Source organism: Cobetia sp. 1CM21F (genome assembly GCF_023161745.1).
In the GTDB taxonomy this organism is placed as follows: Bacteria; Pseudomonadota; Gammaproteobacteria; order Pseudomonadales; family Halomonadaceae; genus Cobetia; species Cobetia amphilecti.
Genome location: NZ_JALNTQ010000002.1, coordinates 1,145,253 through 1,201,417, shown reverse-complemented (window position 1 = coordinate 1,201,417; position 56,165 = coordinate 1,145,253). Strand labels below are relative to the sequence as shown.

At 63.5% G+C, this 56,165-nt stretch carries 55 protein-coding genes and 1 other RNA gene (2 of these 56 cut by a window edge); 37 read left to right on the top strand and 19 right to left on the bottom strand.

The features are described 5' to 3' along the window. The 12 genes from mgtE to MSG32_RS10790 all read right to left on the bottom strand — a co-directional run. Positions 1-416, bottom strand: the beginning of a protein-coding gene (mgtE, locus tag MSG32_RS10845; protein ID WP_043332561.1) for a magnesium transporter. The gene continues 940 nt to the left of window position 1, outside the view; 416 of the gene's 1,356 nt are visible here — the first part of the coding sequence; it begins with the start codon at positions 414-416; the stop codon falls past the left edge of the window. Positions 417-800: 384 nt separating this feature from the next. Then, positions 801-1,070 (bottom strand): HPr family phosphocarrier protein, encoded by a 270-nt coding sequence (locus MSG32_RS10840; protein WP_043332560.1) that lies wholly within the window; start codon positions 1,068-1,070, stop codon positions 801-803. After that, on the bottom strand, positions 1,057-1,980 hold the full coding sequence (gene rapZ, locus MSG32_RS10835; RefSeq protein ID WP_248379527.1) for an RNase adapter RapZ: 924 nt from the start codon (positions 1,978-1,980) through the stop codon (positions 1,057-1,059). The genes MSG32_RS10840 and rapZ overlap by 14 nt, the downstream gene beginning before the upstream one ends. A 137-nt stretch (positions 1,981-2,117) precedes the next feature. Then, positions 2,118-2,588, bottom strand: coding sequence for a PTS sugar transporter subunit IIA (locus MSG32_RS10830; RefSeq protein WP_043332557.1), 471 nt, complete (start codon positions 2,586-2,588; stop codon positions 2,118-2,120). A gap of 9 nt (positions 2,589-2,597) precedes the next feature. Then, the gene (gene raiA, locus MSG32_RS10825; RefSeq protein WP_043332555.1) at positions 2,598-2,906 is read right to left on the bottom strand and encodes a ribosome-associated translation inhibitor RaiA; all 309 of its coding nucleotides are present in this window, start codon (positions 2,904-2,906) and stop codon (positions 2,598-2,600) included. A gap of 660 nt (positions 2,907-3,566) precedes the next feature. Next, complete coding sequence (locus MSG32_RS10820) at positions 3,567-5,015, bottom strand: RNA polymerase factor sigma-54 (RefSeq protein ID WP_248379525.1); 1,449 nt, start codon at positions 5,013-5,015, stop codon at positions 3,567-3,569. 233 nt (positions 5,016-5,248) lie between these two features. Further along, a complete protein-coding gene (gene lptB / locus MSG32_RS10815; RefSeq protein WP_043332551.1) occupies positions 5,249-5,989 on the bottom strand; it encodes an LPS export ABC transporter ATP-binding protein in 741 nt (246 codons plus the stop codon). 3 nt (positions 5,990-5,992) lie between these two features. Beyond that, a complete protein-coding gene (lptA, locus tag MSG32_RS10810) occupies positions 5,993-6,571 on the bottom strand; it encodes a lipopolysaccharide transport periplasmic protein LptA (protein WP_225347607.1) in 579 nt (192 codons plus the stop codon). A gap of 108 nt (positions 6,572-6,679) precedes the next feature. Next, complete coding sequence (lptC, locus tag MSG32_RS10805) at positions 6,680-7,363, bottom strand: LPS export ABC transporter periplasmic protein LptC (protein ID WP_248379522.1); 684 nt, start codon at positions 7,361-7,363, stop codon at positions 6,680-6,682. Next, positions 7,363-7,932 carry an HAD hydrolase family protein gene (locus MSG32_RS10800; protein ID WP_052384400.1) on the bottom strand — a complete coding sequence of 190 codons (570 nt, stop codon included), beginning with the start codon at positions 7,930-7,932 and terminating at the stop codon, positions 7,363-7,365. Before MSG32_RS10800 ends, lptC begins: the two co-directional genes overlap by 1 nt. 126 nt (positions 7,933-8,058) lie before the next feature. Next, positions 8,059-9,111, bottom strand: coding sequence for a KpsF/GutQ family sugar-phosphate isomerase (locus MSG32_RS10795; RefSeq protein WP_248379520.1), 1,053 nt, complete (start codon positions 9,109-9,111; stop codon positions 8,059-8,061). Positions 9,112-9,210: 99 nt separating this feature from the next. Beyond that, positions 9,211-10,155 carry a calcium/sodium antiporter gene (locus MSG32_RS10790; protein WP_043332549.1) on the bottom strand — a complete coding sequence of 315 codons (945 nt, stop codon included), beginning with the start codon at positions 10,153-10,155 and terminating at the stop codon, positions 9,211-9,213. A 315-nt stretch (positions 10,156-10,470) separates the two neighbouring features. Between MSG32_RS10790 and MSG32_RS10785 the strand changes: the two genes are divergently transcribed. The 9 genes from MSG32_RS10785 (at position 10,471) to hisD (ending at position 17,855) form a co-directional block, all read left to right on the top strand. Next, positions 10,471-11,391: an ATP-binding cassette domain-containing protein gene (locus tag MSG32_RS10785; RefSeq protein ID WP_082388135.1), complete on the top strand. Its 921-nt coding sequence runs from the start codon at positions 10,471-10,473 to the stop codon at positions 11,389-11,391. Then, positions 11,388-12,188 carry a lipid asymmetry maintenance ABC transporter permease subunit MlaE gene (mlaE, locus tag MSG32_RS10780; protein WP_043332547.1) on the top strand — a complete coding sequence of 267 codons (801 nt, stop codon included), beginning with the start codon at positions 11,388-11,390 and terminating at the stop codon, positions 12,186-12,188. Before MSG32_RS10785 ends, mlaE begins: the two co-directional genes overlap by 4 nt. Next, positions 12,188-12,652, top strand: a complete 465-nt coding sequence (gene mlaD / locus MSG32_RS10775; RefSeq protein WP_043332545.1) for an outer membrane lipid asymmetry maintenance protein MlaD — start codon at positions 12,188-12,190, stop codon at positions 12,650-12,652. The genes mlaE and mlaD overlap by 1 nt, the downstream gene beginning before the upstream one ends. Before the next feature lie 139 nt (positions 12,653-12,791). After that, positions 12,792-13,454 carry an ABC transporter substrate-binding protein gene (locus MSG32_RS10770; protein ID WP_043332543.1) on the top strand — a complete coding sequence of 221 codons (663 nt, stop codon included), beginning with the start codon at positions 12,792-12,794 and terminating at the stop codon, positions 13,452-13,454. A 14-nt stretch (positions 13,455-13,468) separates the two neighbouring features. Further along, complete coding sequence (locus tag MSG32_RS10765) at positions 13,469-13,840, top strand: STAS domain-containing protein (RefSeq protein WP_054555102.1); 372 nt, start codon at positions 13,469-13,471, stop codon at positions 13,838-13,840. 223 nt (positions 13,841-14,063) lie between these two features. Then, positions 14,064-14,318 (top strand): BolA/IbaG family iron-sulfur metabolism protein, encoded by a 255-nt coding sequence (locus MSG32_RS10760; RefSeq protein ID WP_043332541.1) that lies wholly within the window; start codon positions 14,064-14,066, stop codon positions 14,316-14,318. Between the two features lie 12 nt (positions 14,319-14,330). Continuing rightward, a complete protein-coding gene (murA, locus tag MSG32_RS10755; RefSeq protein WP_192838344.1) occupies positions 14,331-15,596 on the top strand; it encodes a UDP-N-acetylglucosamine 1-carboxyvinyltransferase in 1,266 nt (421 codons plus the stop codon). Between the two features lie 83 nt (positions 15,597-15,679). Next, on the top strand, positions 15,680-16,324 hold the full coding sequence (gene hisG, locus MSG32_RS10750; protein ID WP_248379517.1) for an ATP phosphoribosyltransferase: 645 nt from the start codon (positions 15,680-15,682) through the stop codon (positions 16,322-16,324). 226 nt (positions 16,325-16,550) lie between these two features. Beyond that, a complete protein-coding gene (hisD, locus tag MSG32_RS10745) occupies positions 16,551-17,855 on the top strand; it encodes a histidinol dehydrogenase (RefSeq protein ID WP_248379514.1) in 1,305 nt (434 codons plus the stop codon). Between the two features lie 129 nt (positions 17,856-17,984). On the opposite strand, the gene MSG32_RS10740 is transcribed toward hisD, so the two are convergent. Beyond that, complete coding sequence (locus MSG32_RS10740; protein WP_248379512.1) at positions 17,985-19,301, bottom strand: Do family serine endopeptidase; 1,317 nt, start codon at positions 19,299-19,301, stop codon at positions 17,985-17,987. A gap of 186 nt (positions 19,302-19,487) precedes the next feature. Here MSG32_RS10740 and MSG32_RS10735 point away from each other — a divergent pair, with 186 nt between their 5' ends. Then, on the top strand, positions 19,488-20,255 hold the full coding sequence (locus tag MSG32_RS10735; protein ID WP_248379510.1) for a Nif3-like dinuclear metal center hexameric protein: 768 nt from the start codon (positions 19,488-19,490) through the stop codon (positions 20,253-20,255). An 88-nt stretch (positions 20,256-20,343) separates the two neighbouring features. Here MSG32_RS10735 and MSG32_RS10730 read toward each other — a convergent pair whose 3' ends face one another. Then, a complete protein-coding gene (locus MSG32_RS10730) occupies positions 20,344-20,796 on the bottom strand; it encodes a DUF1043 family protein (protein WP_043332529.1) in 453 nt (150 codons plus the stop codon). Between the two features lie 498 nt (positions 20,797-21,294). Here MSG32_RS10730 and zapE point away from each other — a divergent pair, with 498 nt between their 5' ends. From zapE to MSG32_RS10690, 8 genes are all read left to right on the top strand, one after another. Next, positions 21,295-22,452 carry a cell division protein ZapE gene (gene zapE, locus MSG32_RS10725; protein WP_043332526.1) on the top strand — a complete coding sequence of 386 codons (1,158 nt, stop codon included), beginning with the start codon at positions 21,295-21,297 and terminating at the stop codon, positions 22,450-22,452. A 251-nt stretch (positions 22,453-22,703) separates the two neighbouring features. Further along, positions 22,704-23,132 carry a 50S ribosomal protein L13 gene (gene rplM / locus MSG32_RS10720; protein ID WP_043332524.1) on the top strand — a complete coding sequence of 143 codons (429 nt, stop codon included), beginning with the start codon at positions 22,704-22,706 and terminating at the stop codon, positions 23,130-23,132. 13 nt (positions 23,133-23,145) lie between these two features. After that, on the top strand, positions 23,146-23,535 hold the full coding sequence (rpsI, locus tag MSG32_RS10715; RefSeq protein ID WP_043332522.1) for a 30S ribosomal protein S9: 390 nt from the start codon (positions 23,146-23,148) through the stop codon (positions 23,533-23,535). Positions 23,536-23,752: 217 nt separating this feature from the next. After that, positions 23,753-24,349, top strand: coding sequence for a ubiquinol-cytochrome c reductase iron-sulfur subunit (gene petA / locus MSG32_RS10710; RefSeq protein WP_043332520.1), 597 nt, complete (start codon positions 23,753-23,755; stop codon positions 24,347-24,349). Next, positions 24,349-25,611 (top strand): cytochrome bc complex cytochrome b subunit, encoded by a 1,263-nt coding sequence (locus tag MSG32_RS10705; RefSeq protein ID WP_248379505.1) that lies wholly within the window; start codon positions 24,349-24,351, stop codon positions 25,609-25,611. The genes petA and MSG32_RS10705 overlap by 1 nt, the downstream gene beginning before the upstream one ends. Continuing rightward, complete coding sequence (locus MSG32_RS10700; RefSeq protein WP_248379503.1) at positions 25,608-26,420, top strand: cytochrome c1; 813 nt, start codon at positions 25,608-25,610, stop codon at positions 26,418-26,420. Before MSG32_RS10705 ends, MSG32_RS10700 begins: the two co-directional genes overlap by 4 nt. A 215-nt stretch (positions 26,421-26,635) precedes the next feature. Continuing rightward, positions 26,636-27,262, top strand: coding sequence for a stringent starvation protein SspA (gene sspA, locus MSG32_RS10695; RefSeq protein ID WP_043332516.1), 627 nt, complete (start codon positions 26,636-26,638; stop codon positions 27,260-27,262). Positions 27,263-27,429: 167 nt separating this feature from the next. Then, positions 27,430-28,026, top strand: coding sequence for a ClpXP protease specificity-enhancing factor (locus tag MSG32_RS10690; protein WP_248379500.1), 597 nt, complete (start codon positions 27,430-27,432; stop codon positions 28,024-28,026). A gap of 200 nt (positions 28,027-28,226) precedes the next feature. Here the strand turns inward: MSG32_RS10690 and MSG32_RS10685 are convergent, their stop codons facing one another. Genes MSG32_RS10685 through MSG32_RS10670 form a run of 4 tightly spaced genes read right to left on the bottom strand, consistent with a single transcriptional unit; the run spans position 28,227 to position 31,762 of the window. Then, positions 28,227-28,805, bottom strand: a complete 579-nt coding sequence (locus tag MSG32_RS10685; protein WP_054555092.1) for a BON domain-containing protein — start codon at positions 28,803-28,805, stop codon at positions 28,227-28,229. A 37-nt stretch (positions 28,806-28,842) separates the two neighbouring features. Further along, positions 28,843-29,436: a phosphoheptose isomerase gene (locus MSG32_RS10680; protein ID WP_248379497.1), complete on the bottom strand. Its 594-nt coding sequence runs from the start codon at positions 29,434-29,436 to the stop codon at positions 28,843-28,845. A gap of 21 nt (positions 29,437-29,457) precedes the next feature. Continuing rightward, complete coding sequence (locus tag MSG32_RS10675) at positions 29,458-29,859, bottom strand: YraN family protein (RefSeq protein WP_248379495.1); 402 nt, start codon at positions 29,857-29,859, stop codon at positions 29,458-29,460. Position 29,860: 1 nt separating this feature from the next. Next, positions 29,861-31,762, bottom strand: a complete 1,902-nt coding sequence (locus MSG32_RS10670) for a penicillin-binding protein activator (RefSeq protein ID WP_248379494.1) — start codon at positions 31,760-31,762, stop codon at positions 29,861-29,863. 196 nt (positions 31,763-31,958) lie between these two features. On the opposite strand from MSG32_RS10670, the gene rsmI reads away from it, so the two are divergent. The 17 genes from rsmI (at position 31,959) to lpxC (ending at position 52,359) form a co-directional block, all read left to right on the top strand. Next, positions 31,959-32,822: a 16S rRNA (cytidine(1402)-2'-O)-methyltransferase gene (gene rsmI / locus MSG32_RS10665; RefSeq protein ID WP_248379493.1), complete on the top strand. Its 864-nt coding sequence runs from the start codon at positions 31,959-31,961 to the stop codon at positions 32,820-32,822. A 102-nt stretch (positions 32,823-32,924) separates the two neighbouring features. Then, positions 32,925-33,277: RNase P RNA component class A (gene rnpB / locus MSG32_RS10660), an RNA gene on the top strand. Positions 33,278-33,562: 285 nt separating this feature from the next. Continuing rightward, complete coding sequence (gene rsmH, locus MSG32_RS10655) at positions 33,563-34,549, top strand: 16S rRNA (cytosine(1402)-N(4))-methyltransferase RsmH (RefSeq protein ID WP_054555089.1); 987 nt, start codon at positions 33,563-33,565, stop codon at positions 34,547-34,549. A gap of 250 nt (positions 34,550-34,799) precedes the next feature. Beyond that, positions 34,800-35,120 (top strand): cell division protein FtsL, encoded by a 321-nt coding sequence (gene ftsL / locus MSG32_RS10650; RefSeq protein WP_043332508.1) that lies wholly within the window; start codon positions 34,800-34,802, stop codon positions 35,118-35,120. 116 nt (positions 35,121-35,236) lie between these two features. Further along, positions 35,237-36,898, top strand: a complete 1,662-nt coding sequence (locus MSG32_RS10645) for a penicillin-binding protein 2 (protein WP_054555193.1) — start codon at positions 35,237-35,239, stop codon at positions 36,896-36,898. 105 nt (positions 36,899-37,003) lie between these two features. Then, positions 37,004-38,602 (top strand): UDP-N-acetylmuramoyl-L-alanyl-D-glutamate--2,6-diaminopimelate ligase, encoded by a 1,599-nt coding sequence (locus tag MSG32_RS10640; RefSeq protein WP_248379492.1) that lies wholly within the window; start codon positions 37,004-37,006, stop codon positions 38,600-38,602. Further along, positions 38,599-40,062 (top strand): UDP-N-acetylmuramoyl-tripeptide--D-alanyl-D-alanine ligase, encoded by a 1,464-nt coding sequence (murF, locus tag MSG32_RS10635; protein WP_248379491.1) that lies wholly within the window; start codon positions 38,599-38,601, stop codon positions 40,060-40,062. Before MSG32_RS10640 ends, murF begins: the two co-directional genes overlap by 4 nt. A 9-nt stretch (positions 40,063-40,071) precedes the next feature. Further along, positions 40,072-41,154, top strand: coding sequence for a phospho-N-acetylmuramoyl-pentapeptide-transferase (gene mraY, locus MSG32_RS10630; protein ID WP_043332504.1), 1,083 nt, complete (start codon positions 40,072-40,074; stop codon positions 41,152-41,154). A 13-nt stretch (positions 41,155-41,167) separates the two neighbouring features. Beyond that, entirely contained in the window at positions 41,168-42,679 is a 1,512-nt protein-coding gene (murD, locus tag MSG32_RS10625) for a UDP-N-acetylmuramoyl-L-alanine--D-glutamate ligase (RefSeq protein WP_248379490.1), read from the top strand. Further along, positions 42,672-43,901: a putative lipid II flippase FtsW gene (gene ftsW, locus MSG32_RS10620; protein ID WP_248379489.1), complete on the top strand. Its 1,230-nt coding sequence runs from the start codon at positions 42,672-42,674 to the stop codon at positions 43,899-43,901. Before murD ends, ftsW begins: the two co-directional genes overlap by 8 nt. 77 nt (positions 43,902-43,978) lie before the next feature. Continuing rightward, positions 43,979-45,055 carry an undecaprenyldiphospho-muramoylpentapeptide beta-N-acetylglucosaminyltransferase gene (gene murG / locus MSG32_RS10615; RefSeq protein ID WP_248379704.1) on the top strand — a complete coding sequence of 359 codons (1,077 nt, stop codon included), beginning with the start codon at positions 43,979-43,981 and terminating at the stop codon, positions 45,053-45,055. 22 nt (positions 45,056-45,077) lie between these two features. Then, a complete protein-coding gene (gene murC / locus MSG32_RS10610) occupies positions 45,078-46,490 on the top strand; it encodes a UDP-N-acetylmuramate--L-alanine ligase (RefSeq protein WP_054555190.1) in 1,413 nt (470 codons plus the stop codon). Continuing rightward, a complete protein-coding gene (locus MSG32_RS10605; RefSeq protein ID WP_248379488.1) occupies positions 46,487-47,488 on the top strand; it encodes a D-alanine--D-alanine ligase in 1,002 nt (333 codons plus the stop codon). The genes murC and MSG32_RS10605 overlap by 4 nt, the downstream gene beginning before the upstream one ends. Before the next feature lie 3 nt (positions 47,489-47,491). Further along, a complete protein-coding gene (locus tag MSG32_RS10600; RefSeq protein ID WP_248379486.1) occupies positions 47,492-48,220 on the top strand; it encodes a cell division protein FtsQ/DivIB in 729 nt (242 codons plus the stop codon). A 289-nt stretch (positions 48,221-48,509) separates the two neighbouring features. After that, on the top strand, positions 48,510-49,790 hold the full coding sequence (gene ftsA, locus MSG32_RS10595; protein ID WP_043332496.1) for a cell division protein FtsA: 1,281 nt from the start codon (positions 48,510-48,512) through the stop codon (positions 49,788-49,790). A gap of 40 nt (positions 49,791-49,830) precedes the next feature. Continuing rightward, positions 49,831-50,997: a cell division protein FtsZ gene (gene ftsZ, locus MSG32_RS10590; RefSeq protein ID WP_043332494.1), complete on the top strand. Its 1,167-nt coding sequence runs from the start codon at positions 49,831-49,833 to the stop codon at positions 50,995-50,997. Between the two features lie 450 nt (positions 50,998-51,447). Further along, entirely contained in the window at positions 51,448-52,359 is a 912-nt protein-coding gene (gene lpxC, locus MSG32_RS10585; protein WP_054555085.1) for a UDP-3-O-acyl-N-acetylglucosamine deacetylase, read from the top strand. 216 nt (positions 52,360-52,575) lie between these two features. Here lpxC and MSG32_RS10580 read toward each other — a convergent pair whose 3' ends face one another. Continuing rightward, positions 52,576-53,055: a DciA family protein gene (locus MSG32_RS10580; RefSeq protein WP_054555084.1), complete on the bottom strand. Its 480-nt coding sequence runs from the start codon at positions 53,053-53,055 to the stop codon at positions 52,576-52,578. 62 nt (positions 53,056-53,117) lie between these two features. Between MSG32_RS10580 and MSG32_RS10575 the strand changes: the two genes are divergently transcribed. Both MSG32_RS10575 and secA read left to right on the top strand, forming a co-directional pair. After that, the gene (locus MSG32_RS10575; protein WP_043332488.1) at positions 53,118-53,498 is read left to right on the top strand and encodes a hypothetical protein; all 381 of its coding nucleotides are present in this window, start codon (positions 53,118-53,120) and stop codon (positions 53,496-53,498) included. A gap of 174 nt (positions 53,499-53,672) precedes the next feature. After that, a protein-coding gene (gene secA / locus MSG32_RS10570) for a preprotein translocase subunit SecA (protein ID WP_248379484.1) crosses the window boundary here: on the top strand, positions 53,673-56,165 show its 5' portion. 270 nt of this gene lie beyond the right edge of the window; the window shows 2,493 of its 2,763 coding nt (coding positions 1-2,493); its start codon is at positions 53,673-53,675; its stop codon lies off the right edge, out of view.

The window sequence follows — 56,165 nt, the reverse complement described above, 5'->3', positions numbered from 1 at the left end:
CCGGCGGTGTCCTCCGGGAAGGACAGTACCGTTTCGACGCGCAGGCGCTCCTGCGCCTCCATGGAGTCGAGAACTTCGAGAATCACCGCATTCGGCAGGCGCTGCAGAATGTCGGCGACATCATCCGGTTCCAGGTTCTCGGTGGCGGCGAGAACGTCGACGGCGTCCATGTCCTTGAGGAAGTCGGTCTGGATGTCTTCGCCAAGGTATTGAAGGACATCGCCCTGCAGCTCGGCATCGACCAGCTCCCAGAGCAGATTACGCTCCTTGGGGGGCGAGGATTCCAGCAGGTGGGCCACGTCCACTGGCGCGAGGCCGCGATTGAGCATGCGTCTTGCCTGTTCCAGCTCGCCGCTTTCCAGCGCCTGTGACAGGCGATCAAGTCTTGGCTTGAGTTTACGAGACGTCTTGCTCATCTGTCGGCTTCCCCTGTCGACATGAAGGACAGCGTTGATTCTACCATTGGCGTAGGGGGGCGCGTCGACAAAAGAAAACAGTGTTTCTTATCGAAAGGACAATCCGCGTCCCGCCACTGGCGCAAAAGCAGCGTTGCATGGCTACCAGGCGCAAGGATAGGTGCAGGGAAAGGTACAAGGGTAGGCGCAAGGACAGGTGCAGGAACCGGTGAAGGAACAGGCGCTAGGCATCCTGCGCGAGCAGTTAATGCTTTCGCCAGGGGGGGCGCCAGAGGGGGCTGGCCGATAAGCGAGCGAGCCGAAAAGATAGTTGGCCAAGAAGCGAGCTGGCTGAGGAAGGAAGGCTGAGCGCACAGCGCAAATGCACAGCGCTGTCAGTGGCGGTTATTCGTCTTCCTCGAAACGCGCCTCGAAGAGCGCCTCGATGGCCAGCATCGCCTCATCGGCCTGTTCGCCCTCGACATCGATCAACAGCGTGGTGCCGCAGGGCGCGGCCAGCATCAGCAATGCCATCACATTGGCTGCATTGGCGCGTCGCTCGCCATGGCTGACCATCACCGTCGCGCAATAGGGCGCACAGCAATTGACCAGCTTGGTGGCTGCGCGGGCGTGCAGCCCGCGGCGGTTGGTCAGCGTCAGCTCACGAGAGGCCATCGCGATGCTCCTGCTGATCACTTGTCTCACCCGCGTTGCTCAGGGCGGTATGAATGCCCAGCTCGCGGTGACGCAGGCGTACCTCAGGCAGGCGCTCGGCAAAGTAGCTTGCCAGCTGCTCGCACAGGTAGACGCTGCGATGCTGGCCGCCGGTGCAGCCCACGGAGACCGTCAGGTAGCTGCGGTTGCTGTCCTGATAGGCGGGCAGCCAGCGTTCCAGCCAGCCAGCGATATCGTCATGCATCGCCTGGACGGTGGGGTAGCGCTGCAGGAATTCGGCCACGCTGTCATCGCGACCGGTATCGCCGCGCAGATTGATGTCCCAGTACGGGTTGGGCAGGCAGCGGGCATCGAACACCATGTCGGCGTCGGTCGGCACGCCATGCTTGAAGCCGAAGGATTCAAAGGTCAGCGTCAGGTGGCGGGAGCTGTGCTGGGCGACCTGCTCGGTGATCCGCGAGCGCAGGTCGTGCACGCTCAGGTTGGTCGAGTCGATGACCAGATCGGCCTTCTGGCGAATGGGAGCGAGCGTCTTCTGCTCGATCTCGATGGCCTCGGCCAGGGTGTGGTCGTTGTCGCGCGTCAGAGGGTGACGACGACGGGTCGCCGAGTAGCGTTCCAGCAGCACTCGCGAATCGGTGGTCAGGTAGACGACCTGCACGTCCATGCCGCTCTGGCGGACGTTGTCGAGCAATTCGGGGAAGCGGGTCAAGGCTTCCGGCAGATTGCGGGCATCGATGGAGACCGCGATGCGCCGACGCGCCGGGCTGTCCTTTTCGAGCTGATCGACCAGTGGCGCCAGCAGCATGCCGGGCAGATTGTCGATGGCGTAGTAGCCAATATCTTCCAGCGCCTGGAGAGCGATGGATTTCCCGGAGCCGGAGCGGCCGCTGATGATCACGATCTTCATGAAGTGCTCTCCAAGGGCGAGGTCAACGTCGAAAGAATGCAGGGGTGGGGCAGAGGGCTGCCCGCTATCAGTGCGCTGTACGTCGGCCGATGGAAGGCCAGCAAGACGAAAGCCCGGACGATGTCCGGGCCTGTCATTCAGCGCGCCGGTAATTCGGCGATGGCTTGGGTCAATGCCTCAAAGAGTGCACGCTGGCTGTCTGCCTGGCGCAGGGCCGAGCGATTGGTCGGGGAATTGAGCAATTCCGCGACCTGCCCGAGCAGCGTCAGATGAGTCTCATCCGCTTCCTCAGGCACCAGCAGCACGAACAGCAGATCGATGGGTTCTCCGTCGATGGCATCGAAGTCGATGGGTTCACCGAGCTTCAGAAACGCAGCGATTGGCGTCTTGCAATGCGGGCTGCGTGCATGGGGCACGGCCACACCGTGGCCAATGCCGGTCGACCCCAGTCTCTCGCGCCCGATCAGGCGCGAGAAGACTTCCTGGCTATCCAGGCTGGGAATGTTCTGTGCGATGAAGGTGCTGAAGAATTCAAGCACCCGCTTCTTGCTCCCCCCGGGGACACCGTACAGCGTGCGCTCGGGGGGAAGGATCTGATCAAGTGTCATGGCTGAAGGTCAACGGGTCCCGGTGCCCTGAGAGCGAGCCTGGGACTTTTCCTTGTGTTTGACCAGCTGGCGATCCAGCTTGTCGGCGAGCGCGTCGATGGCAGCGTACATGTTGGGGTCTTCTGCCAGGGCGTGGAGGTCAGCGCCTGCCGCGTGCAAGGTGCAGGCAGCCTGCTGGCGCTCCTTCTCGATCGACAGTGTCACCTGAACATTGGTGATGTTGTCGTAATGCCGTTCGAGGCGAGCGAGCTTCTCGTTGACGTAATCGCGGAGAGGATCGGTAAGTTCCACATGATGCCCGGTGATATTCACTTGCATGGACACGCTCCTTTATCCAGCGGGTTGCCATTCAATTGTAACCCTTTTTGACTACGAGCAAACCCTGATCGGACGCTCTGCAACAGGCTTGACGGCCACCGTCTGGCGATGTTTTCGCACCCTTGCCAGTGGCGTCAGATGTCGTGAGCGTCTGTACCGACAATGCCCAAGCTTTGCGCAAAGATCAACGCTGCGCTGCATCGTGGCTCAGTGCTTGTCTTCAACTCAGTGAGGGGTATCGGAGTGGACTTCAAGGGCACGTCTGGTGGGTGGTGCGTGAAAGACGCGCAAGAAGGCGGGTTTTCGTCGCCAATCCCTGCATGTACGTCGCCTTTCAGGCGCTTCGATTGCGTGGAGCAAGCGGCGTTCCGGGAGGTTGTCCGGGTGTCATCCAGGTGCAATACGCGCAAAAGTGACTTTAAAAACATGCGATTGACGGTGAATGACGCTGCCGGAACGGCGGTTTTTTACCGTCATCCTGCGCGCCGTCATGGCCCATGACGGGCAATTGATGAGCGGTTGACGGCATGACAGAGCGCGAGACAGGCGCACCGCTGCCCGCGAAGTCAGAGGCTGATGAGCGGAAAATCCAGCGCTTGAGGTTGGCGGCGGCTGCCATTGTGGAGGTGAGAGCAGGGCATGACAGCCGCAGGTGACGCCTCAGGCCAGACGTTTGCGCTCGCTGGAGGAGGGGATGCCCATCGCTTCGCGATACTTGGCCACGGTACGGCGTGCGACCTCGATGCCATCGCTGGCGAGCAGATCGACCAGCCGCGAGTCGGAGAGAGGCTTGCGGGCCGGCTCTTCCGCGATCAGCTTGCGGATGCGGGCACGAATGGCGGTGCTTGAGTGGGCGTCGCCACTGCCGCTGCCACCGACCTGGCTCGAGAAGAAGAACTTGAGCTCGAAGACGCCGCGCGGGGTGTGGATGTACTTCTGGGTCGTGACCCGCGAGATGGTCGATTCGTGCATCTCGACCACTTCGGCGATGTTGGCCAGAATCAGCGGCTTCATGCCTTCCTCGCCTTGCTCGAGGAAGTCGATCTGGCGCGCCATGATCTCGCGGCCGACCTTGAGCAGGGTGTCATTGCGCGATGACAGGCTCTTCATCAGCCAGCGGGCTTCCTGCAGGTTGTCCTTGAGGAAGGTGTTGTCGGCTGACTTGTCGGCACGCTTGATCAGCGCGGCGTATTCCGGCTGGATGCGCAGCTTGGGCAGCGCTTCCGGGTTGAGCTCGACCTGCCAGCCATGGCGGGTATGGCGCACCAGCAGATCAGGGATCACGTAATCGCTGGCGGGCTCGCCCCAGGCGGATGCCGGACGCGGATCGAGCGCGCGTACCAGGCGGATGACGTGATCCAGCTCGTCATCGTCAAGGCTCAGGCGGCGCTTGAGCAGCTTGCGGTCATCGTTGCCCAGTGCCTCGAGGAATTGACGTACCAGGCGGCGCGCCTGCGCCAGCAGCGGCAGGTCATCCGGCAGCAGTGCCAGTTGCAGCAGCAGGCATTCGCGCAGATCACGGGCGAAGACGCCGGTCGGGTCGAACTGCTGCAGACGCAGCAATACCTGCTCGAGTTCGGAGGCCTTGAGGCCGGGCAGGCCCTGGCCGCGCAGGCCATCGACCAGCTCATCGAGTGACAGGCTCAGATAACCGGCACCGTCGACGGCATCGATCAGGCTCTCCGCCATCTGGCGTTCACGGCCATCGAGGTCGGTCATCGCCAGCTGCCAGCGCAGGTGGTCCTGCAGGCTCTCGACGCTGGTATTTCGATCGAAGTCCGTCCCTTCTTCACTCCCGCTGCCACTGCCGGAGCTGGTCAGGCTACCGGCGTGGTCCTGGTAGAGGTCCGACCAGTCGCTGTCGAGGGGGTATTCCTCGGGAATCTCGCTCGAGGAGTCGGCAGTGGAGATCTCGCTCGAATCCTGTGTCTCGACGACATCCAGCGACTCGTAGTCCTCGTCGAGCTCCAACATGGGGTTGGACTCGAGGGCTTGCTGAATCTCCTGACGCAGGTCGAGCGTCGACAGCTGCAGCAGCTGGATCGCTTGCTGGAGCTGCGGCGTCATGGTCAGCGAGGTGCCGAGGCGGAGTTGCAGGGTGGGTTTCATGGAGTCAGTCAATTCACGGCAAAGGAACGTGCTTACTACGCTATACCGTGACTCGGGGCACTGACAAGTGGTTGTCGTGAATATTCAAGCAACTTGCATGCCATGTTTCCACCAAGGTGGTATGGACGTCATGCATGCGTCTGATGTCAGACATGAAAAAGCCGCTACGCGATAAAATCACGCAGCGGCTTTTGAAGCTTTCGCATCTGGTGGGCTCAGCGCAGCCGCTAACCCTAGAGCGTGAACTCGTGGCCCAGGTAGACGTCGCGCACCTGCTGGTTGGCCAGGATGGAGTCCGCGTCACCGTGGGCGATGATCTGGCCATCGCCGACGATATAGGCGGTGTCACAGATATCGAGCGTCTCGCGCACGTTGTGGTCGGTGATCAGCACGCCGATGCCACGATCGCGCAGTTGGCGCACGATGCTCTTGATCTCGCCCACCGAGATGGGGTCGACGCCGGCGAAGGGCTCATCGAGCAGCACGAAGTCCGGCTCGGTGGCCAGTGCACGGGCGATCTCGACCCGTCGACGCTCACCACCGGACAGGCTCATGCCGGCGCTGGCGCGGATGTGCGTGATGCTGAATTCCTCGAGCAACTCTTCAAGGCGTGCCTTGCGGCCATTGCGATCCAGGTCCTTGCGGGTCTCCAGGATCGCCATGATGTTGTCGGCCACCGACAGCTTGCGGAAGATCGACGCCTCCTGCGGCAGATAGCCGATGCCGGCGCGTGCACGCTGATGCATGGCGGCAGCGGAGAGGTCCTTGTCATCGATGGAGACGTTGCCGGCATCGGCGCGCACCAGTCCGACGATCATGTAGAACGAGGTCGTCTTGCCGGCGCCGTTGGGGCCCAGCAGGCCGACGATGTCGCCCTGGCGGATCTCCAGCGAGATGTCCTTGACCACCTTGCGGCCCTTGTAGGCCTTGGCCAGATGGCGAGCGCTCAGCGTACGCGGAGTAGCAGCAGTCATGACTCAGTTTTCCTTGCTGGCATTGGCGCCGCGTGGCGTCAGAGTCATGTGCACGCGACCGCCTTCGGTCTGCTGTGCCGTCTTGCTGTTGTTGGCGTTCACCTGGCGCTTGTCGAGGAAGTACTCCACGTAGCCGCCTTCGAAGGTGTCATCGCCTTTCTCAAGACGCGCGTTGCCGACCAGCTCCACGCGGCGCTCCAGTGCATGGTAGCGGATGGTGTCGGCCCAGCCCTTGACCAGCTTCTCGTCGGGTGCGGGTTGCTGTTCCAGGTAGGCACGCTTGCCGGTGGCCTTGACCAGCGAGATCTCGCCGCTGCCGGCGCGGCTGATATCGACGCGGCTGGCATCGAGTTTCATGCTGCCCTGGCGCATCTCCACCTGGCCGGTGTAGGTGGCGGTACCGGCCTTGTCATCGAGCGACAGGGCATCCGCGGCGATGTTGATCGGCTGGCTGGCATCGCTGTCCAGCGCCATGGCGGCCGGGGCGAAGGTGGACATGCCCAGTGCCAGGCAGAGCGCCATGACACCGCTGTTGAGGGTCTGGCGACAGGCCGTCAAGGGCTTGCGAGTCGTGGAAGTCATGGTGGCTCCTTGGCATGACGGGGTCGCCGCCCGAGCAATGATGCCATCGAGCGGCAGAGAAGAAGGTGGTGCGGCGCGGGTCATGGCGTGACGGCCAGCCCGGCGGGTTCATTCACCGCTGGCAGGCGCTGCCTCGAAGGTGCTGTTGACGCGCCCATCATCGGAGGTGGTGCTGTCGGCGCCCGAGTCGATGCGCTCGGCCTCCTTGCTGGCCTCGCTCTGGCCCGTGCCGGGTTGCAGGACGCTGCGAACACGGCCCTGCAGCACGGCGGAGTCCCGGGAGAGGTCGGCGCTGAAGCTGTCGCTTTCGACATGCTGGCCATTCTGGGTGATCACGACCGGCACGTCACTCCAGGCGCGATTCTGATCACGGCTGTAGTGCAGGACGTCGGTATCGAGGGTCCAGCGGTCATCGGGCTGGCGCAGTCTGGCATTGCCCTCGAGGGTGAAGGTGTCGCCGCCGGCGCTCAACACGCCACTGTCACCCGTGGCATACCAGCGGCGGTCTTCACTGTCGTTGGTGCGAATCTTCGGGGTCTGCGCCCGGGTCACGTCATCGCCTGGCGTGTGCTCGATATGCGGCGAGGTCATGGACTGGGTCGCCACGCCGCGCGCATCGAAGCGTGTCATGTCTGCCCCGTCGAGATAGTAATCCGGCTCACTGCTGTCGACCTCGACGTTGACGGTCGATTCCAGGCTGTTGCGCTGCTCGATCAGCGCCAGCACGCCACCGACGAGCAGCAACAGCAGCATCAGCCAGAGGCGCGGAGAAGGGCGGGGCAGACGTAACATCAGGGACGCGACTCCTGCAGGTAGGTATCCAGCACCGAGGCCCAGTGGCCCTGTGCCTTGAGCAGCAGATCACAGAGCTCGCGCACGGCGCCATCGCCGCCCTGGCGTGAGGTGACCCAGTTGGCCTCGCTCATCACGTAGGCCATGGCGTTGGGCACGCTGACGCCGAGACCGACACGACGAATGGCCTCGCGGTCCGGCAGGTCATCGCCACAATAGGCGACCTCTTCCAGCTCGATCCCGTGCTCGCGGCACAGGTCGGTCAACGCGACCAGCTTGTCTTCACGGCCCTGGATGACATCCTGAATGCCCAGTTCCTTGGCGCGACGCTCGACCATCGGCGAGCTGCGGCCGGTGATCAGCGCGACGCGAACGCCACTGCGCAGCACCAGCTTGAGGCCATGGCCATCCTGGACGTGGAAGGACTTGGTCTCGACGCCGTTGGCATCGTAGTGCAGACGGTTGTCGGTGAGCACGCCATCGACATCCAGCGCCAGCAGACGCACGCGGCGTGCGCGGTCGATGATGTCCTGCGGATATTCTTCGCTCAGGGAATTCGTGTCGCTCATGGTCTTTCTCCTCGCACTCCGTGCATGCTTGACGCTGTCCTGTGAACGGCGCTGATGGGCGTTGAGCGGTAGCGTCTTGCCGGGACGATCTGCCGTCGAACAGAGACAGCGAACGCCCGCGGGAGTTCAGATCACGCCGCTGGCCAGCAGGCCGTGCATATGGATGGCTCCGATGGGGTGCTCATCCTCGTCACAGACTACCAGAACGCTGATGCGGTTTTCTTCCATGATGCGCACCGCTTCGGCGGCCAGCATGCTGGCGCGCACGGTCTTGCCGCCGCGGGTCATGACATCATCGACCTTCAGCGCGCGCAGATCGCCGTGCTGGTCGAGGGTGCGGCGCAGGTCACCATCGGTATAGACGCCGACCAGGTGGTCGTCATCATCGATCACGCAGGTGAAGCCCATGCCCTGACGCGTGATCTCGAGCAGCGCATCGCGCAGCGGGCTGCCGAGTGCCACGCGCGGCAGGGCATCGCCGTGGTGCATCACGTCCTGAACCCGCAGCAGCAGGCGTCGGCCCAGGCTGCCACCCGGGTGGGAAAGCGCGAATTCCTCGGCAGTGAAGCCGCGGGCCTCCAGCAGTGCCACCGCCAGGGCGTCGCCCATCACCAGCGCGGCGGTGGTCGAGGCGGTCGGTGCCAGATTCAGCGGGCAGGCTTCCTGGGCGACGCTGGTGTCCAGATGCGCCTCGGCGTCACGCGCCAGGGTCGAGCCGGGCTTGCCGGTCATCGAGACCAGCGGGGTGCCCATGCGCTTCAAGAGCGGCAGCAGCGCCGTGACCTCGGCGGTCTCTCCGGAGTTGGACAGCGCCAGCACCACATCGGCCGGCGTGATCATGCCCAGATCGCCATGGCTGGCTTCACCGGGGTGGACGAAGAAGGCCGGCGTGCCGGTGCTGGCCAGGGTGGCGGCGATCTTGCTGGCGACATGGCCGGATTTGCCCATGCCGGTGACGATGACGCGGCCCTTGGTGGCCAGCATCAGCTGACAGGCGCGGTCGAAGTCGTCATCGAGATGGCTTTCGAGCGCGGCGATGGCCGCTTCCTCAATGGCGAAGGTACGGCGGGCGCTGGCGCGAAAATCCGCCTGGCTGGCCGGAGTCTCATCGGCGGCGGACTGGCTTGAAGCAGAGGCGCCAGGCGCGGTGGCGTGCGGAGTGCTGGAAGGCTCGGTCATGATCGAATTGTTGCCTGTGGTTGGCCAGGGCTCAAACCGCGCGGAAAGGGCGTGTCATTCCGCGCGGCGGCGTGGCAAACGATGATGAAGACGCTGCCGTCAGCGAGTCAGGCTGATGGCAAGCCAGGCCGTGTAGGCCAGATAGCAGGCGAGCAGGATAACACCTGGGCCGCGGCCGATGCGCCCACGGCGCTGCCAGATGAGCAGCGCGGCCAGCAGCAGCGTCAGCCCCAGCATCACCGGATAGTCACGGCTGATGGCGCTGCCATCCACCGGGCCCGGCGCCAGCAGGCCCGGCACGGGCAGCACGGCGAGGATGTTGAACAGGTTGGAACCGATGACGTTGCCGATGGCGATGTCGTGATGGCGCTTGAGGGCGCTGGCCACGCTGGCGGCCAGTTCCGGCAAGCTGGTGCCGATGGCGATCACGGTCAGGCCGATGATCAATTCCGGCACGCCGAGTGCCTGGGCGATGTCGGTCGCTCCCCACACCAGCGCACGCGAGCTGGCGATCAGCACCGCCAGCCCGACCAGCAGCCAGAAGATGGCGCGTCCGGTGCTCATCTCGGGCACGTCATCCTGGCTTTCCGCCTCGCTCGGCGAATCGACCTTGAACAGCCACACCAGCGTGAAGACCAGCAGGGCCAGCAACAGGATGCCATCGAGACGCTCGAGCCCGCTGTTGGACAGCGCATAACCGCCCAGCGCCGTGGCCGCCAGCAGCAGCGGCAGCTCGCGGCGCACCAGCCCGAAATGCACCGGGATCGGGGCGATCAACGCCGTGACGCCGAGCACCAGGCCGATATTGGCGATGTTGGAGCCCAGCGCATTGCCGGTCGCGATATCCGGAGTGCCATCAAGAGAGGCCATGATGGAGACGACGATCTCGGGGGCAGAGGTGCCGACGGAGACGATCGTCATCCCGATCAACAGTTTGCTCATCCCGGCGCGCCACGCAGTGGCCGCGGCTCCTTCGACGAAGCGATCAGCACTCCAGACAAGACCAATCAGGCCGATGACGACTGCAAGGATGGGATATAGCATCAGAACTCTCGGGGCAGGGGGCAGGGCGGTGGCGTATCGCCGGGAACCGCGCCATTAAACGCATCCCCCCAATCCTTTGCAAGACAGTGGCCATGTTCCCATTGTCGAGCGTGTTGCCGAGTGCATTGTTGAGCGCATCACCACCCGCGGCACGGCTCTGTTGCCTTGATGAGACTGGCGGCACAGGGGTGGGTTCGGATACGATGTTCGCTAACTAACTTGATCCTTGGATCCCATGACTCGGACATTCGACCTGTTCGCGAGCCGACTGCGTGTGGCTCGTCACGGCGAAGGTCCCTCACAGCGGATGCTTCTATGACTGATTTGCCCGGTCAGACCGCAACCCGGACGGGTGCGGACGGCCAGGATGCGCAGGCTTCTTCACGCGGCGCGGCAGGCGAGATCAATCTCGATGACGCCCTGATTCGTGTCGAAGGCCTGCGGTTCACCCGTGGAGAGCGCGAGATATTCTCCGGCATCGACCTCAAGATCCCGCGCGGCAAGATAACCGCCATCATGGGGCCTTCCGGTACCGGCAAGACGACACTGCTCAAGTTGATCGGCGGCCAGCTGACGCCCTCGGCGGGGCGCGTCGAGATCGCCGGCTTGCACGTGCATGGCCTGTCGCGGCGCGAGCTGTTTCGCATGCGCCGTCGCATGGGCATGCTGTTTCAGAGCGGTGCCCTGTTCTCCGACCTGAGCGTGTTCGAGAACGTCGCCTTCCCGCTGCGCGTCCACACTGATCTCCCTGATGCGATGATTCGTGACATCGTGCTGATCAAGCTCGAGTCCGTCGGGCTGCGCGGCGCGCGTGAATTGATGCCGGCCGAACTCTCCGGCGGCATGACGCGGCGTGTGGCGCTGGCGCGAGCCATCGCGCTGGACCCGGACCTCATCATGTACGACGAGCCCTTTGCCGGGCAGGACCCCATCTCGATGGGCGTGCTGGTCAATCTGATCCGGCGCCTCAACGATGCGCTGGGCATGACGGCGCTGGTGGTCTCGCACGACATCAAGGAAACGCTGACCATCGCCGATTACGTCTATGTGATCGCCGATGGCAAGGTGATGGCGCAGGGCACCCCCGAGGCGCTGAACGCCGAATCGGACCCGCGCGTGGCCCAGTTCATCCACGGCAAGCCGGATGGCCCGGTGCCCTTCCATTATCCCGCCCCGGACTTCGCCGGCGACATTCTCGATGGTCGCGAATCGGCAACCCGCAGGAGAGAGTCATGAGTGGTCTGAATCGTGGCCCGCTCGGGGCCATCACGTCACTGGGCCGCAGCAGCATCGACGTGATCGCGGCCATCGGGCGTGCCGGCATGCTGCTGGTACAGGCCGGCATCGGCATTCCGTCCCGTGAGGGCATCGGCCTGTGGGTGCGGCAGATGCACTTCGTCGGTGTGCTGTCGCTGGCCATCGTGCTGGTCTCGGGGCTGTTCATCGGCATGGTGCTGGCATTGCAGGGCTACACCATTCTGGTCGGTTTCGGCGCCGAGGAGGCGTTGGGGCAGATGGTGTCGCTGTCACTGCTGCGCGAGCTGGCGCCTGTGGTCGCGGCCTTGCTGTTTGCTGGTCGTGCAGGGTCGGCGCTGACGGCGGAGATCGGCCTGATGAAGGCCACCGAGCAGTTGACCAGCATGGAGATGATCGGTGTCGATCCGCTCAAGCGCATCGTCGCGCCGCGCCTGTGGGCCGGTTTCGTCTCGCTGCCACTGTTGACCATCGGCTTCAGTGTCGTCGGCATCTGGGGCGGCAAGCTGGTGGGGGTCGACTGGCTGGGCATCTACGAGGGCGCCTACTGGAGCAGCATGCAGTCGAACGTCGATTTCATCGGTGATGTCATGAACGGCGTCATCAAGTCACTGGTCTTCGGGCTGGTGGTCAGCTGGATCGCCGTCTTCCAGGGCTATGACCTGATCCCGACCTCGGAAGGCATTTCGCGCGCCACCACACGTACCGTGGTTTATTCATCTTTGGCGGTGCTGGGGCTCGACTTTGTCCTCACGGCCGTCATGTTCGGAGAGATTTGATGAAACGTACCCGCATGCTCGAGTTCGGCGTGGGCCTGTTCATACTCGCTGGTTTCCTGGGAATGGTCTTCCTGGGGCTGCGTGTCAGCGGCGTCACGTTCCAGCAGGCCGATGACACCTTCGTGCTCAATGCCAACTTCTCAGGGATCGGAAGCCTCAAGGCGCGGTCAAAGGTCACGATGGCAGGTGTTGCCGTCGGCAGCGTCGAGAAGATCGAGCTGGACCCGAAGTGGTTTGACGCCCGTGTCACGATGAAGCTTGACAGCAGCCTGCGTGGCAAGCTGAGCAAGGACACCACCGCCGCCATCCTGACGTCCGGCCTGCTGGGCGAGCAGTACATCGGCCTGAGCACCGGGGGAGACCCGGACGTGCTGGAGGACGGCGATACCATTCGCGATACCCAGTCTGCACTGGTGCTGGAAGAGTTGATCCAGCAGTTCGTGTCCAATTTTTCGAAGAGCTGATTCTCGAAGCGTTGATTCTCGATGCGCTGTTCATCGAAGTGCAGGCACCCGGCGCACGCGTGTGATGCACCGACAGATCTGACTCGGTGCCTGCGGTTTCACGTTCGAGCACGATGCACATTTTCAAGGAGCAACCCTGATGACCTCTAGCCTCAAGAAGCTGATTCGTCCGTTGAGCGTGCTGAGCCTGTCCGCCCTGATGGCGCTGAGTCCGCTGGCCATGGCCGCCCCGCAGGAGCCGGACGTGCTGCTGCGCGACACGGTCGAGGGCCTGACCACCAAGATCGATAGCCGCGAGAGCTACTACAAGGACAACGTCGACGAGCTGGAAACCCTGGTGGATTCCGCGCTGAAGCCGGTGGTGGATTATCGCTACATCGCCGCCAGCGTGATGGGCAAGTACTTCAAGGGCGCTTCTCCTGAGCAGCGCACCGAATTCTCCAAGGTCTTCCATGACACCCTGATCGGCACCTATGCCAAGGGTCTGGTGAGCTTCGATTACGCCAGGCTGGACGTGAAGGACAGCGAAGGCGAGCGTCGCTATGAAGACCAGGACACCGTCTACATGGACGTAGTCGATACCAAGGGCAAGGTCTACCCGGTGGCCTATTCCATGCGTCTGCGCAACGACGAGTGGAAGGTGGTCAACGTGATCGTCAACGGCGTCAACCTTGGCCTGACCTTCCGCAACCAGTTCGATCAGGCCATGCGTGACAACGGCCGCGACATCGACGCCGTCATCAAGGGCTGGCAGCCGGATGTCGACCTCGAGAAGGGTGAGGGGGATCAGGGCAACAGCTGAGCCCTGTCGTCGCCATGACCATGAAAACTCTCTTCGATCGCGAGGGCGTCACGCTGGAAGCCGGTGACGCACGGCTGAGCCTGAGTGGCCAGCCGGATTTCGACAATGCCGCAGAGCTGGCGGATTCCGGCAGGAAATGGCTGGGGCGCCGCGAGGATGGGGTTTCCATCGATCTGTGCGGCGTGGATAGCGCCAGTACCGCCACCCTGAGCGTGCTGCTCGAGTGGCAGCGCCATTTGGCGGAGCATGGTGGGCATGTCGCTCACCTCGCGCTGTCTCCCGCATTGAGCCGACTGGCGGCAGTCTCCGGACTGGAAAACCTGCTGCCGGGGCTGAATGTCGCCGAGATCAGCGCCGAGCCCCCGCTGTCACTCGAGACGTCCTGAGTCAGCGGCGGCCTGACCGTCTGTCAGGCCGCACCGCTCTGCTGGAGGCTCGAGGCTTGTCCGAATCGCCATTCATGCGCGCGGCAACGTGGAGGCAGCGATTGACTGCCAATCGCGTTCCCGCGCGCTTTTGATTACCATGTGCGGTCATATCGCATCGATCGTCGCGCAAGGATTCCCTGCCACGATCCCGACATGTACCGCGAAGGAGTCACCGCCCGTCATGCAACCAAATGATGTCAAGGCCCTGCTCGAGGCTCGTATCGAGAACGTCGATTTTCATATCCAGGGTGAGGGCTGCAATTTCCAGGTCGTCGCCGTGGGAGATGTCTTTGCCGAGCTGAGCCGCGTCAAGGCCCAGCAGCTGGTCTACTCCGCACTCAATGACGAGATCCGCTCTGGCGCGCTGCATGCCATCAGCATTCGTACCTATACCCCGGCGCAGTTCGAAGCTGCCGCCGGCAACGCTCAGGGTTGACCGGAACATTTCATGGATAAGCTGATCATCACTGGCAACGGGCCGGTCAACGGGGAAGTCTGGGCCAGCGGCGCCAAGAATTCGGCACTGCCCATTCTGGCAGCCACGCTGCTGTCGGAAGGTCCCGTGACCATCAGCAACCTGCCGCATCTGCAGGACATCACGACCAGCCTCGAGCTGCTCGGGCGCATGGGCGTCGAGCCGGTGATGGGCGACAACATGACCGTGCAGCTGGATGGCTCCAAGGTCGAGCATTGTCACGCGCCCTATGACCTGGTCAAGAAGATGCGTGCCTCGATTCTGGTGCTGGGCCCGCTGCTGGCGCACTTCGGCAGTGCCGAAGTCTCGCTGCCGGGTGGCTGCGCCATCGGCTCGCGTCCGGTGGATCTGCACATCCGTGGCCTGGAGGCGATGGGCGCCGAGATCACGGTCGAGAATGGCTACATCCGTGCCAAGGCGCCGGGTGGCCGCCTGAAGGGCGCGCGCATCGTATTTGATGTCGTGACCGTCACCGGCACCGAGAACCTGCTGATGGCCGCGACCCTGGCCGATGGCCGCACCGTGCTGGAAAACGCCGCGCGTGAGCCGGAAGTCGTCGATCTGGCCGAGTGCCTGATCGCCATGGGCGCCAGGATCACGGGCCAGGGCTCCGACACCATCGTCATCGACGGTGTCGAGAGGCTGCACGGCTGTGAATACTCCGTCATGCCGGACCGCATCGAGACCGGTACCTTCCTGGTCGCGGCGGCCGCCTCGCGCGGCAAGGTGCGTGTCACGCGTACGCGTGCCGACACCCTGGACGCCGTACTGGCCAAGCTGGAAGAAGCCGGTGCCACCATCACCACCGGTGATGACTGGATCGAGCTGGACATGCACGGCAAGCGCCCGAAGGCGGTCAATATCCGCACGGCGCCATACCCGGCATTCCCCACCGACATGCAGGCCCAGTTCGTGGCGATGAATGCGGTCGCGGAAGGCACCAGCACCGTGATCGAGACCATCTTCGAGAACCGCTTCATGCACGTGCAGGAGCTCAACCGCATGGGCGCCCACATCGCGCTCGAGGGCAACACCGCAGTCGTGACCGGCACCGAGCGCCTGTCCGGCGCGCCGGTGATGGCGACGGACCTGCGCGCCTCTGCCTCGCTGGTGATCGCGGCGATCGTCGCCGACGGCGAGACCATGGTCGACCGCATCTATCACATCGACCGCGGTTACGAGTGCATCGAAGAGAAGCTGTCCGGGCTGAACGTGATCATCCGTCGCTCCGCCGGCTGATCAGTGCCCCACCTCGCGCTGTCGGCCTTGATTGACCGGCAGCGCGTGCCGAATTCCTACGTACAAGCACGGGCGAATACCCCATGAGCAAGCAACTGGTCGTCGCCCTCTCCAAGGGGCGTATCCTCAAGGAAACCCTGCCGCTGCTGGCTGACGCTGGCATCGAGCCGCTGGAAGATCTCGACAAGAGCCGCAAGCTGCTCTTCGATACCAATCTGCCGGACGTCAAGCTGGTCATCATTCGTGCCACCGACGTGCCGACCTACGTGCAGCTGGGCGCCGCCGATCTCGGTATCGCCGGCAAGGACGTGCTGCTCGAGCATGGTGCCGAAGGCCTGTACGAGCCGCTGGACCTGGAAATCGCCAAGTGCCGCCTGATGACAGCCGGCGTCGTCGGTCAGCAGCAGCAGGGCGCTCGCCGTCGTGTCGCGACCAAGTTCGTCGATGTCGCGCGTCGCTATTACGCCGAGCAGGGCATCCAGGCCGAAGTCATCAAGCTCTACGGCGCGATGGAGCTGGCCCCGCTGATGAATCTGGCCGACGAGATCGTCGATATCGTCGACACCGGCAACACCCTGCGCGCCAATGGCATGGAGCCGCGCGAGCTGATCACCGACATCAGCACGCGTCTGGTGGTCAACAAGGCCTCCATGACCATGAAGCACGATCGCCTCAAGCCGCTGATCGATCGTCTGCGTCAGGCCGTGGAAGCCCGCCGCGAGGTGTGATGGCCGCGCGCTGTCGGCATCGACCCGATGGATACCCAAGGTCGCATAGATGACCGTGGCAGAAGATGACTCTCGAAACGCCAGCTGCCGCCCCTGCTCGTCAAGATGTTCATCATGGTGCTCATCAAGAGTTCATCACGATGCTTATCAAGATGATGCGGGCAGGCGCTGGACAGAGCCCGTCCGGTTCAGCCTTCTCTGCCAAGCAATGAGAAAAGAGGTTCGCATGGATACCTTGATCAACCGGCTTGATAGCCGTGATACCGATTTTACTGCCCGCCTGGACCGCTTGCTGTCATGGGAGGGCGTGTCCGATGCCGAGGTACAGCATCGTGTCACCGACATCCTCGCGCGCGTCAAGCAGGAAGGCGATGCGGCGCTGGTGGAGTTCTCCAACCGCTTCGACCGCCTGAATGTCTCGAGCATGGCCGAGCTGGTCATCGGTGCCGAGCGTCTGGCCCAGGCCTATGCCGACCTGCCGGCGGATCAGCGCGAGGCGCTGGCCGTGGCTGCCGAGCGTGTGCGTGTCTATCACGAGCATCAGAAGCCGGAAAGCTGGTCCTTCAAGGACGAGCACGGCAGCCTGCTGGGCCAGAAGGTCACGCCGCTGGACCGCGCCGGGATCTACGTGCCGGGCGGCAAGGCGGCCTATCCGTCTTCCGTGCTGATGAACGCGATTCCGGCGCATGTCGCGGGTGTGCGCGAGATCATCATGGTCGTGCCGACGCCGGACGGCGTGGTCAATGAGCTGGTGCTGGCCGCGGCGCACCTGGCGGGCATCGATCGTGTCTTCACCATCGGCGGCGCCCAGGCCGTGGCGGCACTGGCCTATGGCACCGAGACCGTGCCGCGCGTCGACAAGATCGTCGGTCCCGGCAACATCTACGTGGCGACTGCCAAGCGTGCGGTGTTCGGTCAGGTCGGTATCGACATGATCGCCGGGCCGTCCGAGATTCTGGTGGTCAGCGATGGCGTGACCGACCCGGACTGGCTGGCGATGGACCTGTTCTCCCAGGCCGAGCACGACGAAGATGCCCAGGCGATCCTGATCGGGTGGGATGACGAGCATCTGGCCGCCGTCGAGGCCTCCATCGAGCGCCTGGCGCCGACCATGGAGCGTGCCGAGATCATCCTGACCTCGCTGCGTGAGCGCGGTGCCCTGATTCGCGTCAGCGGACCGGAGCAGGCGCTGGAGCTGACCAACCGCATCGCGCCGGAGCACCTGGAACTCTCGGTGGCGAATCCGGAGGAGTGGGTCGAGGGCGTGCATCACGCCGGCGCCATCTTCATGGGCTCGCACACCTCCGAGGCGTTGGGCGATTACTGCGCCGGGCCAAATCACGTGCTGCCGACCTCCGGCACCGCGCGCTTCTCCTCGCCGCTGGGCGTCTATGACTTCCAGAAGCGCTCCTCGCTGATCCAGTGCTCGCCGGAAGGCGCGTCAGTGCTTGGGCGTACCGCCTCGGTACTGGCGCGCGGCGAGTCGCTGACGGCGCACGCGCGCAGTGCCGAGAATCGCATTCTCGACTGAGCCTGAGCCAGAAACTGAGACTGAGCCTTGTCTGGTCAGTCAAAAAAGCCCCGCGACGGTCTCCGTCGCGGGGCTTTTGTCATCATGGGGCGGGTGTTCTACTCAAGGCGTCGTGCCGATGGCTCCGCTTCAGCCCTTGTCCTGCAAGGATGGCTCGACGGCCGCCGGCGTGTTGTCGGGAATCGGGCGCTCGCCGACCTTGACGTCGATGTCCAGCGTCTTGCCGTCACGCAGCAGGCGCAACTCCAGCGCATTGCCGGGTTTGACGGCGGCGATGTCGGCCATGGCCAGGCGAGCATCCAGCAGGCGCTTGCCGCCGATGGCGGTCAGGATATCCCCCGGTTGCAGGCCGGCACGCGCGGCAGGGCCATCACGCAGCACGGCGGCTACCACCACGCCTTGCGGGGCGCTCAGGCCGAAGGAGTGCGCCAGCGACGGTGTCAGCTCCTGTACCTCCAGGCCCAGCCAGCCACGAATCACGCGCCCGTGGTCGACCAGCGACTCGAGGATGTCGCGCGCCAGGTTGGCGGGGATGGCGAAGCCGATGCCCTGCGAACCGCCGGAGCGCGAATAGATGGCGGTATTGATGCCGACCAGTGAGCCGTCGGTGTTGATCAGCGCGCCGCCGGAATTGCCGGGGTTGATCGCGGCATCGGTCTGGATGAAGTCTTCATAGGCGTTCAGACCAAGGTGGTTACGTCCGGTGGCCGAGATGATGCCCATGGTGACCGTCTGGCCGACCCCGAAGGGGTTGCCGATCGCCAGCGAGACATCGCCGACGTGGACCTGGGTGGAATCGGCGATCGCCACGGTGGGCAGGTTGTCGAGGTCGATCTTGAGCGCCGCGAGGTCGGATTCCGGGTCCACACCCACGACCTTGGCGAACGTCTCGCGGCCATCGCGCAGGGCGACCTGAATCTGGTCGGCGCCCTGGATGACGTGGTTGTTGGTCAGGATATAGCCGTCACTGGAGAGAATGACCCCAGAGCCCAGGCTCGACAGCATGCGCTGGCTGCGCAGGGCGTCTTCCCCGTAGAACTGGTTGAAGAAGGGGTCGGACATCAGCGGATGCTTGCTGTCGTCCTTGATCTCGCGCGAGGAGTAGATGTTGACCACCGCCGGGGCGGCGGCGTCCACCGCGGCCTGATAGCTGGCCGGGCCGCTGTTGCGCTGCAGCGGCGGTGCTTCACGTAGTACCGGGTCTGCCGACTCCTCGCGCTGCGCCGCTGACAGCGTCAGGCTTGGAGGCGGCAGTACCTGCTGATTGGCGGCAGGGTTCTGTGACGGGCTCGGGTAGGGGGTGTTGCCTGCCTGCTCGTTCTGCTGCGGGGCGGGCTCGCCCAGGCCCAGCGTCGGAAAGCGATCCAGCACGACGACGGCCAGCAGGACGCCGGTGACGACGGGCCACAGTAGCGGGAGCAGTGTGCTGCGAAGAGAACGGGGCATCGGATTACCTGATAAAAAGTCCGCGCACCGACGCGATGCTGCGGACATGAAGATGAATAGCCTGAAGATCCACGTGCCACGCGAAGGGATGGCCCCGGTCAAGGCGCGACACGCTTACATGGCGCCGATGCGCCGTTACAATGCTCGCCAGTGTAACACTCGATGACTCTGACTGCTGGAGGCCCAATGGCTGATCGTGACACGCTGATGAAGGTGCTGGATGGCTGTCTGGAGGCGCAGGCCTTCAAGGACTATACCGTCAATGGCTTGCAGGTGGAGGGGCGCCGTGAGGTGCGCCGCGTGATGACCGGCGTGACGGCCAGTCAGGCGCTGCTCGATGAGGCGCTCGCCTGGCAGGCCGACCTGGTGCTGGTGCACCACGGTTACTTCTGGAAGAACGAGCCGGCACAGATCACCGGCATGAAGCGTCGGCGCCTCAAGACCTTGCTGGCCAATGACATCAATCTGGCGGCCTATCACCTGCCGTTGGATGCGCACCCGACACTTGGCAACAATGCCCAGCTGGCCGAGCGTCTGGGGCTGGTCAGTGAAGGCTGTCTGGATGGCGTGCCCGGGCGTGGCCTGGTGCATGTCGGGCGTCTGGCCGCTGAGGTGGAAGGGCTGGACAGCACCGCGCTGGGGGCCGAATTCAGCCGGCGGCTCGGGCGTGAGGTGCTGGTCGTGGCCGGCCATGATCGTCCCATCAAGCGCATTGCCTGGTGCACCGGCGGCGCTCAGGACTATATCGGCCTGGCCATCGAGGCCGGTGTCGATGCCTTCCTCTCGGGCGAGATTTCCGAGCGCACCACGCATAGCGCCCGTGAAGAGGGAGTGACCTACTTCGCGGCGGGCCATCATGCGACCGAGCGTGACGGTGTGCGGGCCCTCGGCGAGTGGCTGGCCGCCGAGCATGGTGTGGAGCACCGCTTCGTGGATATCGACAATCCGGCGTGACAACTGATGCCGGAAACGACAACGGCCACCTCGAGAGGTGGCCGTTGTCGTTTTCAGATGCCGTGAGTGGTTCACGACAGCAGGACGATTAGATACGCGGCGGGTTGGTAGCCGGTGTCTCGCCTTCACTCGGTTGTGGCTTGAGGCCGAAGTCCTCTGACAGGGTGCCACGGTTGTCGGCGTAATCACGCGGCAGGTCGACCTTGTCGGTCTCGCTGTCGTCCGGCGTGGTGTCAGTGTCCAGCAGGCGGCGCTTGAGCTGGCTGTCATCGCACAGCGCGGTGGCGCCAGTGGCCAGATGCTGGCGCAGCTCATTGCCGGCGCGCTGGATCTGGTCGGTCAGGTCGCTGGCCTTGGAGAAGTGGTCGTTGAGGGCATCGCGGAACTGGGTCAGCTCCAGCTCGCGCTCAGCCAGCTTCTGGCGGGTCTTCTGGTTGCGGGCCACGTTGGCATTCAGCAGGTGGTAGCACAAGGCGCCGATACCGATGCCAGCCAGAAAACAGGCAATGGCCAGGATCCAGTCAATGTTGCTCTCGTTCACGTCGCTCTCCTTGTGTCACGACTGCGGTGATCGTCACCGCTGGGGCATGGTAGCGCTGAGATACGATGCCGGTATTCAATGATGTTCCATCACGCCGATCTCGGGATCGGTCTGGTGTCCAGCAGGTCAGCGCCGCTTGCCGCTGTCCTTCTTGCGTCAGTCTGTCGTGCCGCTTGCGTTTCAAAAGCGTCCACGCGCCATTATATCGGTGTGGTGCAGCGATGCGTCAATTCACGCGGCGCGCGACCTTGGTCGCCTGTCGGCGCAGCCGGCGGGGTGTGGGCGGATGCCAGCTCACGCCCTGCGAGTGATGCGCGCGGCGAAAGCCACGTCGCGCAGCCGATTGCTGGCCGGTGAGTGGGTAAAGTGGCCATCAAGGCGTATAATGCCGCGCAATTTCGTCCTTGCCTGCCCGCCATGTCGGGTCAGGCGTGATCTTGTTCCTTTCATGTCAGGCGTGCGCCAGTGCGTGGTGCCTGACCTGCAGCGGGTTTCTCAATGCCAGCACCGACGCCTCTCGAGAAGTACCAGGCAGACCTCAAGCGTGATGACTTTGCCTACGATGCCGCCCAGGAAGATGCGGTCCGCCATCTGCAGCGTCTCTACGACGACCTCGTGCGCACGCCGCGCCAGACGCCCGACAAGGTGTCCGACGCGACGGGTGGCGGCGGGCTGGGCTCCAAGGTGCGTCGTCTGTTCGGCAAGCCGTCACGCACGGCGCCTGTCGATGAAGCGCCCGAGATCATGGGCCTCTACTTCTGGGGCGGCGTGGGGCGCGGCAAGACCTATCTCGTCGATACCTTCTACGAGAGCCTGCCGTTTGCCGACAAGATGCGCACGCACTTCCACCGTTTCATGCAGCGTGTCCACAATGAACTCGGCCACTACAAGGGCGAGAAGAACCCGCTGACTCTGGTGGCGGCCAAGTTCGCCGTCGAGGCGCGCGTGATCTGTTTTGACGAATTCTTCGTCAAGGACATCACCGATGCGATGATTCTCGCCACCCTGTTCGAAGAGCTGTTCAAGCAGGGCGTGGTGCTGGTCGCGACCTCCAATATCGTGCCGGATGATCTCTACAAGGACGGCCTGCAGCGGGCGCGCTTCCTGCCGGCGATCGACCTGGTCAAGCGACACTGCACAGTGGTCAACGTCGATTCCGGCATCGACTACCGCCTGCGCGCACTGGAGCACGCCGAGCTCTTCCATAGCCCGCTGGGCGACGACAGTGCCGCGCGGCTGGCGCGGGAATTCCGCTCCATCGCCGGTGCCGAAGGCCATGCCGATGAAGGTCTGAGCATCAATCATCGCGTGCTGCACGCCCTGCGTCGCCATGAAGACGTGGTGTGGTTCCACTTCGATGAGCTGTGTGATGGCCCGCGTAGCCAGAATGACTACATCGAGCTGGCGCGTGAGTTCCACACCGTGCTGGTGTCCGAGGTGCCGCAGATGGGGCGCGACAGCGACGACCAGGTGCGTCGTTTCATCAACATGGTCGATGAGTTCTATGACCGTGGCGTCAAGCTGTTGATGAGCGCCGCGACGCCCGTCGAGGACCTCTATACCGGCGGCAACCTGGATTTCGAATTCCAGCGCACGCTGTCACGTCTGCAGGAAATGCAATCGCGTGAGTATCTCGCGCTGCCGCACAAGCCGTGAGACCCGCGGCAAGGGCAAAATAGCCTTTGTGGTAGGCGGGCATGACATGTACAATGCGCGCTCGCTCGAACTGTTGACCGGTTCTCGAGCCATCCTGAGTCATTCACTCCTGATGGGCGAGGGCAGTCTGGAGATGAGAGGTCAGTGACTGCGCAAGCAGCACGCCGCTCGCTGCCAGACGTCGGACAACCAAGAAAAATAGGGATTGGTCGCGCACACAAGTGCAAGACCCGACTATAGGTGATTCATCCATGAAGACGTTTACTGCTAAGCCGCAGTCCGTCCAGCGTGACTGGTTCGTCGTCGACGCAGCCGGCAAGACGCTGGGCCGTATGGCTACCGAAATTGCTCGTCGTCTGCGCGGCAAGCATAAAGCCGAGTACACTCCGCACGTTGATACTGGCGATTACATCGTCGTCATCAATGCCGAGAAAGTCGCTGTGACTGGTCGCAAGGCAGAAGCCAAGACCTACTACCGTCACACCGGTTACCCGGGCGGCCTGCGCTCCATGAACTTCAACCAGATGATCGAGCACAAGCCTGAGCGCGTGATCGAACTGGCTGTCAAGGGCATGTTGCCGAAGGGCCCGCTGGGTCGTGCCATGCAGTCCAAGCTGAAAGTCTATGCTGGCTCCGAGCATCCGCACGCTGCGCAGCAGCCGCAAGAACTGAACATCTGAGGGAAGCATCGCCATGACACAGCAGCACTACGGTACCGGGCGCCGCAAGACTTCTACCGCGCGCGTCTTCCTGAAGCCGGGCACCGGCAAAATCACCGTCAACCAGCGTGACCTGAACGACTACTTCGGTCGTGTGACAGGCCGCATGGTTGTCCGTCAGCCGCTCGAGCTGACCGAAACTACCGAACAGTTCGACGTCTACGTCACTGTTGCTGGTGGTGGTGGTTCTGCTCAAGCCGGCGCTATCCGTCACGGCATCACTCGTGCCCTGATGGCTTACAACGAAGACTTCCGTCCGGCCCTCCGCGCCGCCGGTTACGTCACTCGTGACGCCCGTGAAGTCGAGCGTAAGAAAGTCGGCCTGCGCAAGGCCCGTCGTCGTCCGCAGTTCTCCAAGCGTTAAGAGAACTCGCGTCGACCACAAGAACGTCCAGTGCCCGCAAGGGTGCTGGACGTTTTTTTTGCGGTCTCGCTGCACGATTGACGAAAGCGGCTTTGGTCAAGGTGGCTTTCTTGAGTTGTGAGCGCTCTGTTCTTGCCCTTTAATACAAGCAAGCATCAAGTGCTCGGCAAGTGGATGGCCCAGCATCAAGCGGTAGTGTTTGGGAGATAACAATAAAATGTCAGATCAAGCTGTGAACCGAGGGCGACGCCGCTTCCTCGTCAGCGCAACCACCGTGGTCGGGGCGGTAGGGGTGGTCGGTATCGCAACGCCCTTCCTGGCGTCCTGGCAGCCAAGTGCGCGTGCCCGTGCGGCAGGCGCGCCTGTCACGGCGGATATCTCGCGGCTGGCACCCGGCCAGCAGATGACCATCGAATGGCGCGGCAAACCGGTGTGGGTGGTGCGTCGCACCCCCGAGATGATCGCCGATATCCGCGCCATCCCCCCCGCAGAGCTGCAGGACCCCGAGTCTCTGCGTCCCCAGCAGCCCCCGTATGTCGATGCCGTGCTGCGCTCCATCAAGCCGGAATATGTGGTGTTGGTGGGTATCTGCACGCACCTGGGCTGCTCGCCTGGCTATCGTCCCGAGATCGGCGCGGCGGATCTCGGTGCGGACTGGCCGGGCGGCTATCTGTGTGCCTGTCATGGGTCCAAGTTCGATCTCGCCGGGCGAGTCTTCACTGGAGTGCCGGCGCCTTCGAATCTGGAGGTGCCGCCGCATCGCTACGAGAGTGAGCAGGTGCTGGTGGTGGGTGTCGACGAGGAGGCTGCCTGATGGGGAATCCAAACCGTGCCAAGGCGCCACGCGGCATCATGCGCTGGATCGATGACCGCTTGCCGGCCACCCAGTTTCTGCAGGACCATCTGACCGGCTACTACGCGCCGAAGAACTTCAACTTCTTCTACTTCTTCGGCTCGCTGGCCTTGCTGGTGCTGGTCAATCAGATATTGACCGGCATCTGGCTGACGATGAGCTATACGCCGAGTGCCGAGGAGGCCTTTGCCTCCATCGAGTACATCATGCGCGATGTGGAGTACGGTTGGCTGATCCGCTACATGCATTCCACCGGCGCCTCGGCCTTCTTTGTTGTCATCTATCTGCACATGTTCCGTGGCCTGCTGTATGGCTCCTACCGTGCGCCTCGCGAGCTGGTCTGGATCTTCGGCATGTGCATCTATCTGGCGCTGATGGCCGAGGCCTTCATGGGCTATCTGCTGCCCTGGGGGCAGATGTCCTACTGGGGCGCGCAGGTGATCATCTCGCTGTTCACGGCGATTCCGGTCATCGGGGCAGATCTGGCGCAGATGATACGTGGCGACTACCTGATCTCGGGGATCACCCTGAACCGCTTCTTTGCGCTGCATGTCATCGCCTTGCCGCTGGTGATCGTCGGGCTGGTGGTGCTGCATCTGGTGGCGCTGCACGAGGTTGGCTCCAACAATCCCGATGGCATCGAGATCAAGGACCGGAAGGATGAGGCGGGGCAGCCGCTGGATGGCATTCCGTTCCATCCCTATTACACGGTGAAGGACCTCGTCGGTGTCGGCGTCTTCCTGTTCGTGTTCTGTGCGGTGATCTTCTACTTCCCCGAAGGCGGCGGCTACTTCCTGGAGACGCCGAACTTCGAGCCGGCCAATTCGCTCAAGACGCCCGAGCACATCGCGCCGGTGTGGTACTTCACGCCGTTCTACGCCATGTTGCGCGCGGTCAATTACCCGCTGTTCGGCGTGGATGCCAAGTTCTGGGGCGTGGTGGTCATGGGGCTGGCGATCGCCATCCTGTTCGTGCTGCCGTGGCTGGATCGCTCGGCGGTGCGCTCGATCCGCTACAAGGGCTGGCTGTCGCGTATCGCCATCGTCATCTTCGTGGTCAGTTTCGTGACGCTGGGCGTGCTGGGAGTGATGCCGCCCACGCAGGAGCGCACGATCATCGCGCAGCTGGCGACCGTGGCATATTTCGCCTTCTTCATACTGATGCCGCTGTATACGCGCTTCGAGACGACGCGAGCGGTGCCTGACAGGGTGACGGACCGATGAGCGCGTTGATGGGTGGGTCAAGGAAGTGGCTCAAACGCGGGCTGGCAGCAGGGTTGCTGGCCGTAGTGAGCCTGATGGGGTCGGGCATGGTGAGCGCGGCGAGCAGCGCGGTGCCGCTGGAGACGATGCAGCCGGATCTGCATGATCAGCCCTCGCTGCAGCGAGGCATGCAGCTTTACACCAATTACTGCCTCGGCTGTCATAGCCTGCAGTATCAGCGTTACTCGCGTGCCGCAGAGGACCTGGGGATGCCCGAGGACCTGGTCGAGCAATATCTGATTCTCTCGCCAGCGCTCAAGATCAATGACACCATGCGCACGGGCATGCAGAAAGAAGACGCGGCCGGCTGGTTCGGCACGCCGCCACCGGATCTGTCGCTCGAGGCGCGTCTGCGCGGCACTGACTGGATCTACACCTATCTGAAGAGCTTCTATCGCGATGCGTCACGTCCGTGGGGCGTGAACAATGCGGTCTTCCCCCAGGTCGGCATGCCGCATGTGCTGGAGTCGCTGCAGGGCGTGCAGGAAAAGGTCTGTGGACAGAGTGACCTGGCGGTAGCGGGGGCGGAGATCGATCCCGACACGGGGCGTTATGCGTCCTGTGATATTCTAGAGATCACCCAGCCTGGCAGCATGACGGCAGGGGAGTTTGATCAAGCGATGTGGGATCTGACCAATTTTTTGGCCTATGTCGGCGAGCCTTCGCGACTCAAGGCTGAGAGCATGGCCCCCAAGGTGTTAATATTTATTCTGATCTTTACCTTGCTGGCGTATCTTCTCAAGAAGGAATACTGGCGCGACATTCATTGATGGCCCCCGGGGCGGGGTCTCAGTGATAATGGCGAGCCGGCAGTGACGGGCGCGCGGCTGATCAGTCGCGCGCCCGCTTGCGTCGCCTTGAGGTGGCGCAGGCTGACCCTCTGGCAGGGCCCGTTGTGACAAGGGCAGGCCAGAGGAAACTTATCCCCGTTTGTCAGGCCAAAAGCTGACACGGGCATGTCTCGAACAGATGCGAGGACAGTTTCATGGGTGTTGTGGCCAAGCGTTCATCGATGACCTTCTACTCCGGTGGTGACGACCACTTCAGCCACCGTGTACGGATCGTGCTGGCCGAGAAGGGTGTGGCAGTCGATATCATTGATGTGGATGATGACAGCCGTCCGGCCGAACTGGCCGACCTGAACCCGTACAACAGTGTGCCGACGCTGCTGGATCGCGACCTGGTGCTCTACGAGTCCAAGGTCATGATGGAATATCTGGACGAGCGTTTCCCGCATCCGCCGCTGTTGCCGGTGTATCCGGTGGCGCGCGCCCAGAGCCGTCTGTGGATGCATCGCATCGAGCGCGAATGGGTGCCGATGATGGAAACCATCCAGACAGGCACCAAGAAGGAAGCCGACAAGGCGCGCAAGGAATTGCGTGAAAGCCTGATCGGCATTTCCCCGATCTTCGACGACATGCCGTTCTTCATGAGCGACGAGTTCTCGCTGGTGGACACCTGCATTGCCCCGATCCTGTGGCGCTTGCCGACACTGGGAATCGAGCTGCCGGAGAAGCAGGTCAAGCCGCTGCTGACCTACATGGAGCGGTTGTTCGGGCGTGATGCCTTCAAGGCGTCGCTGTCCGAGGCCGAGCGCGAGATGCGCATCTGATCCGTGCGTGATCCTTCGGTCACTGATCGATCGGTCACGCATTCGGGCTTTCGCCCTCGCTCATCAGTCTGTGGATGATGGATATGAGCGATGTGCGGGGCGTTGGCCCGTTGGCGGAATGGACTTCGGTCGTCGCTGACACTCATTGCAGTTCAAGAGGTTCTCCCATGCTTTCCAGTCGCCCTTATCTGGCACGCGCACTCTACGAGTGGCTGCTGGATAACGACAATACGCCGTACATCGTGGTGGACGCCGAGCAGGAAGGTGTCCAGGTACCGCGTCAACACGTCCAGAACGGCCAGATCGTGCTCAATATCGCACCCGGTGCGGTGCGTGATCTGTTGATCGCCAATGAAGGGGTCAGCTTCAATGCCCGCTTCGGTGGTCAGCCGATGCACGTCAGCGTGCCGACGGCGGCCCTGGTCGCGCTGTATTCGCGTGAAAACGGTGTCGGTATGGTCTTCGGTCACGAGCCGGTGATGCCGGGTGCCGATGAGATGACATTCGGTGAAGCCGCGCCAGATGCCGAGCCGGCCGCCGCAGCGCGCCCGACGCTGGCCAGTGTCGGCAGTGCGCCCGCCGAGGAAGAGGTGCCTGCCTCGGAATCAGCGGATGCGTCCGTCGAGCCAGGCTCAGGCGCTGATGCCGAAGCCGCCGATGAAGAGCAGGCGTCGGACTCGGCCAGCGACGAGCAGGGTGCTGATGACAATGATCAGCCCAAGCCGCCGCGCAAGGGGCGTCCGTCGCTGCGCGTGATCAAGTAATCACGTCGGCAGGTGGGAGCGATGGATGAGGGTTGGCCATTGTCCGCCTGATGTCGCTCCTGTCATGAAAAATGCCCCGCAGGCTTCGGCCTGCGGGGCATTTTTCATTCTGGGCACTATTTAATCAGGGCACTTTTCGTTCAGGGCGCTTTTCGTTCAGCGCACTTTGCATGTCAGGCACGCAAGGTGCACCACCTCGATCAGTCGAGGTACTCGAAGACCTTGGCGATACGCTGGATGCCGCCGACTTCAGAGACCTTGCTGACGATCTGGTCGGCTTCGGCGCGGGTCACGATACCCATCAGGTAGACGCTGGCATTCTCGGTGAGTACCAGGATGCGGCCGGAGTCGATGTTGGCATCCGCCGCCAGCGTGGCCTTGACGCGCGTGGTCAGCCAGGTGTCCTGCACGCGCTGGCTGGCCGGGGCATTGGCGCTGATTTCCAGCGCGTTGTGCACCTGGCGCACGCGGCGCACATCCTTGGCGATGTCCGTGGCCTTCTGCTTCAGCTCGTCGCTGGCGACCTGGCCGGTCAGCAGCACCATGCCGTTGTAGGAGTTCACGTTGACGTGGGCATCATTGAAGCGTGCATCGGTCTTGCCGAGATTGACCTCGATCTTGGTCTCGATGCTCTCGTCTTCCACCTGAGCGCCCAGGGTGCGATCGCCATAGTCTTCGTCGATCGGGCCGCTGTTGGTCAGGTCGGCGACGGTGGTGCAGCCGGCTAGCGTCAGGAAGCCGGCGGTGGCCATGAGGGAAAGCAGGTTCTTGGGCGTCATGCCGTTTTCTCCTGGTGAATGCCGTGGGGCGCGCGGATTACTCGTTGCTGCCGAACAGCTGATGATCAATCAGGTCGCACAGGCAGTGGATGGCCAGCAGATGGACTTCCTGGATGCGTGCCGTAGAGGTGGCGGGGACACGAATCTCGCAGTCTTCACTGCCCAGCAGTGACGCCATGTCGCCACCGTCACGACCGGTCAAGGCGACGACACGCATGTCACGGTCGTGAGCCGCCTGGATGGCCTGCACCACGTTGGCGGAGTTGCCGCTGGTGGAGATGGCCAGCAGGATGTCGCCGGGCTGACCCAGGGCGCGGATCTGCTTGGAGAACACCTCGTTGTAGCTGTAGTCGTTGGCGATGGACGTCAGCGTGGAGGTGTCGGTGGTCAGCGCGATGGCCGGCAGACTCGGGCGCTCACGCTCGAAGCGGTTGAGCAGCTCGGAGGAGAAATGCTGGCTGTCGCCGGCGCTGCCGCCGTTGCCGCAGGCCAGGATCTTGCCGTCATTGACCAGGCTGTGGACCATCATCTGGCTGGCCGCTTCGATGAAGGGCGGCAGCACTTCGCTGGCGTAGGTCTTGGTGTCAATGCTGGCGTTGAAGTGGCCGAGAATACGCGATTGGAAATCCATGATGGCTCTTGGTCGTTGGCTTCAGAACGCTTCGAAGGCGTGGCGAATCCAGTGAATGGAACGAGGGGAGGTCCCCTCCACGCCTACCACGTCGAAGCGGCAGGAACATGATAGCCCGTGCTGGGCCAGATAAAAACGCGCGGCAGTGATCAGCCGGCGTTGCTTGGTATGGGTCACGCTTTCCAGTGCGCTGCCGAAGCGGGAGTTGGCCCGGTAGCGCACCTCGATGAAGACCAGGGTCTCTGCGTCACGCATGATCAGGTCGATCTCGCCTCCCTTGGCATGCTGGTTGCGCGTGACGGGTGTCAGGCCACGCGCTGCCAGCCATTGTTCTACCTCTGCCTCGATGACGGCGCCGCGCGCTCGGGCGCGACGCTGGGGAGGCGGGTGCGCCTTGCCAGAGGGCGAGTCGGCGCGTGCCATGTCAGGGCGTGTAGGCTTCGACGGTGCGGCTGTTGGCGCCTTTCAGTGGCGGACGCGGTACGCCACCTCTGAATTCAGCCCAGGGCAGCGTGCGCTCGATGCGGCCATCGTGGCGCGGGAAGAGGCTGCCGGTGGCGCCGAAGAGTTCGCCGCCCGCACCGGCCAGCATCAGCGGTACGCGCTGGGCCAGACGATAGGCATCGACCCCCATGGCGTTGAGCTTGAGCATGCGCGGTGAAGCATCGGACAGGGCGCGGTAGGTGTCGACTTCCGGCAGGGACGCCTTGCCGCCGGAGGAGGCCTCCGGCACTTCCCAGGGGATGTCCACGAAGTCGACGCCATTGAGGTCGCCATCCTGATCGGGCTGCGGTGCGCCGTCATAGAGATGGGAGGTGCCGTAGATCGGCAGGTCGCCCGCGTAGTAGAAGTCCAGCATCGGCGGCACCTGACGCGCATAGCTCGGCAGTGCCAGTAGGAAGATCATGTCGATGTTGCCGGAATGGGCGCGGCCGTATTTGCTGCCGGATTTCTTGGCGGACTTCATGCGCGCCTGGTCCTGGCTCGAGACCGACAGCAGGTCCTTGACGGCTGCGCTGACGGCGCCCTTGGGGTTGTAGCGCTCGACGGAGACGATGTCGCCGCCTTCCTGCTCGAAGCGGTCGCGGAAGGCGCTGTAGACGCGCTGGCCCCAAGCATTGTTGGGCACCAGCGCGGCGGCGCCACGATGGCCGTCGAGTGCGGCGCGCATGGCGACCTGGCGGGCTTCGTCCTCGGCGGACAGGCCGTACTGGAACAGGTTGTCGGCACGGTTGCTGTCATGGGTGCCGTAGTTGAGGGCCAGTGTCGGCAGCGGCAGGCTGTTCTGGGTCTCGAGCTGACTGACCAGCTTCTTGTCCAGCGGGCCGAGCACGACCTGGGCGCCATCCATGGTGGCACGGGCATACAGGGTCTTGAGGTCCGCGCTCGAGGTGTCATAGAAGCTCAGCTGCGGCGTGGCCTCGGCATTGTCGATGGCGCTGCGATGGCGTGCCTCGATGCCTTCACGGATGGCCTGGGCGATCCGCTTGAGCGAGCCGGACTCGGGCAGGAAGACGGCAATCTTGCGCACTTCCTGGCCGGAGAGCTCGCGCAGGTCGAGAATGCCCTGCGGCATCTGGCGTGCGGCGGGATGCTGCGGGTTGGCGTCCGACCAGTCGTTGATGGCGGAGAACATCTGGTCGATGTTGCCGCCGAAGCGACGCTGCAGGCGCAGCAGGTCCGTCCAGCCACTGGCGGTGGGGCTGGCACTGGCCAGCTCATTGAGCTGACTGGGCGAGAGGCGCGTGAGCTGCTCCCACAGGGTGTCGTTGATGCTCAGGTCATCGCTGTCGGCCTGCAGGGCGATCAGGGTCTGGGCACTGGCCAAAGGTTCGCCGACCATGCCGAGCGCCAGGCCGCGACGCTTGCGCAGTGTGCGCTGGTCATCGCTGGACATCTGGATGCCGTCCTCGAGCACCGAGGTGGCCAGGATCGTGTTCCAGCCGTCCTGCTGCTCAAGCGCGATGCGCGACAGCAGCAGGGCCCATTGCACGCGTTCCTGCGGCTCGAGGCTTGTTGGATCGATGTCGGATGCGATGGTGATCGCCTGCGCGTTGTCGCCGCTGCGTGCTAGGATGTCCGCAGCTTGCAGGCGCGTACTGGCCGCTTGCTGACCCTGTTGCTGCTCGGCCTGAGCGAGCAGGGCATCGGCCCCGGGGCCGCTGGAAAGCGGTGACTGTCCGGCACACCCTGCCAGCAGCAGGGCGGAGGCGGCGAGGCCCGCCAGCGTGCGCAGGCCGGAACGTGAACGGCGCGCGGCCTCCTGCCGGATGGCTGACGAAGTGCCCAGCGTATTGGCTGATGCACGATTCCATGTCTGGCGCATGTACGACGGTCCCTTGGCTGATGGGCGATGTGGTCAGGACTGCATCGCCGCCTACTGTGATGAAGGGTGAAAGGCATCATGGCACTCGGTCGATCAGGGCCACGCATGCAGCGTCCTTCGGATGAAATGTCCCAAGGCAATCTGCCTGTGTCTGACGACCATTTCTACCATTGAGTTCAACGAGTCGAAGCATTGAATGTCCGAGTCTTCTGAAGGCGTATTGTACGTGGTCGCCACGCCGATTGGTAACCTCGATGATCTCAGTCCCCGCGCCGCGCGGGTGCTGGGAGAAGTGGACCTGATCGCAGCCGAGGATACCCGCCACAGCGCGCGGTTGCTGCGTCACCTGGGCCTGGAAGTGCCCATGATGTCCCTGCACGATCACAACGAACGTGGTCGTGTCGACCAGCTGTGTCAGGCGCTGGAGGCAGGCCGACGCGTCGCGCTGGTCTCCGATGCCGGCACGCCGCTGATCTCCGATCCCGGTTTCATCGTCGTGCGCGCCCTGCGCGAGCGTGGCTTCAAGGTAGTGCCGCTGCCGGGGCCGTGCGCGTTGATCACCGCCCTCAGCGCGGCGGGCCTGCCGACGGATCGCTTCACCTTCGAAGGCTTTCTGGCCCACAAGGGCGGCCCGCGTCAGGCGCGCCTTGCCGCGCTGCGCGACGATAGCGCCACCCATGTGCTGTATGAATCCCCGCACCGCATCCAGGCGCTGCTCGGCGATATCCGCGAGGTGCTGGGAGAGCGCCGGGTCGTGCTGGCCCGTGAGCTGACCAAGACCTTCGAGACCTTCCTCGATGGCACGGCGGCCGAGCTGCTGGCGCAGATGGACGCTGACAGTGATCAGACCCGCGGTGAATTCGTGGTCATGATCGAAGGAGCGCCGGCACGTGACGGCGATGAGGCGGCCAGTGTCGAAGGCGACGCCCTGTTGCAGGTGCTCTTCGAGGAGGGCGTCGGCGTCAAGCAGATGGCCGCCATTGCCACACGTCTGGTGGGCGGGCGCAAGAAAGCCTGGTATGCCAAGGCGCAAGCCATAAAGGACGCGGCAGAGGAATAAGCAAACCTCTGTCACGCCAGACTTTTTTGCCGCTGCCATTGTTCGGTCTGCACGGGCTTCGTCTTGTGAAAGGCCCATGACACTGGTAGTCTTGCGCGCTTGGGAGACGGCCAGACAGTCGCCGCCAGCGCAAGCTGGGGGAGGAAAGTCCGGGCTCCATAGGGCAAGGTGCCAGATAACGTCTGGGCGGCGCGAGCCGACGGCAAGTGCAGCAGAGAGAAGACCGCCTACGTCAGCTTCGGCTGACCGGTAAGGGTGAAAGGGTGCGGTAAGAGCGCACCGCGCGGCTGGTAACAGTTCGCGGCGAGGTAAACCCCACCTGGAGCAAGACCAAATAGGCCCCCTATGCTGCTGCCCGCAGTGGGGGCGGGTTGGTTGCTTGAGCCCTGAAGTGATTCAGGGCCTAGATGAATGACTGTCCACGACAAGACCCGGCTTATCGGCCATCTCCCGCCTTATAACGTCAGTGTGCTGCCAGCCTTCGCGATGCGAGCGATGGCAGCACACCTTGAATTCGCATGACCGGCGCCGTCCGCTGCGTGTTTCGTGAATGACCATTGCAGTTGGATGGCAACGAACACGCTGCCGTGACAGGCGCCGGTTGTCGGTTATGGCACTTGAATTCGTGTTTCAGCCGCTTGCCTGCTGCACGCAGGCGCTGTTTCCGCCCTTATGCTGTCGGTGTCCTTTGCCACCGGCTTTCACTGCTCGCATCGCGTGCCAAGGTCCAGAGTTTCGTCATGTCCAAGCCCAGCGCTCCTTCCGTTACCGAGTCTGCCGATACCGAGTCCGTCGAAGTGGCTGATCGCTTCGCGCATGTCAGTGTCATGCTCGACGGCGCGGTCGATGGCCTGATTCAGGACACGGCCGGCGTCTACTTCGACGGCACCTTCGGTCGCGGTGGCCATTCGCGTCTGATCCTGTCGCGTCTGGCGCCCGAGGGGCGTCTGATCGCCTGTGATCGTGACCCCCAGGCGCTGGCGGAAGCCGCGACCATCGACGACGAGCGCTTCAGTATCCATGCCGGTGAATTCGCGCGTCTTGGCGAATATGCCGAGCGTGAGGGCGTGCATGGCCAGCTGGATGGCATCCTGCTCGACATCGGCGTGTCATCCCCGCAGCTGGATGATGCCGAGCGTGGCTTCAGCTTCATGAATGATGGCCCGCTGGACATGCGCATGGACCCCACCAGTGGCGAGAGCGCCGCCGAGTGGCTGTCGCGTGCCAGTGCCGAGGACATGGCCTGGGTCTTCAAGACCTATGGTGAGGAGCGTTATGCCAAGCGCCTGGCGCGCGCCGTGGTGGAGCGTCGCGCCGAGCGACCCATCACGCGCACCGGCGACTTCGCCAGCCTGATCAAGGATGCCCACCCCAACTGGGAGAAGCACAAGCACCCGGCGACGCGTGTCTTCCAGGCGATCCGCATTCACATCAATGGTGAGCTGGATGAGCTGACCCGCGCGCTGGATGCCGGTCTCGAGGCGCTCAAGCCCGGCGGTCGTCTGGTCGTGATCAGCTTCCACTCGCTGGAAGACCGCATCGTCAAGCGCTTCATGCGTGACAAGGCGCGGGGGGATCAGGCGCCGCGTGGCATGCCGATCCGTGAAGACCAGCTCAACAAGCGTCTCAAGCTGGTGGGCAAGGCGCAGAAGGCTTCGCAAAGCGAAGTCGATGCCAATGTCCGTTCGCGCAGTGCCGTGATGCGCATTGCCGAAAAGCTCAAATAGCGTCAGTGCTTCCTCCGGGGAATCGTGCCTCTTTCTGCGCCTGCCTACCGGCAGGCGCGCGCGCAAGTGGGCTGTGGTGAAAGGACGACACAAGTGTTGCCGTGCTGCAACTCTTAGCGGCTAACGCCACTTGCTGACATAATGCGCCGGGCGCTTCAAACAAGTGAGCGAACATCGCGCCTGCACGGTGGCAGTCTGCAAGGATATTCGTGATGCGGGGCATCACGTTCAGAGTGATTAGGGAGTCGGCATGGCGGGACGGAGACAGGATGGCTGGACGGGTAACTGGCCGATCAAGGTGCAGATGCGTTGGCGTCACCTGTGTTTCGCGGTGCTGATGCTCAGTCTGCTCGGCTCTGCCGCTGCTGTCGTGATCAGCTCCCACCTCTCGCGTGGCCAATATGCCCAGCTGCAGAAGCTGGAAGCGGCGCGCGATGATGCGCGTGCACGCTGGGGCCGCCTGCTGCTGGAAGAAAGCGCCTGGTCGGCGCCGGCGCGTATCGAAAGCATCAGCATCGAGCGACTCGAGATGCGTGTCCCGGATGTCCACGATGTCGAGGTCATTCGCTGATGGCCACGCGTCGCCCGCCTTCGTCTCGCCCGCGCAACCCGCGCAAAGCCGCCGGCGCTGAGACGCCCGCTCGTACCAAGGCCGCAAGCGGTGCCCGCAAGAGCGCGCGCGCGGCCATGGGGCCAGCCCGCTATCGCATCATGCTCTTCATCGTGCTGGCCGGGCTTGTCGCTCTGGTCGGCCGCATCGGCTATCTCCAGCTCTTCGATCAGCAGTTCCTGCAGGATCAGGGCGACGCACGCACCCTGCGTGTCGACAGCATCAATGCTCACCGCGGCATGATCACCGATCGCACCGGTGAGCCGCTGGCGATCTCCACGCCGGTCATCACCCTGTGGGCCGACCCGCGCAAGGTGCCCGACGACCCCGTGCGGCTGTCATTGCTGGCGCGCGCGCTGGGGCAGAAGCCGGATGATCTGATCGCACGCGTCCGCCGCTATCGTGATGCCGGCAAGGGCTTCATGTACATCAAGCGCCAGATGACCCCGCCGCAGGCTCAGCCTGCCATTGACCTCGATATTCCGGGCGTCAGCCACAAGCAGGAATACAAGCGCTATTACCCCTCCGGAGAAGTCTCCGCCCAGTTGATCGGCGTGACCAACGTCGATGACAAGGGCCAGGAGGGGCTCGAGCTTGCCTACAATTCCTACCTTTCCGGTACGCCGGGCAAGCGGCGCGTGCTCAAGGACCGCAAGGGGCGCCTGGTGCGTGACCTGCACCTGATCAGCGAAGCCAAGCCCGGTGGCGACCTGACACTCTCCATCGACCTGCGTCTGCAATACATGGCCTACCGTGAGCTCAAGGCGGCCGTGGCGGAGCACCGCGCCGATGGCGGCACCCTGGTGATGATGGATGCGCGCACCGGCGAAGTGCTGGCGATGGTCAATCAGAAGTCCTATAACCCGAACAACCGTGCCGGGCTTGATCCCGCCGGGCTGCGTAACCGCGCGATCACCGATGCCTTCGAGCCCGGCTCGGTGATGAAGCCGCTGTCGATGAGCGCCGGCCTTGCCTCCAGCAAGTATCAGCCGGACTCGGTGATCGATACCACGCCGGGTTACATGCGGGTCGATCAGTTCACCATTCGTGACTTCCGCAACTACGGCAAGCTCGACATGGCGGGCATTCTCTATCATTCCTCGAATATCGGCATGAGCCGCATGGCGCTGAGTCTCGAGGATGATGCGGTGTGGAATCGCTACTATGAGCTGGGCCTCGGCCAGGCGCCGGGCACCGGCTTCCCGGGCGAGACGACCGGCGTGCTGCCGCCGCCGACCAACTGGTCGCGCAGCAAGCGGGCCTCCATCTCCTACGGTTACGGTATCAGCGTCTCGGCGCTGCAACTGGCCAGCGCCTACACCGCGCTCGCCAACGACGGCCGTCGTGTGCCGCCGTCGCTGCTCAAGGTCAAGACGCCGCCGGTCGGTGACCAGGTGATCTCATCGGACAACGCGCACGCCTTGCTCGGCATGATGGAGAAGATCGTGCAGCCCAACGGGCCTGCCAAGCGGGCGGTGGTCGAAGGCTATCGCATCGCCGGCAAGACCGGCACCGTGCGCAAGGTGACGGCCGGTGGCTATCAGAAGACCGCGTATCGTTCGTTGTTCGCGGGTGTGGCACCGGTGTCTGATCCGCGTATCGTGACCGTGGTGATGATCGAGAACCCCAAAGGGGAAGAATATTACGGCGGTCTGGTGGCGGCGCCCGTGTTCGGGCGCGTGGTGGGCAAGGCTTTGCGCCTGCTGGATGTGCCGCCGGACAGCAAGGTCGGTGAGTAACGCTTTTCATGTGGCACGGTCGTCGGCCTCGGGCGGGCGACTGCGTCTTTTTTCTCATGTAGTGAATACGTTCCGGGACATCGGGAACAAGGAAGGTCTTCCGACATGACTTCACCGCACGATTCCAGGCGCCTGGGCGAGTTTCTGGCGCGCCCGTTGGCCACGGCGACAGACATGCTGGCAGCATTGCTGGCGCTGTGGCCAGGCGCCCTCAATGACGATTGCCGTGCACGGCTTGCCGCGCGCGATGACTGGCACCTGACGATCGACAGTCGCAGTGCCGCGCAGGGCTCCCTCTTCATCGCCATCCCCGGCATCGCCAGCGATGGCCGCGACTATATCGCCGCGGCGCTTGAGGGCGGTGCCGAGCTGGTGCTGGCCGAAAGACCTGCAGGCGGGGATGCACATCTCGCACTGCATTCAGACGATGCCAGAGTCGTCTGGCTCGAGAACCTGGGCGAGCAACTCGGTGAGCTGGGCCGCCAGGCCTTCCGCGTGCCCGAGTCGCTGACGCTGGTCGGGGTCACGGGCACCAATGGCAAGTCTTCCGTCACCCATTACATCGCCGAGCTGGCCGAAGCGATGGGCACGCCCGCCGGCATGATCGGCACGCTCGGCATCGGGCGTCCCGGCGCGCTGGTCGCGGGCGAGCGCACCACGCCCGATGCCCTGGCCGTGCAGGCGGCGCTCAAGGGCCTGAGCCTGGCCGGTGCCGAGCTGATCGCGATGGAAGTCTCCTCGCATGCGCTCGATCAAGGGCGCGTCAATGGCTGTCGCTTCACCGTCGCGGGCTATACCAATCTTTCGCGGGATCACCTCGACTATCACGGCAGCATGGCGGCCTATGCGGCGGCCAAGGCGAAGCTGTTCAAGCGCCCCGAACTCAAGCTTGCGGTGCTCAACGCCGACGATGCGCTGGCGCGTCTGATGCTGGCCGGCATGCAGCGCGGCGTGCGCGTACTGGCGATGGGGCGTGATGATGTCGCGACCCTGCGCGTGCTGGATGTCTTCCCCGAGCCGCTGGGGCAGGTTGCCGTGATCGCGACGCCGGATGGCGAGCGCGAGCTGGGCCTCAATCTGATGGGGCGCTTCAATCTCGACAACGCCTTGCTGGCAATGTTGATCCTGCATGGCCTCGATTATTCGTTCGAGGGGCTGTTTGCCGCCGCGCCGCGTCTGACGCCGGTACCGGGCCGCATGCAGCGCCTGAGTCGTGATGGCGCGCCGGTGGTGGTGGTCGACTACGCCCACACGCCGGAGGCCGTCGAGACGGCGCTGACCGCGCTGCGTGCCCACCTGCCGGCGCGGGATGATGCGCGCCTGTGGTGTGTACTCGGCTGTGGCGGCGATCGCGACAGCGGCAAGCGCCCGCTGATGGCCACGGCCGCCGAACAGGGCGCCGACCGGGTCGTGATCACCGATGACAATCCGCGTAGCGAGGATGCCGCCGCCATCCGTCAGCAGATGATGACCGGCATCCAAGCCCGCGAGCGCGTGCTGGATATCGCCGAGCGTGGCGAAGCCATTGCCCAGGTCATCCGTGATGCCGGCGAGCATGATGTCATCCTGATCGCCGGCAAGGGGCACGAGGACTATCAGGAAATCGACGGTCAGCGACTGCCGTTTTCCGATGTGGCCCATGCGGTCGCGGCGCTGGAGCGTCGTGAGCTCTCGATGCTGGAAGGTCAGGAGCGTGACGCATGAGTGCGCCTGAACAGTCCGTCGGTCTGAGTACCTTCGAGGAAGTGGCCGCGGTGCTCGGGGCGCAGTTGCCACAGGCATTGCGCGGTCAGGCACTGGGCGCCATCGAGACGGATACCCGCAAGCTTGGCGAGCAGGTCGCACCGCTGTTCGTGGCCCTGAAGGGTGAGCGCTTCGATGCCCATGACTTCCTCGCCCAGGCTCGTGCCAATGGCGCCGTCGCGGCGCTGGTCGAGCGGGCAGTGGATGATCCGCTGCCGCAGATCGTCGTCGCGGATACCCGGCTGGCCTTCGGGCTGCTGGCGGCGGCGCGTCGCCGTGCCTGGGGTAAGCCGCTGATCGCGGTGACCGGCAACAGTGGCAAGACCAGCGTCAAGGGTCTGGTGCATGCCATCCTTGTGCGGGATGCCGCGCGTTTCGAGGCCGAAAGCCTCGCCAATCATGGCAATCTCAACAACGATTTCGGCCTGCCTATGACGTTGCTGCGCTTGAGCAATGCCCACCAGCACGGCGTGGTCGAGCTGGGCGCCAATCATCTCGGCGAGATCGCCTGGACGACGGCCCTGGCGCGCCCGCAAGTGGCGGTGATCACCAATGTCACCGGCGCCCATGTCGGCGAATTCGGCGGCATGGGGCAGATCGCCCAGGCCAAGGGCGAGATTCTGGCGGGCTTGAGCCCGTTGGGAGGGCGACGTCCGGTCGCGGTGCTCAACCGTGATGACGCCTACTTCTCGCTATGGCAGGCGCTGGCCGCAACCGGCCAGGCGGTCGATGTCATCGACTTCAGCGTTGCGGATGGGGTTGTGGATAGCAGCGTGGATAGCGTTGATCGCCCGGCACGCCTGCAGGCACGTGAGCTAGGCGCGGATGAACTCGGGCGTTATGCTTTCGAACTGACGTTTGATGGCCGCTCGCTCGGTCGTGTCCAACTGGCGTTGCTGGGGCGTCACAACGTGGCCAATGCGCTGGCGGCTGCCGCGGCGTGCCTGGCACTGGGCATCGACAGTGATCTGGTGATCGCCGGGCTCGAGAGCGCCGAGAGCGTGCCCGGCAGGCTGGGCGTCGTGACAGGCATCAACGGTTCGCGTCTGCTGGATGACAGCTACAACGCCAACCCCGGTGCCATGCTGGCGGCGCTGGATCTGCTGGCGACACTGCCTGCGCCGCGCTGGTGCCTGATGGGCGCCATGGGCGAACTCGGAGCAGACGCCGAACGTCTGCATGCCGAGGTGGGCGATTACGCCCGCAAGCTGGGCATAGATTTCATTGCCACCTGCGGCGAGGGCGCTCAGGCGACTGCCGAGGCCTTCGGGGCCGGTGGCAAGCACTTTATCGAGCGGGCAGAGCTGGAAGCTTACGCCCGTAACCATCTACCCACCGGGGCCAGTGTTCTGGTCAAGGGGTCTCGCAGCGCTGGCATGGAGAATGTCGTTGCCGCGCTCAAGGTCGACGCATCAAGGTGAATGTGAGTCATGCTGCTGCTGCTTGCTGAGTTTCTGGCCCAATTCAATGGCGCCTTTACGGTTTTCAATTATCTGACCCTGCGCGTGGTATTGGCCACGTTGACGGCACTGTTGCTGTGTCTGTGGCTGGGTCCCTGGGTCATCCGCAAGCTCGTCGATGGCCAGATCGGCCAGGCCGTGCGCGACGATGGCCCCAAGTCTCACCTTTCCAAGGCCGGCACTCCGACCATGGGCGGCGTGATGATCCTGCTGTCGATGGCCGTCTCCACTCTGCTGTGGGGCGACCTGACCAACCTGTATGTCTGGGTGGTGCTGGCCGTCACGCTGGGCTTCGGTGCCGTCGGCTGGGTCGATGACTACCGCAAGGTGGTGGAGAAGAATCCGCGTGGCCTGCCGGCGCGCTGGAAGTACTTCTGGCAGTCGGTGGTGGGCATCGGCGCCGCCGTGGTGCTGTATCTGACGGCGAGCACGCCGGCCGAGACGGGCCTGCTGGTGCCGTTCTTCAAGGACGTCGTCATCCCGCTGGGCGTGTTCTACATGGTGCTGACCTACTTCGTGATCGTCGGCAGCTCCAATGCGGTCAATCTGACCGATGGCCTCGATGGTCTGGCGATCATGCCGACCGTGCTGGTCGCCATGGGCCTGGCCATCTTCGCCTACGCTTCGGGCAACCTGAAGTTCGCCGAGTATCTGCACATTCCGTTCATCGCCGGTTCCGGCGAGCTGGCCGTGTTCTGCGCCACCATCGCGGGTGCCGGCCTCGGTTTCCTGTGGTTCAACACCTATCCCGCCCAGGTCTTCATGGGCGATGTGGGCGCGCTGGCACTCGGCGCGGCACTGGGGGTCGTGGCGGTCATCGTGCGTCAGGAAATCGTGCTGTTCATCATGGGCGGCGTCTTCGTGATGGAAACCGTCTCGGTGATCCTGCAGGTCGGCTCCTACAAGCTGACCGGGCGACGCATCTTCCGCATGGCGCCGCTGCATCACCACTTCGAGCTGAAAGGCTGGCCGGAGCCGCGCGTCATCGTGCGCTTCTGGATCATCACCGTCGTGCTGGTGCTGCTTGGCCTGGCCACACTCAAGGTTCGCTGAGGACGCATTCGCGATGACCCTCTCTGTCACCTCTCAAGCACCGGCCTCGCCGGTGCCTGCCAAAGGACCGACCCTGGTGGTCGGTCTTGGTGTCTCCGGACAGGCGATCGCTCGCCATCTGAGTGATCGCGGCATCGACTTTGCCGTCGCCGATACCCGTAGCGCACCGCCGGGCCTCGAGAGCCTGCGCGAGCATGCGCCGCAGGCCGAGGTACATCTCGGCCCGCTGGAAGCGCTGGACCTGTCACGCTTCGGCGAGGTGGTGCTCAGTCCGGGCATTGACCCGCGTCAGGCGGTGTTCGATGGGGTTCGCGAGCGACTGGTCGGCGAGATCGCACTCTTCGTGCGTGCGCTGGATGAGCGCCAGGCCCGCGATGCGCAGGGCAAGCGGCCCACGCTGGTCGCGATCACCGGCTCGAACGCCAAGTCCACCGTGACCACGCTGATCGCGAAGATGGCCGCGCGTGCCGGTCGTGACGTGGCGGTCGGCGGCAATCTGGGCACTGCCGCGCTGACATTGTTGCGTGAGCAGCCTGATGCCGAGCTCTACGTGCTGGAGCTGTCTTCCTTCCAGCTCGAGACCACGCCTGAGCTCAAGGCCGATGTCGCCTGCTTCCTGAATCTCTCCGAAGATCACCTCGATCGCCACGATGGCATGCGCGGCTATCAGGCCGCCAAGCGCGGCATCTTCCGCGGCGCAGGCCTTGCGGTCGTCAATGCCGATGACGCCTGGAGCTGGCCGGCCGAGAATGATGCGGTGGCGCGAGTCAGCTTCAGCGTGCAGCTCGGTGAGTCAGCTGATGAGTCGACCGATGAGGCTGCCAGGCAGGCGCAATGGCGCCTGGCGGAGCAGGGCGGCACGCTGTCGCTATGTCATGCCGAGTCTGGCCAGCTGCGCGGCGTGATGCCTGCTGCGGACGTGCGACTGGCCGGCCGCCACAACCAGGCCAATGCGCTGGCGGCACTCGCGATGGGCACGGCGATCGGCCTCGACGAGACGGCGATGGTCGCCGAGCTTGAAAGTTTCGCGGGGCTGCCGCATCGCGGCGAACTGATCGCCGAGGTGGCGGGCGTGCGCTGGATCAATGATTCCAAGGGTACCAATGTCGGGGCGACGCTGGCGGCGATTGCCGGTCTCGGCCCGACGCTCGAGGGCAAGCTGATATTGCTGGCCGGCGGTCAGGGCAAGGGCGCGGACTTCACGCCGCTGGCGGCGCCATTGGCCCGTTACGCCCGTGAGGCGGTGGTGTTCGGTCAGGATGCGCCGTTATTGACGCAAGCCCTGGCCGGTGGCGTTACCGTGACGCCAGTCATGACGCTGTTGGAGGCCATGCGTCATGCTCGACAGATCGCTCAGGCGGGGGACTGCGTACTGCTGTCACCGGCCTGCGCCAGTCTCGATCAGTTCCCCAATTACATGGCGCGCGGCGACGCGTTCCGTGACTGGGTCACGCAGCACATCATACCCGGTGCTGACTGCAATTCTGGCCCTGGCGGCAGCGACAAGGAAGCCTGCGATGCGTAACAAGGCCCGGCGAGTCCATGACACCTTGACGGCAGAGCGTCAGCCCGTCGACGGCTGGCTGCTGTTCTGCGCGCTGGCGATCCTGTGTATCGGCTGGGTGATGGTGACGTCTGCCTCCAGCGAGATCTCGAGCGAGCGCTTCGATGGCAATGCCTTCTACTACAGCATGCGTCACGGCATCTTCATCGTGATCGGCCTGGTAGCCGCCTTCTGTACGCTGCGCGTGCCGATGTCCGCCTGGCAGCAGCGCAGCTTCGCGATGCTGATGCTGGGCTTCGTGCTGCTGGTGGTCGTGCTGGTGGTCGGGCGCGAGATCAACGGCGCCAAGCGCTGGATACCGCTGCCATTGGTCGGCGGGGTGCAGGCCTCCGAGATCGCCAAGCTGTGTCTGATGATCTGGCTGGCCGGCTATCTGGACCGCCGCCTCGACAAGGTGCGCGCCAGCGTCGTCAACGGCCTCATTCTGCCCTGCGTTCCCTTGCTACTGATGATCGTGCTGCTGGCGCTGGAGCCTGATTTTGGCTCCATCGTGGTCATGGGCGGTGCCGTGATGGGCATGCTGCTGATGGCGGGCGTCGCCTGGTGGGGCTTCATCGTCTTGCTGGGCCTGGCCGGCGGCGGTGGTTGGCTGTTGGCGATCGCCGAACCCTATCGCTGGGAGCGTCTGACCACGTATACCGACCCGTGGGCCAACATGTATGACAGTGGCTACCAGCTGACCCAGGCGCTGATCGCCTTCGGCCGTGGCCACCTGAGCGGCATGGGGCTGGGCAACAGCGTGCAGAAACTGTTCTATCTGCCGGAAGCACATACCGATTTCGTGTTTGCCGTGCTGGCCGAGGAGCTGGGCTTGATCGGGGCGACGGCCGTGGTGGCGCTGTTCGGACTGCTGATCTACCGCGCCTTCAAGATCGGTCGCCGCGCAGAGCTCGCCGGCTTGCCGTTCAGCGCCTACCTCGGCTACGGTATCGCCCTCGTGCTGGGGGCGCAGGCCTTCATCAACATCGGTGTGGCCAGCGGATTGCTGCCCACCAAGGGGCTGACTCTGCCCTTGATGAGTTATGGCGGTTCCAGCCTGATCGTCAGTTGCGTGCAGATCGCGATACTGCTGCGTATCGATGCCGAGACCCGCAAGCTGACCCGCACACCGACAGGAAATACCGCCGCGCCCCGGCGCAAGGCCAAGAAGCCGACCGAGACACCGCAAGGAGCACAGGCATGACGTCATCTTCTTCTACTATCGCTCCCGAGGGGGCGGTTGACTCGGTAGACACTGTCTCCAAGGGCGTCGTGCTGATGATGGCCGGCGGCACGGGAGGGCATGTGATCCCGGCGCTGTCGCTGGCGCGTGCCCTCGCGGCGGCCGGTCACGAGATCCATTGGCTGGGCAGCCCGCGTGGCATCGAGAACCGTCTGGTGCCTGACGCCGGCTACCCGCTGCATCGGGTCGAGGTCGCGGGCCTGCGCGGCAAGGGGCTGGCGGGTTATGCGGCGATCCCGTTTCGTCTCGCGCGTGCCGTCCTACAGGCGCGGCGCGTGATCCGTGAGCTCAAGCCGGTGCTGGTGGTGGGCCTCGGTGGCTTCGCCAGTGGTCCGGGCGGGCTTGCGGCGCGCCTTGAAGGCATTCCACTGATCATTCATGAGCAGAATGCCATCGCGGGCCTGACCAACAAGGTGCTGGCGCGGATGGCGACGCGTGTCTACGCCGCCTTCCCGGGCGCCTTCCCGCCGGCCCTCGGGGCTCAGGTGGTGGGCAATCCGGTGCGCGATGAGATCGCCGATGTCGGTGCCGCAGGTCATACGTCCGAGTCTGCTGTCGAGACGGCAGGCGAGGCGCGTGCCTTGCATCTGCTGGTGATGGGCGGCTCGCTGGGCGCTCAGGCGCTCAACGAGACGCTCGCGCCGGCGCTGGCCCTGCTGCCGGAAGCCTCGCGCCCCGTGGTGCGCCATCAGGCCGGACGTGACAAGCAGGAGGCGACCCTTGCCGCCTATCAGGCAGCCGGCGTCACGGCTGAGGTCAGCGAGTTCATCGGTGACATGGCCGAGGCCTACGCCTGGGCAGACCTCGTGGTCTGTCGCGCTGGCGCCCTGACCGTGGCCGAGCTGGCTGCGGCAGGTCGGCCTGCGGTGCTGGTGCCGTTCCCCCACGCCGTGGATGACCACCAGACCGTCAATGCCGCGGTATTGGTCAAGGCGGATGCCGCGCGCCTGATTCCCCAGAATACGTTGACTGCCGAGCGCCTCGCCGAGACGCTGGCAGAATTGCTCGACCCCAAGATACTCACTGGCATGGCCGCTCGCGCCCGCAATAGTGCGGAACTCGATGCGGTAGCGACCATGCTGGCAGGCTGCATGGAGACTCGCCTTGAACGCTAGCAATTCTGATCGCGGTGCAGGTATGCGCCGCATCCGTCGTATCCACTTCGTCGGCATCGGCGGTGTGGGCATGTGTGGTATTGCCGAAGTACTGGGCAACATGGGCTATGAGGTCAGCGGCAGTGACCTCAAGGAATCGGCCGTCACGGCGCATCTGCGTGAGTGCGGCGTGCGTGTCGCCATCGGTCATGCGGCCATCAATGCCGAAGGCGCGGATGTGGTCGTGGTCTCGACCGCGGTGGACACCACCAACCCGGAAGTGGCCTGGGCGCGGGAGCATCGCATTCCCGTCGTGCGTCGCGCCGAGATGCTCGCCGAGCTGATGCGCTTCCGCCAGGGCATCGCGATTGCCGGTACCCACGGCAAGACCACCACCACCAGCCTGACCGCGACCCTGCTCGCGGAAGGTGGCATGGACCCGACCTTCGTCATCGGCGGCAAGCTGACCAGCGCGGGCACCAATGCCCGTCTGGGCGAGGGCGAGTATCTGGTCGCCGAGGCGGACGAGTCCGATGCCTCCTTCCTGCATCTGCAGCCGTTGATCTCGGTGGTGACCAACGTCGATGCCGATCACATGGCCACCTATGAGGGCGACTTCAATCGCCTCAAGGACACCTTCATCGAATTCCTGCACAACCTGCCGTTCTACGGTCTGGCGGTGCTGTGTATCGATGATGCCAACGTGCGTGAGCTGCTGCCGCGTGTTCAGCGTCAGTTCGTGACCTACGGCTTCAGCGACGATGCCGATTACCGCATCAGCGATTTCCGCCAGGGTGGCGGTCAGCTCAGCTTCACGGCGCTGCGTCCGGAAGGCCATGCACCGCTCGAGATCACCCTGGCGATGCCTGGTGAGCACAATGCGCTCAACGCCCTGGCGGCGATCGCCATCGCCACCGATGTCGGTGTCAGCGATGAGGCCATCGCCCGCGCACTGGCAAGCTTTGCCGGTGTCGGTCGTCGCTTCCAGGTGCATGGAGAATTCGCGGCACCCGATGGCGAGCAGAGCGTGATGCTGGTGGACGATTATGGCCACCACCCACGCGAAGTGGAGATGGTGATTCGCGCCGTGCGCGCCGGCTGGCCGCAGCGCCGTCTGGTGATGGCCTACCAGCCGCACCGTTATTCGCGCACTCATGATCTCTATGAAGACTTCGTGCGTGTGCTGTCCGAAGTCGACACGTTGTTGCTGCTGGATGTCTACAGCGCCGGGGAAGCGATGATTCCGGGCGCCGATGGCCGCTCGCTGGCGGGCTCGATCCGTCAACGCGGTCAGGTGGACCCGCTGTTCGTCGAGCACAAGCGTGCCTTGCCGGACCTGCTCAAGAACGTGCTGCGTCCGGGCGATATCCTGATTACCCAGGGGGCGGGCGATGTCGGTGGCATTGCGCTGGCACTGGCGGGGGCCGACCTCAAGCTTGACGAGGTGACGCTATGACCGTCTCTTCCTCCCCATCCGGGTCGGCAGGCGTGAATCCTGAGCTGGCCACGCGCTATGGACGTGTCGTGGTGCTGTTCGGTGGCCTGAGCGCCGAGCGCGAGGTGTCGCTCAAGAGCGGTGCGGCGGTGCTGGCGGCCCTGCAGGGCGCAGGTGTCGATGTGCAGGGCTATGACATGGCGCATGGGCTGGCCGGTCTCGAGGCATTGCGTCCCGACCGTGTCTTCATCGCCATGCATGGTCGCGGCGGCGAAGATGGCTCCTTGCAGGGTGCGCTGGAATTGCTGGGCATCCCCTACACCGGTAGCGGCGTATTGGCCTCTGCACTGGGCATGGACAAGCTGCGTACCAAGAAGCTCTGGGATATCGAAGGCTTGCCGACGCCACGCTCCTGTCGCCTGGCGGCGGATACGGACTGGCAGTCGGTGCTCGAGACGCTCGGGACACCGGTGGTGGTCAAGCCGGTGCATGAGGGGTCGACACTCGGCATCCATGTCGTCGAGGACGCCCAGGCGCTCCAGGATGCCTGGACGGATGCCAGCCGCTTCGATGCGGTGGTGATGGCCGAGCGTTTCATCAAGGGGCCGGAATACACGGTGTCGGTATTGGACGGCGAAGTCCTGCCGGCCATTCGCATCGAAGCCGATAGCGGGTTCTATGATTACGATGCCAAATACATCGCCAATACCACGCGCTATCTGCTGCCTTGTGGTCTGAGCGCTGCGCGCGAGGCGGAATTGGCCGAGATCTCGCTCAAGGCATTCAACGTGCTGGGCTGCGAGGGTTGGGGGCGTGTCGATGTGATGGAAGATGCGGACGGCGCCTTCTGGCTGCTGGAAGTCAACACCTCGCCGGGCATGACCGATCACAGCCTGGTGCCGCAGTCCGCGGCGCATGTCGGGCTCGATTTCGCCACCCTGGTGCTGCGTATTCTCGACACGACTCTCGCCGAGCGGGACGCAAACGACGCGTCAGTCGCTCAGCAGAGTGGTCATTGATCGATGGCGGCGCGTAGCACTACCGGCGCAATCTTCGGCCTCGTTCTCGGTCTTGCGCTGCTGGTCGCGGGCGGACAGGCATTGTGGACCTGGCTTGACCGTCCCATTGAGCGGGTCACCATCAAGGGTGACTTCGATCATGTCAGTGCTGCCTACCTTCAGCGTCATATCGCGCCGTTGATTCGTGGCCAGAGCTGGCTCTCCGTCCCATTGGGCGAGGTTCGGCGTCGCGCGTTGGCGATCGATTGGCTGAGTGAGGTCAGCATCTCGCGTCGCTGGCCGGATACACTCGAATTCGAGCTGTTTGAGCAGCAGCCGGTGGCCTACTGGAATGATGGCGAATTGCTCAATGTGCGCGGCGATGCCTTCCAGGCGGGCCCGGTCACGCAGCTGGGCAATCTGCCCAATCTGGCAGGGCCCAAGGGCAGTGGGTCCGAGGTGCTGGCCGAGCTTGACGCGCTGCAGAGCCAGTTGGGCGGGCTGGGGCTCAATGTCTCCCAGTTGCGATTGGAGCCACGCGGCGCCTGGCGCTTTCAGGTCAATGATTCGGTGTGGGTGATGCTGGGTCGCAATGATCGAGAGGCGCGTCTGGCGCGTTTCATGGCGGCCTGGCAGCGGCGCCTGGGCGATGAGGCGTCGCAGATCCGCTACATTGATCTGCGTTACCCCAACGGAGTGGCAGTGGCGTGGCATGGGGAGACGATGGCACCCGAAGAAGGCAAGGGCAGTTGAGGCAAATGGCGACACTCACTACATGCTTCATTTGCGTGTGAGTATTAGCAAAATGGCGATATCGCCAGTTTCATTTGTCGTCAATCCCGCCTATTCTAGCGGGGATTTGCGCCCCTCGGTATTTTAGGCTGGTATGCCCCAAGTGGCTGCTCCTATACTGGGAAGTCAAATCCCTCTGTACGGGTTAAACGGAACGTAAACCCGTTTTGGGTGGTGCGGCAGACATGTTGTCTGTCAAAGCGCGCAATTATTTTCATGATGAACCAGAATCAAGGAGCTGGCCCGACCTATGGCAGGACATTCCAAATCACAGGATATGGTGGTCGGGCTGGACATCGGAACCTCCAAGGTAGTCGCGATCGTGGGTCAGCCGACCGATGATGGCGGTATCGAAATTGCGGGAATTGGCTCCCACCCTTCACGTGGCATGAAGAAGGGTGTGGTGATCAACATCGAATCGACCGTACAGTCGATTCAGCGCGCAGTGGAGGAGGCTGAGTTGATGGCCGGCTGCGATATCCACTCGGTATATGTGGGCATCGCCGGCAGTCATATCAGTTCGATGAATTCCGATGGTGTCGTGGCGATCAAGGATCGCGAAGTGACGCCGTCTGATATCGAACGCGTGATCGACTCGGCGCGCGCTCGAGCGATTTCTGAAGGTCAGCGTATTCTTCACGTGCTGCCGCAGGAATATGCCATTGACCGTCAGGAAGGTATTCGCGAGCCGTTGGGCATGTCCGGGGTGCGTCTTGAGGCGCGCGTTCACCTGGTCACTGCCGCACTGAATGCCGTGCAGAATATCGAGAAGTGCGTGCGTCGCTGCGGGCTCGAAGTCGACGACATCATTCTCGAGCAGCTCGCCTCGAGTCATGCGGTTCTGACCGAGGATGAGCGTGAATTGGGTGTGTGCATGGTGGATATCGGCGGTGGTACCACGGATATCGCCGTCTTCACCGAAGGTGCCATTCGTCATACGGCTGTGATCCCCATCGCGGGTGATCAGGTCACGAATGACATCGCCATGGCGCTGCGCACACCGACGCAATATGCAGAAGAAATCAAGGTCAAGTATGCCTGTGCTCTGACCCAGCTGGCCTCCAGCGACGAGACGATCAAGGTGCCGAGTGTCGGTGACCGACCGGCACGTGATCTGTCCCGTCAAGCGTTGGCCGAAGTGGTCGAGCCCAGGTATGAGGAACTGTTCACCCTGGTCCGCGATGAATTGCGTCGCAGTGGCTATGAAGATCTCGTGGCTGCGGGCGTGGTTCTGACGGGTGGAACGTCACGCATGGAAGGTGTCGTTGAGCTGGCGGAGGAGATCTTCCACATGCCGGTTCGCATCGCTTGCCCGCAAAATGTGCGTGGACTGGCGGATGTGGTCCGCAATCCGATTTATTCCACGGGTGTGGGTTTGCTACATTATGGGATGAAACAGGAGCGGCACACGCCATCGTCGACGACCGTCGCGGTGCGCAGAGAGGAATCTGCCGCGCGACGCGTTCACGGCCAAGAGCACGACACCTCCACGCTGGAGCGGATCAAGGGCTGGTTCAAGGGAAATTTCTGACAGGGATTACAGAAAGACTGTGATCCAGGAGACAGGGCATATGTTCGAACTGGTAGATAACGCACCCTCCAGCAGCGCGGTCATCAAGGTGATCGGTGTTGGCGGCGGCGGTGGTAACGCCGTCAATCACATGGTCGAGAGCAACATCGAAGGCGTCGAGTTCATCTGCGCCAACACCGATGCTCAGGCGCTCAAGCGCGTGGCCGCCAAGACTGTCCTGCAGCTGGGCAGTGAAATCACCAAGGGGCTTGGCGCTGGCGCCAACCCGGAAGTGGGCCGCCAGGCGGCGATGGAAGACCGTGAGCGTATCGTCGAGCTGCTGCAAGGCGCCGACATGGTCTTCATCACCGCTGGCATGGGGGGTGGTACCGGTACCGGCGGTGCTCCTGTCGTGGCGCAGGTCGCCAAGGAACTGGGCATCCTGACCGTGGCCGTCGTCACGCGTCCGTTCCCGTTCGAAGGGCCGCGTCGTCAGAAGGCGGCAGAGCAGGGCATGAAGGAGCTCTCCGAGCACGTCGACTCCCTGATCACCATCCCCAACGAGAAGCTGCTGTCTGTGCTGGGCAAGAGCGCCAGCCTGCTGAGCGCCTTCAGCGCCGCCAACGACGTGTTGCTGGGTGCCGTGCAGGGGATCGCGGAGCTGATCACCAGCCCGGGCATCATCAACGTCGATTTCGCCGACGTACGCACTGTCATGTCCGAGATGGGCATGGCGATGATGGGGACCGGTGACGCCATCGGCGAGAACCGTGCTCGTGAGGCCGCCGAGAAGGCCATTCGCAGCCCGCTGCTCGAAGACATCGATCTGCACGGCGCGCGCGGTATCCTGGTCAACATCACGGCAGGCCCGGACCTCTCCATCGGTGAATTCAACGATGTGGGTGCCACCGTGCAGGAGTTCGCTTCTCCGGATGCCACCATCGTGGTCGGGACGTCCATCGACATGGACATGACCGACGAGCTGCGTGTCACTGTCGTGGCGGCGGGTCTCGACGGTCGCGTCGAGAAGCCGGCGGCGCGTGAAACGGCACCGGCCAAGCGTACCGTCGAGAAGCCGGCGGACTACCGCAGCCTGCAGACGCCGACGGTCACCCGTCAGGCCAAGGAAGAGCAGGAAGCGGCAGCCAAGAAGTCTGAGCCGCGCAAATCGCGTGATATGGATGACTATCTCGATATCCCGGCCTTCCTGCGTCGCCAGGCTGACTGATGCGCACTGACTGACACGTCATTGACGCTCATGCGCCTGTCGGCATGAGATCGAGATGACACGGCTCATCGTGAGTCTGACTTCACCCATCCGGGGCTTCCCGGGTGGGTGAAGTCGTTTCCGGGGCAGACAAAAGGGGCTTTCGCCGCCGGCGCGGGGCGCTGCCTGTGCGTCGCGGGTGCATCCGCCAGTGCCGTGGGCGCGTAAGGAGGAAGGTCTTCAAGCTGTCTTGCACATTGATTATCGTTTTATGGCAGTGCGAGTGAGAACTGTTTGGTGATTGCGTGTTCATACTCAGCACGAGGCCAGCAGGCGCGCGGGTCAGCCTCAATGGTGCTCGAAAGGCAATGTTGAATTTCCCTAACAGCGGCAGGTGACAATTTGTTGAATTCCTGCATTGCTGTTATCATGAACACTGTTTCCAAATTCAGGCTGACTGGCTATCTCCCTATGATTCGACAAAAAACACTCCAGAATACGATCCGCGCCACAGGCGTTGGTCTGCACTCAGGTGACAAGGTTTACCTGACGCTGCGTCCCGCTCCGGTCAACACCGGCATCGTCTTCATCCGTACCGATCTCGAGCCGCAGGCTCATATCCGTGCCGATGCGATGAGCGTCCGTGACACCACCATGTGCACCGCCGTCTCCAACGGTGAAGCCAAGGTGACGACCGTCGAGCACCTGATGTCCGCCTTTGCAGGCCTGGGCATCGACAACTGCTTCGTCGAGCTGTCCGCGCCAGAAGTGCCGATCATGGACGGCAGCGCCGGTCCGTTCGTCTTCCTGATCCAGTCCGCTGGTATCCAGGAGCAGTCGTCGCTCAAGAAGTTCATCCGCATCAAGCGCGAGATCGAAGTGCGTGATGGTGACAAGGTCGCGACCTTCCTGCCGCACAACGGCTTCAAGGTGTCCTTCGCCATCGACTTCGATCACCCGGTGTTCGAGCAGCAGAAGCAGACCACCACGGTCGACTTCTCTACCACCTCCTTCGTCAAGGAAGTGTCTCGTGCGCGTACCTTCGGCTTCATGCGTGATCTCGAGTTCCTGCGCTCCCAGAACCTCGCGCTGGGCGGAAGCCTCGACAACGCCATCGTCGTCGATGACTATCGCATCCTCAACGATGAAGGTCTGCGTTACGACGATGAGTTCGTCAAGCACAAGGTGCTGGACGCCATCGGTGACCTCTACCAGCTGGGCCACAGCATCATCGGTGAGTTCCGTGGCTACAAGTCCGGTCATGGCCTCAACAACATGCTGTGCCGCGCGCTGCTGGAAAATGCCGACAGCTACGAGATCGTCACCTTCGAGAACTCCGATGCGATGCCGATTTCCTACGCCTCTCCGGCGCTTGCCGTCTGAGTCGAGGTCAATGACATCTGCGAAAACTGCAAGACGAGGTATTTCAGAAGAAAAGCACTCAGAGAGACAGTACGAGCAGAACACTGTGACCTAGCCCGTCCAGCCTGACAGCACTGCTCCGGCCTTAGCCAGCCGGAGATGGAAACGACAACAGCCGCGCCGCCCTTCTGGGCGGCGCGGCTGTTTGCATGCAAGACAAGAAATGCTTGAGTTGGCTCAGGGCGTTTCGGTGTCGTCGCTCGAATCCGATGCGTGGGCCGCCAGTCGCTCCAGGGCGAGGCGCAGTCGCTCGTCCCGGGTATGGGAGGCGCAATCCAGTAGATGTTCCGCGGCAGCCTCTGGCAGGTGGCGTGGTTGGCGTGCGGGCACGAAGGCCGGACGAATCGGGCGGACCTTGAAGGCCAGGCGGGCGAGGGTGGCGAGTTCTGGCAGCTCGCGCAGCACACTGATCAGGCGACGCTGCTCATAGCGCAGCCAGGTCAGCCAAGAGGCGCGACTGGTGATCAACGTCAAGGTGTCATCGTGATAGCCGCCGACGAAGACCTGTTCCTGCATGTCCTTGGGCAGTGCAGCACGCAGGTGCAGCTGGGCCTGCTCGAGCATGCGCGCCTGGCGCATGACGCTGCCAAGTTGCCCCTTGCCGTTCAACAGGCGCGCCGCGGGCTGGGCGCGGAAACGCTTAGCCTTTATACTCATGGGCTTGCATGCCGGTTCAGTGATTTCCGGCAATCTATCATGAGCGGGAGTCCGGCAACAGCATGAGCCCTGTCGATGCCACAGCACGCCCTCGTGCGTTACCGGATTCCGGTAGCGGCGCTTCGCGTCGCTGGTCGGTACGCACGGCGCCGCGCTGGCTGCTGGCAGGCCTGCTGCTCAGCTGTCTGTTCCCCGCTGGACTGAGCGCGGCGCAGGTCGAGCGCGTCAATCTGACGCTGGCCAGCATCCAGTTGCTGGCACCCGCGGTGATTCGTGCCGAGAGTCGCCGTCAGGGGCTACGCTGCCTGCGCAAGCGGGTGCGTCGTGCGCCCCAGGCCAGTCCCAACCTCCCGCGCCAGCGCTCCTTCGTTTCCTGCACACGCGTCCTGCTGCGTGGTCTCGTCAATGCCATCGCGCCGCGTGCGCCGCCCATTCTGTCCTGACACCCCGTTCATCGTTCGCGCCGCGGATGATGAGGTTCGTTTTCTCTTTCGAGCGTAATGCCTGATGGGCCCCGGGCCACATCGAGCTGCCTGTCATCGCGTTTGGCGGCAGCGCTTGAGTGTCATGATATGTGAAGGCGTGACCCGGCCCCGGGTCACGTACAAGGACAGAATATGCTGGGTAAATTCCTGACCAAGGTAGTAGGTTCCAAGAATGATCGCGAAGTGAAGCGCCTGCGCAAGCGGGTCAACGCGATCAATGCGCTCGAGAGCGAGCTTGAACCGCTCTCCGATGAGGCGCTGACAGCCAAGACCGCGGAATTCCGCGAGCGTCTCGCGCAAGGGGAACACCTCGACAAGCTGCTGCCGGAAGCCTTCGCGACCGTGCGTGAGGCCAGCAAGCGCATCATGGGCATGCGTCACTTCGATACCCAGATGGTCGGTGGCATGGCGCTGCACGAAGGTCGCATCGCAGAGATGAAGACCGGTGAGGGCAAGACGCTGGTGGGGACGCTTGCGGTCTACCTGAATGCGCTGACCGGCGAAGGCGTCCACGTGGTGACGGTCAACGACTATCTGGCCACCCGTGATGCCAACTGGATGCGTCCGCTGTATGAATTCCTCGGTCTGAGTGTCGGTGTCATCTACTCCGGCCAGCCCAATGAAGACAAGCGCGCCGCCTATCAGGCCGATATCACCTACGGCACCAACAACGAATACGGTTTCGATTACCTGCGCGACAACATGGCCTTCTCGCTGGAAGACAAGGTCCAGCGCAAGCTGCACTTCGCCATCATCGATGAGGTCGACTCCATCCTGATCGATGAGGCGCGCACGCCGCTGATCATCTCCGGTCCGGTGGAAGAGAATACCGACCTCTACAAGATCATCGATCGCATGGCGCGCGAGCTCGAGCAGTGCAGCGATGAGGAAGATCCGGAAAGCGGCGACTTCACCCTCGATGAGAAGCAGAAGCAGGTCGAGCTGACCGAGTTCGGCCATCAGAAGGTCGAGGCGCTGCTGCGTGCCCAGGAGCTGCTCGGGGAGGAGGATTCCCTGTATGCGGCCCAGAACCTGAGCCTGCTGCACCACGTGCACTCTGCGCTGCGTGCCCAGAACCTGTTCGTGCGTGACGTGGATTACATCGTCAACAACGGCGAAGTGGTCATCGTCGATGAGCACACCGGGCGTACCATGGTCGGTCGCCGCTGGTCTGAAGGCCTGCACCAGGCGGTCGAGGCCAAGGAAGGCGTTGTCATCCAGAAGGAAAGCCAGACGCTGGCATCCACGACCTTCCAGAATTACTTCCGTCTCTACGACAAGCTGTCCGGCATGACCGGTACGGCCGATACCGAGGCCTTCGAATTCCGTCAGATCTACAACCTCGACGTGATGGTCATCCCGACCAACAAGCCCATCGCGCGCAAGGACATGAATGATCTGGTCTATCTGACCGCGGAAGAGAAGTTCAACGCCATCATCGAGGATGCCCGCGAGAAGGTCGCGGAAGGTCGCCCGGTGCTGGTGGGTACCGCCTCGGTCGAGACCTCCGAGCTGCTGTCGCAGATGATGCACAAGGCGGGCGTCAAGCATCACGTCCTCAATGCCAAGCAGCACGTCAGCGAGGCCGCCATCATCGCCCAGGCGGGTCGTCCGGGCGCCGTGACCATCGCGACCAACATGGCCGGTCGTGGTACCGACATCATGCTGGGCGGCAACTGGGAAGCCGAGCTTGCCGAGCTGGAAGCGCCGACCGAAGAGCAGATCAACGAGATCAAGCATGGCTGGCAGGAGCGTCACGAAGCCGTGCTGGCCGCGGGCGGTCTGCACGTGATCGGCTCCGAGCGTCACGAATCTCGCCGTATCGACAACCAGCTGCGCGGTCGTGCCGGTCGCCAGGGTGACCCGGGCTCCACGCGCTTCTTCCTGTCGCTGGAAGACAGTCTGATGCGCCTGTTCGGCTCTGACCGTGTTCAGCGGCTGATGGGCGCGCTGGGGCTCGAGAAGGGCGAAGCCATCGAGCACAAGATGGTCTCCAATGCCGTCGAGCGCGCGCAGAAGAAGGTCGAGGGTCGCAACTTCGACGTGCGCAAGCAGCTGCTCGAGTACGATGATGTCGCCAACGATCAGCGCAGCGTGATCTACGAGCAGCGCAACGACATCCTCGAAGCCGACGAGATCGCCGAGAACATCGCCGGCATCCGTCGCGAAGTGCTCGATGACGCCATCTCCCTGCGTGTGCCGCCGCAGAGCCTGCCGGAACAGTGGGACCTGCTGAGCCTCGAGAACGACCTCAAGACCGACTTCAACCTCGACCTGCCGCTGGTGCAGTGGGCGGAAGAGGACGAGCACTTCCATGAGGAAACGCTGCGAGAACGTCTGCAGGCCGCCCATGAAGCGCTTTATGCCGACAAGGTCGAGGCCGTTGGCCCTGAGCTGATGCGCCGCTTCGAGAAGCAGGTCATGCTTCAGGTGCTGGACACGCGCTGGAAGGAGCACCTGCAGGCGATGGACAACCTGCGTCGCGGTATCCACCTGCGCGGCTATGCCCAGAAGAACCCGAAGCAGGAATACAAGCGCGAAGCGTTCGAGCAGTTCCAGACGCTGCTGGTCAACATCAAGTCTGACGTGGTGCGCATTCTCAGCCACGTGCAGGTGCGTCGCCAG

Bases quoted from the DNA above. Each gene is read 5' to 3' on its own strand.
- ftsA (WP_043332496.1), top strand. From the start codon at position 48,510: ATGGCAGGACATTCCAAATCACAGGATATGGTGGTCGGGCTGGACATC.
- MSG32_RS10735 (WP_248379510.1), top strand. From the start codon at position 19,488: ATGGCTGATCGTGACACGCTGATGAAGGTGCTGGATGGCTGTCTGGAG.
- MSG32_RS10680 (WP_248379497.1), bottom strand. From the start codon at position 29,436: ATGGATTTCCAATCGCGTATTCTCGGCCACTTCAACGCCAGCATTGAC.
- sspA (WP_043332516.1), top strand. From the start codon at position 26,636: ATGGGTGTTGTGGCCAAGCGTTCATCGATGACCTTCTACTCCGGTGGT.
- raiA (WP_043332555.1), bottom strand. From the start codon at position 2,906: ATGCAAGTGAATATCACCGGGCATCATGTGGAACTTACCGATCCTCTC.
- rapZ (WP_248379527.1), bottom strand. From the start codon at position 1,980: ATGAAGATCGTGATCATCAGCGGCCGCTCCGGCTCCGGGAAATCCATC.
- ftsW (WP_248379489.1), top strand. From the start codon at position 42,672: ATGCGTAACAAGGCCCGGCGAGTCCATGACACCTTGACGGCAGAGCGT.
- rsmH (WP_054555089.1), top strand. From the start codon at position 33,563: ATGTCCAAGCCCAGCGCTCCTTCCGTTACCGAGTCTGCCGATACCGAG.
- mlaE (WP_043332547.1), top strand. From the start codon at position 11,388: ATGAGTGGTCTGAATCGTGGCCCGCTCGGGGCCATCACGTCACTGGGC.
- MSG32_RS10705 (WP_248379505.1), top strand. From the start codon at position 24,349: ATGGGGAATCCAAACCGTGCCAAGGCGCCACGCGGCATCATGCGCTGG.
- MSG32_RS10800 (WP_052384400.1), bottom strand. From the start codon at position 7,932: ATGAGCGACACGAATTCCCTGAGCGAAGAATATCCGCAGGACATCATC.
- ftsZ (WP_043332494.1), top strand. From the start codon at position 49,831: ATGTTCGAACTGGTAGATAACGCACCCTCCAGCAGCGCGGTCATCAAG.
- MSG32_RS10790 (WP_043332549.1), bottom strand. From the start codon at position 10,155: ATGCTATATCCCATCCTTGCAGTCGTCATCGGCCTGATTGGTCTTGTC.
- petA (WP_043332520.1), top strand. From the start codon at position 23,753: ATGTCAGATCAAGCTGTGAACCGAGGGCGACGCCGCTTCCTCGTCAGC.
- MSG32_RS10840 (WP_043332560.1), bottom strand. From the start codon at position 1,070: ATGGCCTCTCGTGAGCTGACGCTGACCAACCGCCGCGGGCTGCACGCC.
- murC (WP_054555190.1), top strand. From the start codon at position 45,078: ATGCGCCGCATCCGTCGTATCCACTTCGTCGGCATCGGCGGTGTGGGC.
- murG (WP_248379704.1), top strand. From the start codon at position 43,979: ATGGCCGGCGGCACGGGAGGGCATGTGATCCCGGCGCTGTCGCTGGCG.
- MSG32_RS10600 (WP_248379486.1), top strand. From the start codon at position 47,492: ATGGCGGCGCGTAGCACTACCGGCGCAATCTTCGGCCTCGTTCTCGGT.
- MSG32_RS10645 (WP_054555193.1), top strand. From the start codon at position 35,237: ATGGGGCCAGCCCGCTATCGCATCATGCTCTTCATCGTGCTGGCCGGG.
- murD (WP_248379490.1), top strand. From the start codon at position 41,168: ATGACCCTCTCTGTCACCTCTCAAGCACCGGCCTCGCCGGTGCCTGCC.
- MSG32_RS10685 (WP_054555092.1), bottom strand. From the start codon at position 28,805: ATGACGCCCAAGAACCTGCTTTCCCTCATGGCCACCGCCGGCTTCCTG.
- MSG32_RS10795 (WP_248379520.1), bottom strand. From the start codon at position 9,111: ATGACCGAGCCTTCCAGCACTCCGCACGCCACCGCGCCTGGCGCCTCT.
- MSG32_RS10830 (WP_043332557.1), bottom strand. From the start codon at position 2,588: ATGACACTTGATCAGATCCTTCCCCCCGAGCGCACGCTGTACGGTGTC.
- lpxC (WP_054555085.1), top strand. From the start codon at position 51,448: ATGATTCGACAAAAAACACTCCAGAATACGATCCGCGCCACAGGCGTT.
- mraY (WP_043332504.1), top strand. From the start codon at position 40,072: ATGCTGCTGCTGCTTGCTGAGTTTCTGGCCCAATTCAATGGCGCCTTT.
- mlaD (WP_043332545.1), top strand. From the start codon at position 12,188: ATGAAACGTACCCGCATGCTCGAGTTCGGCGTGGGCCTGTTCATACTC.
- lptB (WP_043332551.1), bottom strand. From the start codon at position 5,989: ATGACTGCTGCTACTCCGCGTACGCTGAGCGCTCGCCATCTGGCCAAG.
- rplM (WP_043332524.1), top strand. From the start codon at position 22,704: ATGAAGACGTTTACTGCTAAGCCGCAGTCCGTCCAGCGTGACTGGTTC.
- rsmI (WP_248379493.1), top strand. From the start codon at position 31,959: ATGTCCGAGTCTTCTGAAGGCGTATTGTACGTGGTCGCCACGCCGATT.
- hisD (WP_248379514.1), top strand. From the start codon at position 16,551: ATGGATACCTTGATCAACCGGCTTGATAGCCGTGATACCGATTTTACT.
- lptC (WP_248379522.1), bottom strand. From the start codon at position 7,363: ATGTTACGTCTGCCCCGCCCTTCTCCGCGCCTCTGGCTGATGCTGCTG.
- MSG32_RS10670 (WP_248379494.1), bottom strand. From the start codon at position 31,762: ATGCGCCAGACATGGAATCGTGCATCAGCCAATACGCTGGGCACTTCG.
- MSG32_RS10580 (WP_054555084.1), bottom strand. From the start codon at position 53,055: ATGAGTATAAAGGCTAAGCGTTTCCGCGCCCAGCCCGCGGCGCGCCTG.
- MSG32_RS10640 (WP_248379492.1), top strand. From the start codon at position 37,004: ATGACTTCACCGCACGATTCCAGGCGCCTGGGCGAGTTTCTGGCGCGC.
- MSG32_RS10785 (WP_082388135.1), top strand. From the start codon at position 10,471: ATGACTGATTTGCCCGGTCAGACCGCAACCCGGACGGGTGCGGACGGC.
- lptA (WP_225347607.1), bottom strand. From the start codon at position 6,571: ATGACTTCCACGACTCGCAAGCCCTTGACGGCCTGTCGCCAGACCCTC.
- MSG32_RS10700 (WP_248379503.1), top strand. From the start codon at position 25,608: ATGAGCGCGTTGATGGGTGGGTCAAGGAAGTGGCTCAAACGCGGGCTG.
- MSG32_RS10770 (WP_043332543.1), top strand. From the start codon at position 12,792: ATGACCTCTAGCCTCAAGAAGCTGATTCGTCCGTTGAGCGTGCTGAGC.
- MSG32_RS10605 (WP_248379488.1), top strand. From the start codon at position 46,487: ATGACCGTCTCTTCCTCCCCATCCGGGTCGGCAGGCGTGAATCCTGAG.
- MSG32_RS10765 (WP_054555102.1), top strand. From the start codon at position 13,469: ATGACCATGAAAACTCTCTTCGATCGCGAGGGCGTCACGCTGGAAGCC.
- MSG32_RS10820 (WP_248379525.1), bottom strand. From the start codon at position 5,015: ATGAAACCCACCCTGCAACTCCGCCTCGGCACCTCGCTGACCATGACG.
- MSG32_RS10760 (WP_043332541.1), top strand. From the start codon at position 14,064: ATGCAACCAAATGATGTCAAGGCCCTGCTCGAGGCTCGTATCGAGAAC.
- hisG (WP_248379517.1), top strand. From the start codon at position 15,680: ATGAGCAAGCAACTGGTCGTCGCCCTCTCCAAGGGGCGTATCCTCAAG.
- MSG32_RS10675 (WP_248379495.1), bottom strand. From the start codon at position 29,859: ATGGCACGCGCCGACTCGCCCTCTGGCAAGGCGCACCCGCCTCCCCAG.
- murF (WP_248379491.1), top strand. From the start codon at position 38,599: ATGAGTGCGCCTGAACAGTCCGTCGGTCTGAGTACCTTCGAGGAAGTG.
- rpsI (WP_043332522.1), top strand. From the start codon at position 23,146: ATGACACAGCAGCACTACGGTACCGGGCGCCGCAAGACTTCTACCGCG.
- murA (WP_192838344.1), top strand. From the start codon at position 14,331: ATGGATAAGCTGATCATCACTGGCAACGGGCCGGTCAACGGGGAAGTC.
- zapE (WP_043332526.1), top strand. From the start codon at position 21,295: ATGCCAGCACCGACGCCTCTCGAGAAGTACCAGGCAGACCTCAAGCGT.
- MSG32_RS10740 (WP_248379512.1), bottom strand. From the start codon at position 19,301: ATGCCCCGTTCTCTTCGCAGCACACTGCTCCCGCTACTGTGGCCCGTC.
- MSG32_RS10575 (WP_043332488.1), top strand. From the start codon at position 53,118: ATGAGCCCTGTCGATGCCACAGCACGCCCTCGTGCGTTACCGGATTCC.
- ftsL (WP_043332508.1), top strand. From the start codon at position 34,800: ATGGCGGGACGGAGACAGGATGGCTGGACGGGTAACTGGCCGATCAAG.
- MSG32_RS10690 (WP_248379500.1), top strand. From the start codon at position 27,430: ATGCTTTCCAGTCGCCCTTATCTGGCACGCGCACTCTACGAGTGGCTG.